The organism is Paenibacillus sp. FSL L8-0470 (assembly GCF_038008625.1).
Lineage (GTDB): Bacteria > Bacillota > Bacilli > Paenibacillales > Paenibacillaceae > Paenibacillus_AQ.
Genome location: NZ_JBBOZM010000001.1, coordinates 57672 through 115342, shown reverse-complemented (window position 1 = coordinate 115342; position 57671 = coordinate 57672). Strand labels below are relative to the sequence as shown.

At 50.2% G+C, this 57671-nt stretch carries 53 protein-coding genes, 1 tRNA gene, 3 rRNA genes, 1 other RNA gene and 2 riboswitches (2 of these 60 cut by a window edge); of the genes, 14 read left to right on the top strand and 44 right to left on the bottom strand.

The features are described 5' to 3' along the window. The 13 genes from NST99_RS00580 to rpoE form a co-directional block, all read right to left on the bottom strand. Window positions 1-185, bottom strand: the 5' portion of a protein-coding gene (locus NST99_RS00580; RefSeq protein ID WP_341089112.1) for a hypothetical protein. It extends 145 nt beyond the left edge of the window; only the first 185 of its 330 coding nucleotides appear in the window; the start codon lies at window positions 183-185; its stop codon lies beyond the left edge, outside the window. Window positions 186-348: 163 nt separating this feature from the next. Continuing rightward, complete coding sequence (gene recR / locus NST99_RS00575; protein WP_038584584.1) at window positions 349-945, bottom strand: recombination mediator RecR; 597 nt, start codon at window positions 943-945, stop codon at window positions 349-351. A gap of 36 nt (window positions 946-981) precedes the next feature. Beyond that, entirely contained in the window at window positions 982-1293 is a 312-nt protein-coding gene (locus NST99_RS00570; protein ID WP_038584581.1) for a YbaB/EbfC family nucleoid-associated protein, read from the bottom strand. 49 nt (window positions 1294-1342) lie between these two features. Next, window positions 1343-3118 (bottom strand): DNA polymerase III subunit gamma/tau, encoded by a 1776-nt coding sequence (dnaX, locus tag NST99_RS00565; RefSeq protein WP_341089111.1) that lies wholly within the window; start codon window positions 3116-3118, stop codon window positions 1343-1345. 145 nt (window positions 3119-3263) lie between these two features. Next, window positions 3264-3532: signal recognition particle sRNA large type (gene ffs, locus NST99_RS00560), an RNA gene on the bottom strand. Between the two features lie 140 nt (window positions 3533-3672). Beyond that, window positions 3673-3870 (bottom strand): 50S ribosomal protein L31, encoded by a 198-nt coding sequence (gene rpmE, locus NST99_RS00555; protein WP_038598301.1) that lies wholly within the window; start codon window positions 3868-3870, stop codon window positions 3673-3675. 117 nt (window positions 3871-3987) lie between these two features. Continuing rightward, on the bottom strand, window positions 3988-5265 hold the full coding sequence (locus NST99_RS00550) for a radical SAM protein (RefSeq protein WP_341089108.1): 1278 nt from the start codon (window positions 5263-5265) through the stop codon (window positions 3988-3990). A 24-nt stretch (window positions 5266-5289) separates the two neighbouring features. Further along, window positions 5290-6648 (bottom strand): transcription termination factor Rho, encoded by a 1359-nt coding sequence (rho, locus tag NST99_RS00545; protein WP_341089107.1) that lies wholly within the window; start codon window positions 6646-6648, stop codon window positions 5290-5292. 150 nt (window positions 6649-6798) lie between these two features. Then, window positions 6799-8052 (bottom strand): UDP-N-acetylglucosamine 1-carboxyvinyltransferase, encoded by a 1254-nt coding sequence (locus NST99_RS00540; protein ID WP_341089106.1) that lies wholly within the window; start codon window positions 8050-8052, stop codon window positions 6799-6801. Window positions 8053-8288: 236 nt separating this feature from the next. Continuing rightward, a complete protein-coding gene (fba, locus tag NST99_RS00535; protein ID WP_038584566.1) occupies window positions 8289-9143 on the bottom strand; it encodes a class II fructose-1,6-bisphosphate aldolase in 855 nt (284 codons plus the stop codon). Between the two features lie 208 nt (window positions 9144-9351). After that, a complete protein-coding gene (locus NST99_RS00530; RefSeq protein WP_341089105.1) occupies window positions 9352-9738 on the bottom strand; it encodes a response regulator in 387 nt (128 codons plus the stop codon). Between the two features lie 400 nt (window positions 9739-10138). Next, window positions 10139-11746 (bottom strand): CTP synthase, encoded by a 1608-nt coding sequence (locus NST99_RS00525; protein ID WP_341089104.1) that lies wholly within the window; start codon window positions 11744-11746, stop codon window positions 10139-10141. Window positions 11747-12042: 296 nt separating this feature from the next. Beyond that, entirely contained in the window at window positions 12043-12603 is a 561-nt protein-coding gene (rpoE, locus tag NST99_RS00520; RefSeq protein ID WP_341089102.1) for a DNA-directed RNA polymerase subunit delta, read from the bottom strand. Between the two features lie 572 nt (window positions 12604-13175). On the opposite strand from rpoE, the gene NST99_RS00515 reads away from it, so the two are divergent. After that, window positions 13176-14351 carry a S8 family peptidase gene (locus NST99_RS00515; RefSeq protein WP_341089100.1) on the top strand — a complete coding sequence of 392 codons (1176 nt, stop codon included), beginning with the start codon at window positions 13176-13178 and terminating at the stop codon, window positions 14349-14351. A 229-nt stretch (window positions 14352-14580) separates the two neighbouring features. Here the strand turns inward: NST99_RS00515 and argS are convergent, their stop codons facing one another. The 6 genes from argS to NST99_RS00485 all read right to left on the bottom strand — a co-directional run bounded on the left by argS (window position 14581) and on the right by NST99_RS00485 (window position 20477). Next, the gene (argS, locus tag NST99_RS00510; protein WP_341089099.1) at window positions 14581-16266 is read right to left on the bottom strand and encodes an arginine--tRNA ligase; all 1686 of its coding nucleotides are present in this window, start codon (window positions 16264-16266) and stop codon (window positions 14581-14583) included. Continuing rightward, window positions 16263-16706 carry a DUF1934 domain-containing protein gene (locus NST99_RS00505; RefSeq protein ID WP_038584542.1) on the bottom strand — a complete coding sequence of 148 codons (444 nt, stop codon included), beginning with the start codon at window positions 16704-16706 and terminating at the stop codon, window positions 16263-16265. Before NST99_RS00505 ends, argS begins: the two co-directional genes overlap by 4 nt. Window positions 16707-16822: 116 nt before the next feature. After that, the gene (locus tag NST99_RS00500; protein WP_341089097.1) at window positions 16823-17494 is read right to left on the bottom strand and encodes a GNAT family N-acetyltransferase; all 672 of its coding nucleotides are present in this window, start codon (window positions 17492-17494) and stop codon (window positions 16823-16825) included. 42 nt (window positions 17495-17536) lie between these two features. Continuing rightward, the gene (locus NST99_RS00495) at window positions 17537-18214 is read right to left on the bottom strand and encodes a GNAT family N-acetyltransferase (protein ID WP_341089095.1); all 678 of its coding nucleotides are present in this window, start codon (window positions 18212-18214) and stop codon (window positions 17537-17539) included. Window positions 18215-18229: 15 nt separating this feature from the next. Then, entirely contained in the window at window positions 18230-19087 is an 858-nt protein-coding gene (locus NST99_RS00490; RefSeq protein ID WP_341089094.1) for a carbon-nitrogen hydrolase family protein, read from the bottom strand. 211 nt (window positions 19088-19298) lie between these two features. Next, entirely contained in the window at window positions 19299-20477 is a 1179-nt protein-coding gene (locus NST99_RS00485) for a hypothetical protein (protein ID WP_341089092.1), read from the bottom strand. Between the two features lie 270 nt (window positions 20478-20747). On the opposite strand from NST99_RS00485, the gene NST99_RS00480 reads away from it, so the two are divergent. From NST99_RS00480 to NST99_RS00470, 3 genes are all read left to right on the top strand, one after another. Next, complete coding sequence (locus tag NST99_RS00480) at window positions 20748-22817, top strand: transglycosylase domain-containing protein (RefSeq protein ID WP_341089090.1); 2070 nt, start codon at window positions 20748-20750, stop codon at window positions 22815-22817. A gap of 103 nt (window positions 22818-22920) precedes the next feature. Next, a complete protein-coding gene (locus NST99_RS00475) occupies window positions 22921-23601 on the top strand; it encodes a DNA-3-methyladenine glycosylase (protein WP_341089089.1) in 681 nt (226 codons plus the stop codon). Between the two features lie 218 nt (window positions 23602-23819). Then, entirely contained in the window at window positions 23820-24290 is a 471-nt protein-coding gene (locus NST99_RS00470; protein WP_341089086.1) for an AbrB/MazE/SpoVT family DNA-binding domain-containing protein, read from the top strand. A 116-nt stretch (window positions 24291-24406) separates the two neighbouring features. Here NST99_RS00470 and NST99_RS00465 read toward each other — a convergent pair whose 3' ends face one another. Further along, the gene (locus NST99_RS00465) at window positions 24407-24913 is read right to left on the bottom strand and encodes a YwhD family protein (RefSeq protein ID WP_340895636.1); all 507 of its coding nucleotides are present in this window, start codon (window positions 24911-24913) and stop codon (window positions 24407-24409) included. 104 nt (window positions 24914-25017) lie between these two features. Between NST99_RS00465 and NST99_RS00460 the strand changes: the two genes are divergently transcribed. From NST99_RS00460 to NST99_RS00435, 6 genes are all read left to right on the top strand, one after another. Further along, window positions 25018-27045, top strand: coding sequence for a M1 family metallopeptidase (locus tag NST99_RS00460; RefSeq protein WP_341089084.1), 2028 nt, complete (start codon window positions 25018-25020; stop codon window positions 27043-27045). A gap of 11 nt (window positions 27046-27056) precedes the next feature. Next, window positions 27057-27887, top strand: coding sequence for a hypothetical protein (locus tag NST99_RS00455; protein WP_341089082.1), 831 nt, complete (start codon window positions 27057-27059; stop codon window positions 27885-27887). A gap of 220 nt (window positions 27888-28107) precedes the next feature. After that, window positions 28108-28246, top strand: a riboswitch (cyclic di-AMP (ydaO/yuaA leader). A gap of 57 nt (window positions 28247-28303) precedes the next feature. Then, window positions 28304-28732: a C40 family peptidase gene (locus tag NST99_RS00450; protein ID WP_341097502.1), complete on the top strand. Its 429-nt coding sequence runs from the start codon at window positions 28304-28306 to the stop codon at window positions 28730-28732. Between the two features lie 385 nt (window positions 28733-29117). Then, window positions 29118-29260: riboswitch (cyclic di-AMP (ydaO/yuaA leader) on the top strand. Window positions 29261-29265: 5 nt separating this feature from the next. After that, a complete protein-coding gene (locus NST99_RS00445) occupies window positions 29266-29757 on the top strand; it encodes a C40 family peptidase (RefSeq protein WP_038584516.1) in 492 nt (163 codons plus the stop codon). A 260-nt stretch (window positions 29758-30017) separates the two neighbouring features. Further along, the gene (locus tag NST99_RS00440; RefSeq protein ID WP_341089080.1) at window positions 30018-30524 is read left to right on the top strand and encodes a GNAT family N-acetyltransferase; all 507 of its coding nucleotides are present in this window, start codon (window positions 30018-30020) and stop codon (window positions 30522-30524) included. Window positions 30525-30630: 106 nt separating this feature from the next. Beyond that, window positions 30631-30987: a c-type cytochrome gene (locus NST99_RS00435; protein ID WP_341097501.1), complete on the top strand. Its 357-nt coding sequence runs from the start codon at window positions 30631-30633 to the stop codon at window positions 30985-30987. A gap of 102 nt (window positions 30988-31089) precedes the next feature. Here NST99_RS00435 and NST99_RS00430 read toward each other — a convergent pair whose 3' ends face one another. Together NST99_RS00430 and NST99_RS00425 are read right to left on the bottom strand one after the other, a co-directional pair. Next, window positions 31090-31377 carry a 4a-hydroxytetrahydrobiopterin dehydratase gene (locus NST99_RS00430; RefSeq protein ID WP_038584508.1) on the bottom strand — a complete coding sequence of 96 codons (288 nt, stop codon included), beginning with the start codon at window positions 31375-31377 and terminating at the stop codon, window positions 31090-31092. 235 nt (window positions 31378-31612) lie between these two features. After that, window positions 31613-31906, bottom strand: a complete 294-nt coding sequence (locus NST99_RS00425) for a hypothetical protein (RefSeq protein ID WP_341089078.1) — start codon at window positions 31904-31906, stop codon at window positions 31613-31615. Between the two features lie 203 nt (window positions 31907-32109). Between NST99_RS00425 and motA the strand changes: the two genes are divergently transcribed. Together motA and motB are read left to right on the top strand one after the other, a co-directional pair. After that, complete coding sequence (gene motA / locus NST99_RS00420) at window positions 32110-32910, top strand: flagellar motor stator protein MotA (RefSeq protein WP_076114081.1); 801 nt, start codon at window positions 32110-32112, stop codon at window positions 32908-32910. Continuing rightward, entirely contained in the window at window positions 32894-33709 is an 816-nt protein-coding gene (gene motB / locus NST99_RS00415; protein ID WP_341089076.1) for a flagellar motor protein MotB, read from the top strand. Before motA ends, motB begins: the two co-directional genes overlap by 17 nt. A gap of 90 nt (window positions 33710-33799) precedes the next feature. Here motB and rluF read toward each other — a convergent pair whose 3' ends face one another. Further along, entirely contained in the window at window positions 33800-34501 is a 702-nt protein-coding gene (rluF, locus tag NST99_RS00410; protein ID WP_038584496.1) for a 23S rRNA pseudouridine(2604) synthase RluF, read from the bottom strand. Beyond that, the gene (locus NST99_RS00405) at window positions 34491-36818 is read right to left on the bottom strand and encodes an ATP-binding protein (RefSeq protein ID WP_341089075.1); all 2328 of its coding nucleotides are present in this window, start codon (window positions 36816-36818) and stop codon (window positions 34491-34493) included. Before NST99_RS00405 ends, rluF begins: the two co-directional genes overlap by 11 nt. A 320-nt stretch (window positions 36819-37138) precedes the next feature. On the opposite strand from NST99_RS00405, the gene tadA reads away from it, so the two are divergent. Both tadA and NST99_RS00395 read left to right on the top strand, forming a co-directional pair. Further along, window positions 37139-37642 (top strand): tRNA adenosine(34) deaminase TadA, encoded by a 504-nt coding sequence (gene tadA / locus NST99_RS00400; RefSeq protein ID WP_341089074.1) that lies wholly within the window; start codon window positions 37139-37141, stop codon window positions 37640-37642. A gap of 30 nt (window positions 37643-37672) precedes the next feature. Beyond that, a complete protein-coding gene (locus NST99_RS00395) occupies window positions 37673-38245 on the top strand; it encodes a GNAT family N-acetyltransferase (protein WP_341089072.1) in 573 nt (190 codons plus the stop codon). A gap of 147 nt (window positions 38246-38392) precedes the next feature. Here NST99_RS00395 and NST99_RS00390 read toward each other — a convergent pair whose 3' ends face one another. The 20 genes from NST99_RS00390 to folB form a co-directional block, all read right to left on the bottom strand. After that, a complete protein-coding gene (locus NST99_RS00390; protein WP_038584489.1) occupies window positions 38393-39484 on the bottom strand; it encodes a hypothetical protein in 1092 nt (363 codons plus the stop codon). Between the two features lie 104 nt (window positions 39485-39588). Then, a complete protein-coding gene (locus NST99_RS00385; protein WP_038584486.1) occupies window positions 39589-39738 on the bottom strand; it encodes a small acid-soluble spore protein P in 150 nt (49 codons plus the stop codon). Between the two features lie 14 nt (window positions 39739-39752). Continuing rightward, window positions 39753-40094 carry a hypothetical protein gene (locus tag NST99_RS00380; RefSeq protein ID WP_341089069.1) on the bottom strand — a complete coding sequence of 114 codons (342 nt, stop codon included), beginning with the start codon at window positions 40092-40094 and terminating at the stop codon, window positions 39753-39755. A gap of 143 nt (window positions 40095-40237) precedes the next feature. After that, entirely contained in the window at window positions 40238-40756 is a 519-nt protein-coding gene (locus tag NST99_RS00375; protein ID WP_341089068.1) for an SRPBCC domain-containing protein, read from the bottom strand. 81 nt (window positions 40757-40837) lie between these two features. Then, window positions 40838-41176 (bottom strand): ArsR/SmtB family transcription factor, encoded by a 339-nt coding sequence (locus NST99_RS00370; RefSeq protein ID WP_341089066.1) that lies wholly within the window; start codon window positions 41174-41176, stop codon window positions 40838-40840. A gap of 222 nt (window positions 41177-41398) precedes the next feature. Continuing rightward, window positions 41399-41487, bottom strand: a tRNA-Ser gene (locus tag NST99_RS00365). Window positions 41488-41554: 67 nt separating this feature from the next. Continuing rightward, window positions 41555-42841, bottom strand: coding sequence for a serine--tRNA ligase (gene serS, locus NST99_RS00360; protein WP_341089064.1), 1287 nt, complete (start codon window positions 42839-42841; stop codon window positions 41555-41557). A gap of 86 nt (window positions 42842-42927) precedes the next feature. Continuing rightward, a complete protein-coding gene (gene pdxT / locus NST99_RS00355) occupies window positions 42928-43512 on the bottom strand; it encodes a pyridoxal 5'-phosphate synthase glutaminase subunit PdxT (protein WP_341089063.1) in 585 nt (194 codons plus the stop codon). 19 nt (window positions 43513-43531) lie between these two features. Then, window positions 43532-44416 carry a pyridoxal 5'-phosphate synthase lyase subunit PdxS gene (gene pdxS / locus NST99_RS00350; RefSeq protein WP_341097500.1) on the bottom strand — a complete coding sequence of 295 codons (885 nt, stop codon included), beginning with the start codon at window positions 44414-44416 and terminating at the stop codon, window positions 43532-43534. Between the two features lie 103 nt (window positions 44417-44519). Continuing rightward, entirely contained in the window at window positions 44520-45839 is a 1320-nt protein-coding gene (locus tag NST99_RS00345; RefSeq protein WP_445744940.1) for a D-alanyl-D-alanine carboxypeptidase family protein, read from the bottom strand. Window positions 45840-46038: 199 nt separating this feature from the next. Continuing rightward, window positions 46039-47496 (bottom strand): IMP dehydrogenase, encoded by a 1458-nt coding sequence (gene guaB / locus NST99_RS00340; RefSeq protein ID WP_038584466.1) that lies wholly within the window; start codon window positions 47494-47496, stop codon window positions 46039-46041. Window positions 47497-47926: 430 nt separating this feature from the next. Beyond that, window positions 47927-48043 (bottom strand): 5S ribosomal RNA (gene rrf / locus NST99_RS00335). A 78-nt stretch (window positions 48044-48121) separates the two neighbouring features. Next, window positions 48122-51049, bottom strand: a 23S ribosomal RNA gene (locus NST99_RS00330). 245 nt (window positions 51050-51294) lie between these two features. Further along, window positions 51295-52850: ribosomal RNA gene (locus NST99_RS00325) — 16S ribosomal RNA — on the bottom strand. Together the 16S, 23S and 5S rRNA genes form the textbook arrangement of a ribosomal RNA operon. A gap of 414 nt (window positions 52851-53264) precedes the next feature. After that, window positions 53265-54782 carry a lysine--tRNA ligase gene (gene lysS / locus NST99_RS00320; RefSeq protein ID WP_341089059.1) on the bottom strand — a complete coding sequence of 506 codons (1518 nt, stop codon included), beginning with the start codon at window positions 54780-54782 and terminating at the stop codon, window positions 53265-53267. Window positions 54783-55039: 257 nt separating this feature from the next. Continuing rightward, window positions 55040-55519 carry a transcription elongation factor GreA gene (greA, locus tag NST99_RS00315; RefSeq protein ID WP_038584463.1) on the bottom strand — a complete coding sequence of 160 codons (480 nt, stop codon included), beginning with the start codon at window positions 55517-55519 and terminating at the stop codon, window positions 55040-55042. A 203-nt stretch (window positions 55520-55722) separates the two neighbouring features. Continuing rightward, window positions 55723-56739, bottom strand: a complete 1017-nt coding sequence (gene dusB, locus NST99_RS00310) for a tRNA dihydrouridine synthase DusB (protein WP_341089057.1) — start codon at window positions 56737-56739, stop codon at window positions 55723-55725. A gap of 46 nt (window positions 56740-56785) precedes the next feature. After that, window positions 56786-56995, bottom strand: a complete 210-nt coding sequence (locus tag NST99_RS00305; protein WP_445744939.1) for a helix-turn-helix transcriptional regulator — start codon at window positions 56993-56995, stop codon at window positions 56786-56788. Continuing rightward, on the bottom strand, window positions 56947-57498 hold the full coding sequence (folK, locus tag NST99_RS00300; protein ID WP_341089055.1) for a 2-amino-4-hydroxy-6-hydroxymethyldihydropteridine diphosphokinase: 552 nt from the start codon (window positions 57496-57498) through the stop codon (window positions 56947-56949). The genes NST99_RS00305 and folK overlap by 49 nt, the downstream gene beginning before the upstream one ends. 10 nt (window positions 57499-57508) lie before the next feature. Then, a protein-coding gene (gene folB, locus NST99_RS00295; RefSeq protein ID WP_341089053.1) for a dihydroneopterin aldolase crosses the window boundary here: on the bottom strand, window positions 57509-57671 show its 3' portion. 200 nt of this gene lie beyond the right edge of the window; the window shows 163 of its 363 coding nt (coding positions 201-363); its start codon lies beyond the right edge, outside the window; it ends in the stop codon at window positions 57509-57511.

Sequence of the window (57671 nt, the reverse complement as noted above, 5' to 3'; positions counted from 1 at the left end):
CACTCCGCTTGTGCTTTGCACACGTCGAGGAATACATTCCAGTGCTCATCCAAGTCTGACACTTGAACATCTTTTGCATCGTTTCGCTGCTTTCTGGAGCCCCACCAACCCATTTGCGATTCCCCCTCAAGAATAATTCTATGCTTTGATAACGCAGCTTCCGCGTTTTGCATATTCTCATTCATATAAAGATGGGGACAAACTTAGAACTAAAAAAGTCCCACAAGGTAAGATGGCGGTTCATAGCTTATCTTGTATGTAATGTATCGTTAAAAGGACGTATGCGCCCTCGTAAACAAAAAAGAAGCCCTCACGGGCTTCCTTTGCTGATTATGATGTCAGAACTGCTTAGAGCTCACGACGGCCTTCCAAAGCTTTGGATAAGGTAACCTCGTCCGCATACTCCAAATCGCCCCCCACGGGCAAGCCATGGGCTATTCTGGTGATTTTAATATCGAACGGACGGACCAGACGGGAGATATACATGGCCGTAGCTTCACCCTCAATATTGGGGTTAGTGGCCATAATAAGCTCTTTCACTCTCTCGTCGCTCAGACGGGTCAACAGTTCCTTGAGTCTTATATCGTCAGGACCTATGCCCTCCATCGGTGAAATTGCACCCTGAAGCACATGATAGTAGCCGTCGAACTCCTTGGTTCTCTCTATGGCTACAAGATCCTTGGAGTCTTGTACCACACAGATCACTGAGGTATCTCGGGTTTTGTCCTGACATATACGGCATGGATCGGTGTCCGTAATGTTGCAGCAGACCGAGCAGTAATGAAGATTGCGTTTGACACTGACAAGCGCTTTGGCAAAATCAATAACTTCATCCTCTTTCATGTTGAGTACATGAAAAGCCAGCCGGGCTGCTGTCTTCGGGCCGATCCCGGGCAAACGTGTAAAAGCTTCGATCAGCTTGGCTAGCGGTTCTGGATAATACAAATTGATGGTTCTCCTTTGGTCTGGAGTGGAGTAGGCCTAGAATAAGCCAGGGATCTTCATTCCGCCGGTGAATTTACCCATATCGTTGTTAGCCAGCTCTTCAGCCTGGGTAAGGGCGTCGTTTACAGCTGTGATGACAAGATCCTGCAGCATTTCGATATCTTCCGGATCAACAGCCTCAGGTTTGATTTGCATGGACAGCAGCTTCTTATGGCCATTCACTTGAACGGTAACCACGCCGCCGCCGGAAGAACCTTCGATCGTCTTGCTTCCCAGCTCTTCTTGGGCTTTGAGCATTTGCTCCTGCATTTTTTTAACCTGTTTCATCATTTGGTTCATATTATTCATAAGTCGTCTCTCCTTTGGAATGCGCTTATTGCGCTCATAGGCTTAAATGCTACTCTTTTATGACAACAAGGTCTTCTCCAAAGAGCTGGATGGCCTCGTCAATCCATGGTTCAGTCTTTGTCTCCGCAGTTTCATGCTCATGCTCGAGACGAAGCTCCTCCTTGCCCGGTTGTGCAGCAGACTTCTGCGCCGCTTCATTCCAGTCGCGCAGAAGTATCGTGACCAGACGGTAGGGTTTACCCAGCCGTGCAGCTAACACATTCTCAATCACCTGTCTGTTAGCCGGTTTCTCTGTGGTATCCCGGTGAATTGTGTTCTTAAAGGCCACAAGCACCGCATCTTCCATTACAGACACAGGTTCACCGTCAACAAACCAGGCATGCACGGTTACCTTCTCCTCCTTCACCCCTTGCAAGACGACACTCCATTGTTTAAACACCGAAGCGAAATCAGCACTGTCTTTACCGGCGATGAATTTATCCAGCTGCGGAGGCAGCTTGGAGGGTGAGGAGATTCGTGGAGCCGAGCTTTGGGCTGGCTTCTGGGCGGAAGCCTGATCTCTTGAGCCGTTACCGGATATCCCCCCGGACTGCATAGCCTGCTCGAGCTTCTTCTCCAATGCGGCAATCTGACGCTTGAGAAGCTCCAGTTCCCCCGAATCCACGGAGGAGCTGCCCCCTGAAGGCTGCAGGGAGGTCGCTGAGCCAGGGGCAGCCGCCAGAATGGGAGCCCCTCCGCCCTGCTGCAGGCTGCATAACTTCATCAGCGCCACTTCAAACAAAGTCTGCGGATGAGTAGCATATTTCATTTCTCCCAGATAGCGGTTCAGGGTCTCGACAATTTCAAACAGCCGCTCCCGGGAGAACGCTGCTGCCATATCGCGGAATTCAGCCGGATTGAGAACCCGGTCTGTTAGCTGATCCGCGCCCGGCACCATCTTGATCATCAGCAGATCACGGAAATAATACAGCAGGTTCTCCAGACATTTGTCGGCGCTTTTGCCTTCGTGCATAAGCTGCTCGACAAGTTCCAGAAGCAGACCCATATCACCTTCCAGAATGGCTGTTGCAAGGCGGGCAAACTGCTCAGAAGGAATTCCGCCCGTCATCCCCAGCACTTGCTGGTAAGTCACATTTCCGTCTGTAAAGGAAGAAATCTGGTCCAGTATGCTGAGAGCATCGCGCATCCCCCCATCGGAAAGACGGGCAATGTACTGCAATGCATCTACATCTGCAGTAATGCCTTCCTTCTCACAGATTTCAGCTAGCCGGCCAGTCTGCTCTTCGAGCGATACTCTTCGAAAGTCAAAACGCTGGCAGCGGGAAATAATCGTTGCCGGCAATTTATGAGGTTCTGTCGTCGCCAAAATGAACATGACATGGGGCGGCGGCTCCTCCAGCGTCTTTAGCAGAGCGTTGAACGCTTCTGTTGTCAGCATATGCACTTCATCAATAATATACACTTTACGGCGTACTTCGGTAGGCGCATATTTCACCTTATCCCGCAGATCGCGAATCTCTTCAACACCCCGGTTGGAGGCCGCATCAATTTCCTGCACATCCATTACGTTGCCAGCAGAAATCCGTACACAGGATGGACATTCATTGCATGGCTCCGGACCCGGACCGCGCTCGCAATTGACCGCTTTGGCGAGCACTTTGGCAGCACTCGTCTTGCCGGTTCCCCGCGGGCCGCTGAACAGGTAGGCATGCGAAACCCGCTGTTCACGAATCGCATTCTGCAGCGTCTGGATAATGTGCTGTTGTCCTACCATGTCTTGAAACGACTGCGGCCGCCAAGCACGGTACAGCGCGATATGTTCCACTATGCATTACCCTTTCTTAGGCTGCCGCTTTCCGGCATTTGTCGCTAATTTATTATACTATATTCCCCAGACTTTGACCAAAAACAAAAAGCATCTTTGCTTGTGGCAAAGACGCTATCATTAACGATATGTTTATAATATAAAACCGTGCACCTGTTATTGATGGCTGCGATCCAAGCGGCAACCCTACAAGACTGCTCGGGCTAGGCCACCCTCCGGCACAAGAGTAAACTTGCTTATGGCTGCTTCCTTCCGGACCTGACCAGGTTCACAAGCACTCATTGCGGAGGACCCAACCGTCAACACAGTCCATAGGGACCAAGGCCTCACATCGACAGCACCTCTAACAGGAATTCAACCTCGCTACAGCGGATTGCGAGTTACAGGGCACCGCTACCTCCCCGTCTAGCACGGCGAAGATAAGTATAGCTCACCGCCTGGTAAAAATCAACCCGACAAGCGGTAATGGCATTATTTTCCTCTAGTATATAAAAACCCCCTGGCTAAAAAGCCAAGGGGCAGTCCAATCTTATGCCACTGAAAGGCAAGGCTGATTAGATGCCGTATTTCTTCTTGAATTTATCAACGCGACCACCGGCATCAAGGAATTTCTGCTTGCCAGTGAAGAACGGATGGCAGTTAGAGCAAATTTCGACGCGCAGCTCTTGTTTAACAGAACCGGATTCGAATGTGTTGCCACATGCGCAGGTTACCTTAGTAAGGTTGTACTTTGGTTGGATTGCTTGTTGCATTTCAATTTCACCTCTCATGCCCTAGGACTCATGCGGACCCAGAGTTATTAAACATACAACGGTATTTTAGCATGAAAGGTAGAAGTCTGCAATATATTTAAAGCCCATATTTCCGTGCTACATATGGACTCTGCGCTGTTTGGCACGGGCCAAATCCGCTGGAGGGACATGAGTGAAGGAGCCTATAGCCACACCCGGAAGTTCCTCGCGGAAAATCTCAAGCATGGTCTTCATACCCAGAATTTCGCCTTGCGCCGGAGGAATGAGTTCTAAATAGCTCTCGGGATCAATGTTCAGATTACGCATCTGAATGAGTTTCAGATCCGTTCGTCTTACAAACTCCACCATGGCCTCAATTTCTTCCTCGCGATCCGTGACCCCGGGGAAAATCAGATAATTGATAGACGTATATACACCCTGGGCCGCAGCGTATTTCAGCGACTTCTCCACATTCGCCAAAGTGTAGCCGCGAGGCTTGTAGTAAGCGTTGTAATGGTCATCCAAGGCACTGATCGTACTCACCCGCATCAAATCAAGCCCTGCGTCAACAATCCCGCGGATATGGTCGCTCAGCCCGGCGTTGGTGTTGATATTGATGTAGCCCATATCGGTAACCGAACGCACTTCACGAATAGACTCAATGATTAATTTGGCCTGTGTGGAAGGCTCGCCTTCACACCCCTGACCGAAGCTGATGATGGACTGGGGCGTCTTCAGATGCTCCAGCATGACTTGAGAAATTTCATCCACCGTAGGCCGGAAGTTCATACGGGTCTGCGGCGATACAAACCCGCTGTCATCAGGCTGTTCGGAAATACAGCCAAAGCACCCGGCATTGCAAGAATAGGAGACCGGAACTGCACCTTCCCAACGACCTAAAAAGGTATTTGAGGAAGTCAGGCATTCATAGCCCAGCGCGCAGTTGGAAAGATGATCATATAGACGGTTCTCCGGATACTTGGCGGTCAAATCACCGACTCCGGCTTCCACATTCTCCCGGTCACAATTCAAAGGGTTCCATTGTTCGGGATCATCCGTAAGATCAGCAGCTACATAGAAGCCGCCATCCTTCCACACTACAGCGGAATATCCGAACAGCGGAAGCTTATATGACTTGTCTGTCTTGACATAACCAGGAAGACAGAGCCTTGTAAAACCCTGCGGCAACAGTGCACCTACAGCCTGCAAACCTTCCGGCAACGGCAGCATTTCCCCTGTCTCGGGGTTCATGCCCACTGCCCGCGTATTAGGCAGTCCTACCAGTGTCGCGCCTTCCGGCAGCGGAATCAATTCTTCCTCCAGCATCTCAACAATCATATCTCCGCTGCGGGCAAGCCCGTACAGCTCGGGATGATCATATACGTTTCCTTGCCCGTCGGCATATACCAAATACATGTTAGTCTCCTCTTATATCAATTCTCAGGTTGTAGGAACAGTAGGTGTCTTGGGCCGTGTTGTCCGGCGCGCCGACGAGCCGCTATTGGAAGTCCCGCCATTGCTGGCTGTACCGCTTGCCGATGAACCCTCTTTGCCTCCGGCCACATCAAAAGACGCCAGGAATTCGGCATTGGTCTTGGTGTCACGCAGCTTTTTGATGAATCCCTCTACAAAATCGTACGACTCGTTCATATTTTTGCGGATCGCCCAAATGGTATCGAGTTCTTCCTTGCTCAGCAGCACCTCTTCGCGGCGCGTGCCTGAACGGCGGATGTCGATTGCCGGGAAGATGCGGCGTTCCGCCAGCTTGCGGTCCAAATGCAGCTCCATGTTGCCCGTACCTTTAAATTCTTCATAAATGATATCATCCATACGCGATCCGGTATCAATCAGCGCTGTTGCAAGGATCGTCAGGCTTCCGCCTTCTTCTACATTCCGCGCAGAGCCAAAGAAACGCTTCGGACGGTGGAACGCCGCAGGATCTATCCCCCCGCTAAGTGTCCGGCCAGAAGGAGGAACCACAAGGTTATAGGCGCGCGCCAACCGGGTAATGCTATCCAGCAGAATAACAACATCCTTTTTATGCTCAACCAAACGCAGTGCCCGCTGCAGGACAAGCTCAGCTACCTTAATATGATTCTCCGGAAGCTCATCAAATGTGGATGCAACCACTTCGCCTTTTACAGAGCGCTGCATATCAGTTACTTCTTCTGGACGTTCATCAATCAGCAATACAAACAGTTCAATCTCGGGATTATTAGTGGAGATACTGTTGGCTATTTCTTTCAGAAGGAGCGTTTTTCCTGCCTTGGGAGGTGCTACAATCAAACCGCGCTGCCCCAAACCTACAGGAGCAAGTAAATCCATTATTCGGGTAGATAAATGAGTAGGGGATGTTTCGAGCGGCAGCTTGTCTTGCGGATAAAGAGGTGTCAGCGCCGGGAAATGCAAGCGCTCCGCTGCACTGGCAGGATTCTCGCCATTCACGGCATTTACTTGAAGCAATCCAAAATAACGTTCATTTTCTTTCGGTGTGCGGCATTTCCCGGAAACAAGATCGCCGCTTCTTAAATCAAATTTGCGAATTTGCGAAGCCGAGATATAAATATCCTCCGCGCTGGGCAAATAGTTAATCGGCCTCAGGAAACCATAACCTTCAGGCAAAATTTCCAGTACGCCTTCCATGAACATGAGCCCGCTTTGCTCCGCCTGTGCACGAAGAATCGCAAAGATCAGTTCCCGTTTCTTGAGCGTTCCGTAGTAGGGAATCTGGTATTTCTTAGCCAGCTTATACAGATCGGTCAGCTTCATTTCTTCCAGATCGGAAATTTGAAGATCCATGTAATAACCACCTATTCAATTTTTGTATGAGTTCGGGCAAAATATGAGTCTATTAAATTGCTCATTAGGATAGGATTACCCAAATTGGAAGGAGATATGCAGTTAAGAGGCAAATATTACTCCTCCCAATTCCTCAGGCAACCTCAATTTCTATTCGTTCTCGCGCCAGACCTCGGCACCCAAATTACGGAGATTGCTAACAAGATTATCATATCCGCGGTCAATATATTCCACACCCGTCACCTCGGTAATGCCTTCCTGAACAGTCAGTCCGGCAATGACCAGCGCCGCACCCGCGCGCAAATCGGCAGCCTTTACTTTAGCAGCGTTAAGCCTGCCGCCTTCAATAATGGCGGATCTCCCTTCTACGCGGATCTTTGCGCCCATCCGCACGAGTTCCGGTACATGCTTAAACCGGTTGCTGTAGACAAAATCGCTAAGGACGCTAACTCCCTCAGCCTGGGTCAATATACTTGTCATCGGGGATTGAAGATCGGTGGCAAAACCGGGGTATACCAAAGCCTTAACATCGACATGCTCATATTGGGCTCTGCCGATAACACGAATGCTTTCGTCCAGTTCTTCAATTTCTACGCCCATCTCCAGCAGTTTGGCGGTTAATGCCTCCAAATGTTTGGGGATAACGTTATCTATTAACACGTTGCCGCGCGTCGCTGCAGCAGCAATCATATATGTCCCAGCTTGAATCCGGTCGGGAATGATGGAATGACGGCAGCCATGCATCTCCGTAACACCTTCGATCCGGATGGTTTCGGTACCGGCGCCTTTAATAACTGCGCCCATAGAGTTTAATAGGGTAGCTACATCTATAATCTCAGGCTCTTTAGCCGCATTTTCAATAATTGTAGAGCCTTTGGCCCGTGAAGCCGCAAGCATAATGTTAATGGTCGCTCCAACGCTGGACACATCCAGATAAATTTTCGCACCGCGCAGTTCCTTGGCATAAAGATGAATCGAACCATGATCATTGGTTACGGTCGCTCCCAGCGCCTCAAAACCTTTAATGTGCTGGTCAATGGGGCGGGGTTCAAAATTACAGCCGCCGGGAAGACCAATTGTCGCTTCTTTGAATCTTCCAAGAAGTGCTCCCATCATATAATATGAAGCCCGCAATTTCTTGACGGGGCCATTAGGCATTGGAATGGAGACGATACGGGAGGGATCAATTCTCATCTGGTTGCCTGACCACGACACAGTCGCACCAAGCTCTTCCAGAATTTCAGAGTAAACAGCCACATCACTAAGGGAGGGCAAATTATCCAGAACAACTTCAGATTCGGCTAAAATCGCCGCAGGAATAAGCGCAATTGCGCTATTCTTCGCTCCGCTGATGGTTACAACGCCCTCTAGCGGACGTCCACCGCCAATCATTAATTTTTCCATAGATTTATCTGGTTCCCCCTACGTGTATTGCAACTTATCCGGCAATACCTGCTGTGGCATTTTTGGTGAATAAAATGGAAAGACACCGGCTAAGCGGTGTGCTTTCCATATCAAACTATTCAACTGGACAGCGTTAAATAACCTGTCCCGGTGCATAAAGATATTAATCTGTGCAGATGCACAAAGGAAAGAGCACTCTAAACAAGGGTAGCTCGTCCGTTAAGGGCTGAAATAAATTACGCTTTGTTGCTGGATCCGAACTCGCGGATTTTGCCAATAACGGTTTGTTTGATGGCATCGCGGCCTGGTGCGATAAATGTACGTGGATCGTAAGCATCAGGTTTAGCAGCAAGAACTTCGCGAACTACTTTAGCAAATGCGATTTGGTTCTCAGTGTTTACGTTGATTTTGGAAGTACCCAGGGAGATCGATTTCTTGATATCGTGCTCAGGGATACCTGTACCACCGTGCAGAACCAGTGGAAGTTTAACCGCGTTGCGGATTTCTTCCATTTCTTTGAATCCGAGGTTAGGCTCGCCATGGTAAGGACCGTGTACAGAACCAAGTGCCGGAGCCAAAGTGTCGATGCCGGTTTCTTTAACAATGCTTACGCATTCGTTCAGGTCAGCATATTGAATGCCGCCGATAACGTCATCTTCTTGTCCGCCAACTGTACCTACTTCGGCTTCTACAGAAACACCTTTAGCGTGTGCATAGTCAACGACTTTTTTAGTCATTTCAATGTTTTCGCTGATTGGGTGGTGGGAACCGTCGATCATTACGGAAGTAAATCCGGCATCAATGGCTTCTTTACATTTGTCAAAGCTAGAACCGTGATCCAGGTGAATCGCTACAGGAACGGTGATTTTCATGTCATGAACAAGACCTTCAACCATCTTTACAACAGTGTAGAATCCGCCCATGTGACGAGCTGCGCCTTCGGATACACCAAGGATAACCGGTGATTTCTCTTCTTCTGCGGCACCAAGAATCGCTTGAGTCCACTCCAGGTTGTTGATGTTGAACTGGCCTACTGCATATTTTCCTTCAAGTGCTTTGTTTAACATGTCTGTCATAGATACTAATGGCATGGTTTCAATCCTCCTAAGAATGTTGGTTGCTTATATATAAGCCGACATCACATACAGGCTTATTATAGCACATCCTGTGTTAAATACTAAATAGGGCACACAAAAAAATGTCCCGGTGGGACGATATTCATCCAGCCCATATCCTTAGCGGAACTCATCCTCTTTAGACTGTCCATTTCAGGAGCATCCCAAACCGCCTATTCCAACACTAGCTGCACTGGTCTATCGACTTGTTGTTAAGATGCATGTTCACGGCTACCCGCATCTCATCAATGTCAAAAGGTTTGGTAAAGTGCATCAGTGCTCCGAGTTTTGTCGCTTCCTTAATCATATCCAGCTCTCCGTAGGCAGTCATCATAATCACCTTTATGGCCGGATTGATTTCCTTCAAATGCTTCAGGATTTCGAGTCCGTCCATTCCCGGAATCTTCATATCAAGCAGAACCAAGTCTGGGGATTCACTACGAACAATGTCCAGTGCCAATTTTCCGTTAGCTGCTTGAAAAGTGGTATACCCTTCGCTATTAAAGACTTCCATGAGAAGAATCCGGATTCCGTTCTGATCGTCGACAATTAAAACTTTCTTCTTTTCCATATCATACCCTCCCAGATTTAAGGCAGATTGACTATACCGCGCTCCGCACAGCTAACGGCCCACTACAACTTAGTCTATACGAAACCTATAATTCGTGCTTTATAGCCAAAATCCTGCTAATTGGATAAAATGGGTAAATACAATCCATATAATGGTTAATACTGACTACCCGGGAATGGTAAATTCAAAACTATAAAAATTAAATTTCTCAACAGCATTAAAGGTATACAAACCCTTATAACCAAAAAAAACGGCTTTGCCGTCCTTAACGAAGGACGACATCCGTTTCTGTAGAGATGAAGGAAAAGGTATAGCGCACAACCTGTACTGCCCCATATTTTGAAGAAAGCCTCCAGATGGAGGCTTTCAAAGACCCGTGAGGGCCGGTTTGACATATGAATTACAGCTGTTCGGAATGAGTCAGTGAAGCTTTGACAAATTCACGGAAGAGCGGCTGCGGACGGTTCGGACGGGAAGTGAATTCCGGATGGAATTGTACCGACAGGAACCAAGGATGACCCGGAAGCTCCACAATTTCCACCAGACGTCCATCAGGTGAAGTCCCGGAGATCACAAGACCCGCTTTTTCAATTTCGTCGCGGTAGGCGTTATTGAACTCATACCGGTGACGGTGGCGTTCATAGACCAATTCATCATCATAGCAGGACATAGCCAGTGAATCCGGCAAAAGCTTGCAAGGATACAGTCCAAGACGCATGGTGCCGCCCATATCTTCGATATCCTTCTGCTCAGGGAGCAGATCAATCAGCGGATGCGATGTAGTCGGATCAATCTCCGAACTGTTCGCCCCTGCCAGTCCCAACACGGAACGGCCGTATTCGATAACGGAAACCTGCATTCCCAGGCAAATCCCGAAGAACGGGATCAACTGCTTACGGGCATAACGGATTGCGGAGATTTTACCTTCAATCCCCCGGTCGCCGAAGCCGCCTGGCACCAGAATGCCGCCTACTCCGCCAAGCAGTTCGTCCACATTCTCGTCGGTCACCATCTCGGCGTCCACCCAGCGGAGCTTCACTTCCGCATTGGCTGCGAAACCTGCATGCGAAAGCGACTCCACCACACTCAGATATGCATCATGCAAAGCAACGTACTTGCCGACAATAGCGATCTCCACGGTGTGTTCCAGCTTCTGGATCCGCTCCAGCATGCTTTCCCATTCACGCATATCCGGCGCAGGTGTAGTCAGCTTCAAATGATTAACCACAATCTCATCCAGACCTTCATCGCGCAGGTTAAGCGGAACCTCATACAGTGTGGAAGCATCACGGCACTCAACTACTGCATTGGCGTCGATGTCACAGAACAAGGCGATTTTGGCTTTCATGTCATCAGAAAGCTGATATTCCGTACGGCACACGATCACATTCGGCTGAATCCCAATGCTGCGCAGCTCCTTGACACTATGTTGTGTCGGCTTTGTCTTTACTTCACCCGCAGCCTTAATATAAGGAATCAAGGTTACGTGGATATACATTACATTTTCCCGGCCAATATCACCCTTAATCTGACGGATAGCTTCCAGGAACGGAAGGCTCTCAATGTCACCCACAGTACCGCCGATCTCAGTAATAACTACATCAGAGCCAGTCTCGCGGCCGGCGCGGTATACCCGTTCCTTGATTTCATTCGTGATGTGAGGAATAACCTGAACCGTGCCGCCCAAATATTCCCCGCGCCGTTCTTTGCTGATTACGGAGGAATAAATTTTACCTGTCGTCACATTGCTGTTCTTAGACAGATTGATATCAATAAACCGTTCATAGTGTCCAAGATCGAGGTCAGTTTCCGCACCATCATCGGTGACAAATACTTCCCCGTGCTGATAAGGACTCATAGTTCCAGGGTCTACATTGATATAAGGATCAAATTTCTGGATCGTCACCTTCAGACCTCTGTTCTTGAGCAGCCTGCCCAGCGAAGCAGCGGTGATGCCCTTGCCCAGGGAAGACACAACGCCACCCGTTACAAAAATATACTTTGTCACTGTAAAACCCTCCTAAATAAAGTCCAGAAATTCAGGCGACGCATTTGTTTATCGTAACCCTTTTTTCCATCATCAAAACGGGGAACTTAAAAGTTACTTCTGCCATCCCAAAAAACCAGGGATGTGTTCATCCAATCACGGAAAAACCATCTAAAAAAACAAAAAAGTGACACCCGTAGAGCCGGGGCACTTTTTATTTTAGAAAATAATATTAACGTTCATTATAAGCCCATGCAATAGTTTACTCTGACGGTCCTACCCATGTCAAGGGAGGAATTCTGCCCTAGTGCACTATTCTAAAATTCGTCCTTCTCGTCCTCGTCGGCATCTTCGCCTTCGCCGTCTTCGGAGTCATCTTCATCCACTTCGTCTTCGTCAATGTCATCTTCATCAATGACAACATCCTCGTCAACTTCTTCTTCGCTGTCGTCGTCTGAATAGAGGTCGTCGCGATCTTCGTCGATAACGTCGAAGTCCTCTTCCTCAGCAGCATAGTTCTCTTCTTCTTCGGCAAAATCATCATCTTCCAAATCGTCGTCTTCATCGTTGATGATACGAACGCGTTTGGTATTGCCGACAGGATCATCGGAGCGTTCCAGAGGGTACCAGCGTTTCAGCCCCCACAGGTTGGTTCCGACACAGGCAAAACGCCCGTCAATGTTAATCTCGGTATATAACTGGGCAATAGTATCTTGGCTTTCTTGCTCGGTCATACCGCGCAGCTTGGCTACTTCAACCATCAGGTCACGGTAATAAAAAGGTGTGTTGGCTGCTTTAAGCACCAGGAAAGCCAGGTCCACCATCGGTATTTCTTTAACTTTCTCAGGGTCCAGCTTTAAATTGAGTGGCGTACTCACTAAAGGACACTTCCTCTCACGCATTGTTCACATTACAAATCATGCTTAATTTATCATATCCATTAACAAACCTAAGTAAAACCTATTTGCCAGCAAATTGCAAGTCAATTGCGGTGAGAGGCCGGAAGATTCGCTTTGCGGTCCTGGTATGGAGAATTGTTTCTGGCGTCCCTGAAGGATTGAAGCGCTTTCGGATGTCTCAGTCACTGCTTGCACGGGCACGTACGAAGCAGTTCGATCTGATCATATGTACCCGGCTGTCCCAACGCCAGGAAATTGTGTTAAGTACAACAGAATATGAAGATAGTATAGCGCCAAGCTTATACTTCTAATTTGCTAAAAAAGGCGGAGGAAATTCCTCCGCGCATGACTGTATCCACGCCAAGGATCGGCTCCTTACGGGATGTTGCAAAGAGAGGTTTAGATCTCTTCCGTTTATTTTATGTGAAGCGCCGCCTTTTGACACGATGGGCAGCCCATTTCGCTAAAAAAGGGCAAGTTCCCATTCGGACGTACGCCTTCTTTCATACAATATGGCAGCACGGCACCGAGGAGGGGACGGCGTATAACTTATGGACTATTACGGATTTTGGCAGATGCTGCTTGATGAGATATCGGCTGCCCCCAAAAATACTACTGAGCGGCGTATTGTTACCTTCAACGATGCCCGCCAGTATGCCGGAGCGCTGTCACAGTGGAAGGCGCTGAAGAAAAAGCGGCCCGGGCTGCGGCAGGTCCAGGTTTCCCCGCTGATTCGGGCCTTCTTTCTGCCTGCTGCGGGTGCAGAAAGACTGATGGATAAATTCTCCGATTTGCTGCGCATTGAAGATGACCTGCGGATACAGGTCCACTCCGTGACCCCGGACAAGAGCGGAACCGCCGTCATGCCATGGGGGGTGAAGGCGATACATGCTCCCCAGGCCTGGTCCAAATCAACCGGAGTGCATGTGAAAATAGGCGTCATTGACACGGGAGCCGATTACCGCCATCCCGATTTGAAGCATTCCCTGGCCTCCGGCGTGAATCTGCTGCACCGAGGCATGCTGCCGCTCGATGATAACGGGCATGGCACTCATATTGCCGGTACACTGGCCGCAGCGGGCGGCACTCGCGGAATGATGGGCGTAGCCCCGCGGGCACTGGTGTATCCGGTCAAAGCCTTTGACCACAGCGGCTCCGCCTATGTGTCAGATATTGTCCTCGGGATCGACTGGTGTGTACAGAACAAGATCGACATTATCAATATGAGCTTCGGGATGAAAACAAGAAGTAAAGCACTTCATGATGTGGTGATCAAGGCCTATCGGGCCGGGATCGCCATCATCGCTTCCTCCGGCAATGACGGCAAACGGGGCGGGGATTATCCCGCCCGTTACCCCGAGACGATCGCCGTCGGCGCTCTGGACAGAAGGCACCGCGTAGCGGCCTTCAGCAACCGCGGTCCGTACATCGATGTGTACGGACCAGGCGAAAGCGTGCCCTCCTGCTGGCTGAGGGAGGGCTACAAAGAGATGAGCGGCACCTCCATGGCGACCTCACATGTCACCGGTGCCGCTGCACTGCTGCTCGCACTGCGGCCGTCGCTTACGCCGCGCGAGCTGAAGCTGCTGCTGCGCCGCACGGCTTCGCCGGTGCGGCTGCGCAAGGGCCAGCGCCGCGCTTCCCTGGGCGGCGGCGCGGCCGATGCCCTGCGCCTGCTGCGGGCGGGCGCACGGGCGAAGCCCGTTGCCGCCGCCGCGAAGGCGTAGGCAACGGGCGGCAGCTGCCGCCGGGCGCTCTGCGGCGGCGCGCAGCAGCAGGCCCCTCGGCACGGGGGCCTGCAACCAGCCCGGACCGGGGGCCGCCCAGATTGCGGGCGGTCCCCGGCCCGGCGTTATTCAAGGCAGGACCCGGCGGCACCGGTACTGCCTCACGCCAAAAGCTCCGCCTTCCTTTCACCGGAAGGCGGAGCTTTTAAGTTGCTGGCGCAAGCTGCAGCTACATGCGGTCAGGTGCAGTGACACCGACAAGGCGCAGCACGTTGGCAATCGTCGTGCGCGCAGCGCCCAGCAGGGCGAGACGGGCCACGGTCTGTGCGGCATCCTCGGTGATCACGCGCTCGGCTTTGTAATAGCTGTGGAACAGCGCAGCCAGATCGTAGACATAGCGGATCAGGCGGTGCGGCGCATAGCCTTCGGCAGCAATGGCAATCTCCGCCGGTAATTCGCCGATTTTGCGGAGCAGGTCATATTCATGAGCTGCCGTCAGCTTCGTATAATCGATATCGGTGTAATCCGGCAATGTGATGCCCTGCTCTTCCGCCTGGCGGAAAATGCTGCAGATCCGCGCATGCGCGTATTGAACGTAGAATACAGGATTTTCATTGGACGTGGAAATTGCCAGGTCCATATCGAAGTCCAGATGCGAATCCATGCTGCGCATCGTGAAGAAATAACGGATCGCGTCGAGGCCGACTTCTTCCATCAAGTCTTCCATCGTAACCGCTTTGCCGGTACGTTTCGACATTTTGACCTTTTCGCCGTTCTGGAACAGACTGACCATTTGGGCAATCAGCACCACAAGCTTCTCCGAATCGTTGCCAAGGGCCGACATCGCGGCCTTCATCCGCGGAATGTAGCCGTGGTGGTCAGCGCCCCAGATATTGATCATTTTATCGTAGCCGCGGCTATATTTATCGCTGTGGTAAGCAATATCAGGCGTGAGATAGGTATAGGTTCCGTCGTTCTTGATCAGTACGCGGTCCTTGTCGTCGCCATATTTGGTCGTCTGCAGCCAGGTTGCCCCGTCCAGCTCGTATACCTCTCCGCGGTCGCGCAGCTCATCTAGTGAGCGCAGCACCTGTCCATTCTCATACAGCGAGGTTTCGCTGAACCAGATGTCGAAGTTGACACGGAAGCGGCCGAGGTCGCGTTTGATTTTGTCCAGCTCCTTGGTCAGACCGTAAGTGCGGAAGAAAGCGGCACGGTCCCCCGGAGTCAACGCAAGCAGAGAATCCCCCTTCTCAGCCACAAGCTCTTTAGCGAATCCCTTGATGTCTTCGCCATGGTAGCCGTCCTCCGGCATTTCGGCCGGCTGGCCCAGCTCCTGCAGGTAGCGGGTCTCAATCGACTTGCACAGATTGGCCACCTGGTTGCCGGCGTCGTTGATATAATACTCACGGGTTACTTTGTAGCCGGCATAATCCAGCACGTTGCAGAGTGCGTCGCCGACAGCAGCGCCGCGGGCATGCCCCAGGTGCAGGCTGCCGGTAGGATTCGCGCTGACGAATTCCACTTCAACCTTTTGCCCTTGGCCAACATCTATGCGGCCGTAGTTGTCACCCTGCTCGTGGGCAAGAGCGATTACCGGATAAAGGTAGCTCTTGGACAAAGTAAAGTTGATGAAGCCGGGTCCGGCAATTTCTGCTTTTTCAATAGAAGCACGGCCCGTATCCAGGTGCTCAATGATCGCCTCGGCGATCTGGCGCGGATTACGCTTTGCAATCTTGGTAAGCTGCATCGCGGCGTTGGTTGCCAGATCGCCATGCGCTTTGTCCTTCGGCACTTCCAGCACGATAGCGGGAAGCTCTTCTCTGGTCACCAGGCCTGCGGCAACAACTGCATCGGCGATGGCTTCTTTCACCCGTTCATTGGCAAGCTGAAGCGGATTTGAACTTTGTGTCATGATTGTGGTTCCTCCTGTATATGCAAACTGATCGCGAACTGTCCTGATAACTCCTCGTAAACGTACAGGTCATATTCCCATGAAACCGTCAGCGACCGCCCGTTCCGGACCATATCCAGCTTCCGTGTTTCTGTAGAGAGATTGAACTGTGTGTAAGGGGAGCGGTAGAATCCCGGCAGGCGGCGCCCCGGCGCAAAAGACTGCTCGGACTGGATTCCGCCGTGACGGATCAGCTTCAGCTCGCTGTCTGAAATCTTTATGGTGGTGCGGACGGAGACAGCCTCGCCCTGCGGGCCCTGACTGGATTCTTCATAACGGATATATAGCTGCGGCCCTCTGGCAGTAACTTCTCCGGCTGCTTTTACAACATTTCGCTGCCCGTCCTGCAGGCTTTCCAGTGTCACGGAAACACCGTATTTGTCGGACTGTACTTCAGCCATCACGTGTTCCTCGCTTATTCTTTCTTATATTTAATCAAAGTCATATTCGCTTTCCCATTGTACACTATATCCAGTTCAAGAGAGCAATTCAATGGCTAATTCGCCATGAGGAATAATTAAAGCGGCAGCAGTTCAAGCTTATCCTGGGCACGCAGACCTTCCACCATCGACAGCCAGGCCTCAGGCTTATCCTCCAGCACAGCATAATAGCGGGTCAGGAAATTGCCAACCAAAGATGCATCCAGCCGGTCCTGCTCCTCATCTGCGGGCATGAAACAAAGATCCAGTCCGGTTACCGCTTCCCCGTCGCCCGTCCACGAGGGATGTACATAAGGAAAATCAAGACGTTTATAGCCTAAGTGCGACAGCACCTCACGGCGTACAAACGGATCCATCGGCTTAACGCCTCCAAACTCATGATGCTCGGCCCGGTAAGGATCGTAGATTTCTGCGAACATACCGTACAGCATTTTGCCGCTATCCGCAGCAATCTTGTTCAAGTCTTTCAGCCGGTTCCGGGCCAGAAAACGCCCGATCCCCAGACCCTCACGGCCAATGATGGTGAAGTCGGTCATTGCCACATTCCAGTCCGGATAATAACGGTATTCCGTTGTGCCCACCACAGCTCCGTCATGGACGGCGGCAAATACGCGAATCCCGGGATCTTCAAGCGGCGCTTTCCACAAGCTATACTCCAGCACTTCCTCCGGCGGGAACACCTCTGCCAGCAATTGATGCACTTGTCTGAACAACGGGTCCCCAATATCGGTGATTCTTATATATTCCATATTCCATTTCCTCCTCCATCCGGTTATGAATTCACTACGACTTCATACACGTGAAACAAAGGGGTTGCGCCACTCCATCAGTGCAGCGAAATTGCCCGATTCTTCATCGTCCAGATAATCGGCTACGACCCCGACCGGCGTCCGCCCGCAGCGCAGCAGGAAGGTAATCACAGGATCAGCTAGTGTGCCGGCGGCCACTTCGGCCAGATACTTCTCCGCCGGCATCCGGGAAGCCTGCAGATGATAGCCGGGCATTCTTCCCGCTCCCAGTAGCCGCTCCAGCTTCTGCTCCACCACAACGTGATACAGCGACTGCACCAGTTCCTTGCCGAGTCCCAGCTTGCGGTATTTGGGACGTACGCATAAATCGGCGATATACAGCGTATTTCCATCCGGCTGATGCGTGGTAATATAACCGTCTGCTGTAACCTCCGACCACGTATGATGAAGCCCTTCACCCTCCGGCTCAAAATTAATTTTCAGCCCTGTCACCGAGCCAGCCAGTTCCCCGTTCACTTCCACAGCGAGCGCGCCTTCCGGAAAAAGCGTCACATGATTCAGCAGCTGCTCCCGGTTCCACCATAATTCAGCAGGATAAGGCGGCGGAAATGCTTCGGACTGAATGGTGATCAGCTCGGCAAAATCGTCTTCGGTATACTGGCGGATAACCGCAGGCACCGGGATTTTTCCGTCAAAAGCATAAAAGGTTTTGTAGTACATACCGTGCTCCACTCCTTACTTCCAATCTGTGTAGAGGTCTGTCCTGCGGTCCCGCCACGTCGTTACAGAACCTTTCTCGCGCACACTGTACAGCAGCTCCAGATCCAGATCGGCGGTAATGATCATATCGTCATTAATTTCACCTTCGGCGAGCAGACCTTGCGGCGGAAAAGGAATATCATTCGGCGTAATGACCGCTGCCTGGCCGAAATTGGCGCGCATCAGGTCGACAGTCGGCAAGGAGCCTACGGTCCCCGTCAGCACCACATAGATCTGATTCTCAATCGCGCGGGCGTGACTCGTATATCTTACCCGGTGGAATCCATGGCGGTCATCCGTACAGGAGGGACAGAAAATCACGTCTGCACCTTTGGCTCTGGCCATGCGTACAATTTCCGGAAATTCAATGTCATAGCAGGTCAGCATGGCGATGGTGCCTTTATCGGTCTGGAATACCTCCAGCCCTTCTCCCGCCCCCATATTCCAGCCTTCAACTTCCGCAGGTGTAATGTGCAGCTTGGCCTGCTCGGCAATTCTTCCATCCGGATAAAAGAGATGCGCCACATTGTACAGCTTGCCATTTCTGCGCAGTACGTGGGTTCCGCCAATAATATGTACACCGTACTTCCGGGCATAACCAGAGAACATTTCCCGGTAGCGGCCGGTAAACTGCGGCAGGTCGTTAATTCCCAGGGCCTTGCCCTGCTCATCACCTATGGACATTAGCTGCGTCGTTAAAAATTCGGGAAACAGGATGAAGTCGGCGCTATACTCCTCCGCTGTCTTTATGTAGTGCTCGCATTGAGCGGAAAACTCCTCAAATGAAGAGATCGTATGCAGATGATATTGCACAGCAGATACGCGAAAAGCCATATTGGAAGTCCTCCTAATGGTTATTCAAGATTGTTTGGATAAGCAACCCTTTCACACGCCGGGCGCCTACCTTAGAAAGTACATAAAATTTTACCATACCGGCGAAAAAAACACACTTTCCCGGGGTAGTAACTAGATGTTCGAAATACAAAAAGCGGCCCCCAGAGGAGCCGCCATCCGTGCAGGACCATGCGGTCCCGCTGCCGGATAATTATTCTGTTCCTTTAAAAGTCAATTTCAGCTTCCAGGTGGTACCGCCGTCTTCCGTAGCGTACAGGGAGGAACTATTGACGCCTTTCATGGCCATCCAGCCCACTTTGCTGCCGGTAAAAGAAATCATACCGTCAACCCCAGGAATGGCCGGCTGATTTGACCACTGCTTGCCGCTGTTATAAGTCCTGCCAACGGCTACCTTCTCTCCCGCCGGAGAGAAGCCGGACAGAAAAGCGGTGCTGTTGCCGACCAGCTGCATGTTGCCCGGTTTGCCGGAAGCAGGTCCCGTCTTGAGCGGCTCGGCACCGCTGCCCGGCGCAGGTCCGCCACCAGCCGAATCCTCGGCAATTACTCTGCGCCAGCTGTTGCCCTTATTACCGCTGGCATACAGTGAATAAGAGGTCTGCGACATGCCGCTTCCCCCGTATAGTAAGGCGTATACTTGATCACCCTTCGCATAGATTCGTCCTGATTCAGGATAGGCAAAGGCGGACTTCAGGCTAAGCTTCCAAGTGGAGCCGCCATCTGTAGTCTTCATGATCCGGTAGCCGGAACCCGGTGCAGTTACAACTGCCCAACCGTTACTGCGGCTGCTGAACTCTGCGCCGCTGGTGTGGGCCGGTGTTGAGATCTTGCTCCAGCTAAGGCCGCCGTCCGCAGTGTAGTAGGAAGAGGTCCGGTTGTACCCAAAGCCGTGCATCCTGTCTGTAAAATCAATTCGCTCAAAAGTTACCGTCTTGTCCGAAAGTCTCTTCCAGGTAGAGCCTCCGTCAGAGGTTGTAATCAGATAGACCGCTGAACCGTCTTGAACTGAAGCCAGTGCCCAACCTTTGACGTTGTCCGGGAAATCCATTTGGCGGAAGTTCCATTGTCCCTTGTAGATCTCCTGAAAGTGACAACCGCCATCTGACGTACCGATCATAAAGCCGTTTCCTGCCGCCCGGCCTGTATCTGCGCCAAGGAATTGGAGATCGTTAAAGCTGGGCGGTGCGCTTTGGGTGCTGCTCAGTTTCGCCTGCAGTTCCTGCAACAATCCGTGATCGCCGCTGCCGCAGGCAGGTGCCGGTACTGACGCTGCCTGCGCCGGTGAAGTGGATGCTCCCCAGCCGGAAACCGCCAAAAGGCCCGCCGAGAGGAGCGTTAAGGCCGTGTGGTGTATTTTATGGGTCCAATTCATGAGAACACCTCCTGTAAGATATATACCCTTTTCTGTAAACACTACTCTGTTATACTCCCCCGCCGCTGCTCGATCCACCAGAGAAAATCACAAAAAGAAGACAATTTGGTCACCGTCTTCAAACGGCTCCCCCTTGTCTCTTTTGATGCAAAGTACAGGTCTCCTGAATATCTGATCCCATCCTTCCCCATAATGAAAATTAATGAGGAAATAAGAATACAGCCGTCGTTTCCTATAATTTAGATATTTATAAAGAAGGAGCCTGATGCCATGCCGCGCGATTCTGATAAACCCAAGGCAAAGAAACACCGCTTCCGCGGGCTGTTCCGGCTGCTGGCCGTCATGACCGTACTGTTGCTGCTCGCTTCCGGGGCATTGATCGGCTATCTATATCAGAAAGACCTTCCTCCGATCGGAGATGATATCCGCTCCAAGCTGCTCGATTCCCGGGGCAATGTGCTGGCCACCTTCACCAACGACGGGCGCAGCCGGGACCCTGTAAAGCTGGAAGAGATTTCTCGGCTGCTCATACAGGCAACCCTGGCCGTGGAGGACCGTAAGTTCTATGACCACTCCGGCTTTGATCTAAAAGGTATGGCCCGGGCTGTACTCGTCAATCTGGAGGCGGGCAAACGCACGCAGGGGGCCAGCACCCTAACCCAGCAGCTTGCGCGCAATCTTTACCTGACCCATGAGAAGACCTGGACCCGTAAGGCGAAGGAAGCTTTATATACGATGCAGCTTGAGATGAAGTTTAGTAAAGACGAAATCCTGAACATGTATTTAAATGAAATCTATTACGGACATGGAGCCTACGGCATTGAAGCGGCTGCACGAATGTATTTCGGCAAAGCTGCGGCGGATTTGGATCTGGCCGAGAGCGCCATGCTTGCCGGGATTCCCAAGGGCCCGACCTACTATTCGCCGTATACGCATATGGAGAATGCCAAGAAGCGGCAGGGCATCATTTTGTCCGCTATGGCCAATGTTGGCGATATTACCGATGCGGAGGCCCAGGCAGCAGCCCGGGAAGGCTTGAAATTCAAGCCTCAGGGTCAGAAGGACACCACTGTGGCCGCACCCTATTTTCGCGATTATGTGCGCAGTCTTGTCATCGACACCCTGCATATCAGCAGCGATGAGCTGGACCAGGGCGGGCTGAAGGTCTATACCACCCTTGATTCCGATATGCAGCAGGCGGCAGAGGATGCTGTCGATAAAGGAATGGACGGCAGCAGTGAGCTGGAGACCGCCCTTGTCTCCATCGACCCCCGCACCGGTTATATCAAAGCGATGGTCGGAGGCACAAATTACCGCACCAACCCGTTCAACCATGCCTTAGCCACAACGCGCCAGCCGGGATCTTCCTTTAAGCCAATTATGTATTTAACCGCACTCTCGTCCAAGACGATGACCGGACTGTCTGTCTTTAACAGCCAGCCGACGCTGTTCCATTACGACAATAACCGCAAAACCTATCAGCCCCGCAACTTTGGCGACAAATATCTTGGAGAGATCAATATGCGTCAGGCGATTGCCGCCTCTGACAACATTTATGCCGTGAATACCATTATGAAGGTAGGGGCGGATAAGGTCGCCGAAATGGCCGCTAATATGGGTATCGGCAGCCCGCTGCAAAGCGTGCCCTCACTAGCGCTCGGCACCTCGCCGGTCAGTCCGCTGGAGATGGCCTCAGCCTTTGCGGTGATTGGCGGCGGAGGGACTAAGCTGCCTGTGACGGCTATCCTCAAGATTACCGACTCCAAAGGCAATCTGCTCTATGAGGCTCCGCAGGGCCGGGGGCAAAAGGTTGTCGAGCCGGCAGCGGCCTATGTGCTGACCCGGCTGATGGAAGGTGTATTCGAGAGCGGCGGAACGGGAAATCGTGTCGCCTCCGTTATCAAACGTCCCGTGGCCGGCAAGACCGGCACCACTGACACCGACGGCTGGATGGTCGGCTTCACCCCCGAGCTGTCTACCGCAGTCTGGGTAGGCTATGATAAAGGGCGTGAGATCGCCACGTCTGACGGAAGGCGGGCTGCGCCAATTTTTGCGGAGTTCACGGAAAAAGCACTGGCAAACGTCCCGCCAAAAACTTTTCCGATTCCCGACGGCGTGGTTAGCGTGTACATTAACCCGCAATCCGGTAAGCTGGCCACGGCCGCCTGCCCCGAGAAGGAGCTGGAAACCTTCATCAGCGGTACAGAACCTACGGAATATTGTGACCAGCATGGTGCAGGCGAAGACACCGCTCCATCCGGCGGATCAAAGGACAGCGCAGTCCCTGCCAAGGATGAACATTCCTTGTGGAGCGACATTAAGCGCTGGTGGATGAACTGATCCCTGTTGCAGCCATTGCCCCGTCTGCGCTACGATGGGACCAATGAACGGCAGAAGCACAGGCTTTAAGCCCTGCTTCGCCAGGGAGAGGTGCCATCAATCTATGAATGCGAATAACGCTGCCAGCGGCAGGGAACCGTTCCCTTCTTCTCCACTTCTGTCCCCGGAGATCTATGCGCATACAGCGCTTAGGGCCGCGCCGCTTCTTCTTGGCCAGCATCTGGTCCGGCGCACGGAAGACGGGGATATACGCTGCCGCATCGTGGAAACGGAAAGCTACGGAGGCGCCGAAGACAAAGGCAGCCATGCTTATGGAGGCCGCCGCACCGCCAGAACCGAAGTGATGTTCAGCTCCGGCGGCACCGCCTATGTATATCTCATATACGGCATGTACCACTGCCTCAATGTGGTTACCGCCGCGCAAGACGATCCGCATGCGGTATTGATCCGCGCGGTGGAGCCGCTCACTCCCGCCGATGCGGAGCGGATGGCATCTTACCGGGGCATAGCCGTCAAGAAGCCGGCCGACCTGTCGGGCGGTCCGGGCAAGCTCTGCCGGGCGCTGCGGATCGACAAAAGCCTGAATGAAATCCGCCTGGACGTACCGGGCGGGCCGCTCTGGCTGGAGCAAGGCGCAAGCCCCGAAACTCTTGATATTGTACAGGCTCCCCGCATCAATATTCCTTATGCTGAAGAATATGCGGAGCTGCCCTGGCGTTTCTATCTCAGGAACAATCCTTACGTTTCGGTAAATGCTAAGCAGGCCAGCTCTTTCAGAGTTTAAAGACTTCCCTGCCTGTTTCGGTATCCCGGAATTGGGTAAAAAATAATGAACCCTAATCAGCCTCTGCCAGCGGACCTCCGCCGGCAGAGGCTTTTCATCTCTTTAATCTCCAAATTCCTATAAATGTATGCGCTTCCCCCGTTCTCTTAACTTACAATTACTGTTATAATCATAGATATCCACACCAAAAATATAAAGATGCAAATGAGGGACATGAGATGAAAGATACAGGCATGATCCGGAGTTTAGACAGTCTTGGTAGAATTGTGGTTCCTGTAGAAATCCGCATGACACGTAATATTGACATTGGGGATCCTATCGAGTTTTTCATTCTGAATGAAGAGATTATTGTGCTCAGAAAGTACACCTCTACAGAATGCACTTTTTGCAGAAGCCTTGACCATGTAACTTACTTTAAAGATCAGTTTATTTGCAACAGCTGCCTCAAAGAGCTGGGGGATCCCGGGCTTGTTTCCGATGCGGCAGAGCAACCGGTAAGTCCTGTTGAAGACAACACTGCATTACTGCGTGGCGGCCGGAGAACAAAGACAGAGGAAATGAGCCAGCGTCTCGAGAAGGCCATCGCGGACCATCCGTATGCCAACCAGAAGGAGCTTGCCGAGGTTCTTGGCATCAGCCAGGCCAGAGTCAGCCAGCTAAAGCGCAAGATCAATGCAGCAGGCAAATAAAAGAACACAAACATCTTGATTCATCCCTCATGAGCATTCAAAAGGCTTGGCCTTTCCCGTTTCGGGAGGGCCAAGCCTTTTTAGCTTGAATCAAAGTATGTTGCGGGGGACATCTCCTATTCCGACAGCGCCGCTTTCAGCTCTTCCGGAGAGGCATTCCACCAAGCTTCATTATGAGAAATCAGCAATGATTTAAGCGCCGCTCTTTCCACCGTACCGAGCCCCTCCAGAATGATCTTCCGCTTCAGAGCAGCATCCAGCTTGTTCACATGATCGGCAAGAATTTTCCAGCCGCGCCGTGCCTCTGTATCAATCCACATCTCGCAAGCGGTAATGCCCCCGTAGAACTGGCCCTCCGCCGTACGGTCTACAGCTACCCAGACAACCCAAACCTGTCTGCCCGCCGGCACATCCTCGCGGTTCATGGAGAACTTAATCCCCTTCTCTACCTTGCTCTTGGCATGCATGGCACCGATATCGATAACTGCTTCACCGCCGTCAATAATAACGGGCGATACATTGTTCAAATCAATGGAGCCTGCGCCGAAGCCTTTATGTTTGCTCTTGGCATTCACAATATTTAAGGCAATCTGTTTCTTGCCCTCCGGTTGTATGTTATCCACAAGTGCACATCCTTCCCTTTCACTAATAATTTAATTTTAGCTAATAATGCGGCGAATGCAAACATATACATCCCGTAGATGCTTGTCACGGGAGGAATCACAGTATGAAGCCACTGTCATTAAGGTACGTTATCGTCTTTGCGGCCCTGTCCGCCCTCACTCTGCTGGGAGGGGGAATAGGGGTCCTTTCAGGGTATGGTGCAGAGCACAGCCCTGCCGTTCTGACTGCTGCTGTTCAAAAAGAGGCCAAGTCCCCCGCTGCCCTGCCTAAGCCCAAAGCCGTGCAGCCCGTTCTTCCCCAGAGCACTCCCCTTCCGGTCTCAGAAGCGTTAAGCCAGCGGGTAGTGGAGTATCATATCGACGTGCAACTGCTGCCGGACACCACCTCTCTAAGAGCCTCAGAGACGGTGACCTGGACTCACCCGGGCCTAAAACCGGTACAAGAACTCTACTTTCATCTTTATCCAAACGCATTTGCTTCTGAAGATACTACGTTTATGAAAGAATCTGGAGGCGAACTCCGGGGTGATGCCATGCCAGCGAACGGATTTGGCAGCATAACCCTGACCGATCTCCGGACTACGGATGGAGTCTCGCTCATGCAGCGGCTGCAATACGTGCAGCCTGATGATGGCAATGGCAATGACAAGACACTCGTAAAGGTGCATCTCCCGCAGCCGGTTAACGGTGGGGAAAGTGTTACGCTTAGGGTCCAGTTTGAAGTTAAGCTGCCCAAAATATTCGCCCGCATGGGTTCCGCCGGCAATTTCGTGATGGCCGGGCAATGGTTTCCCAAACTGAGCGTCTATGAACCTGCCGGTACCCGGGGTGTACATGAGGAAGGCTGGAATCTGCACCAATATCACGGAACATCCGAATTTTACAGCGATTTCGGTATCTACAATGTAACCATCTCCGTCCCCCCCAATTATATCGTTGGCGCAAGCGGGTTCCCGGTCAAGAGCGCCAAGCTGAAGCAGGATCAGAAGGTGTATCAATTTTATGCGGATGATGTCCATGACTTCGCCTGGACCGCTTCCCCGGACTTTGTGGTAGCCGAAGAGGCCTTCTCTACAGACTATGTACCGGGCGTGAGAATCAAGCTTTATCTGGACCCGCTACATAAACATCTGCAGGAGCGTTATTTCCAGGCAGCGAAGGCCGCTCTGACCAATTTCAGCAAATGGTACGGACCTTATCCTTACTCTACATTATCCATCGTCGTACCTCCCAAAGAAGGCAACGGCGCCGGCGGGATGGAATATCCCACACTGGTTACTGCTTTTGGCGCGGCCGAGGCTTCTCCAGGCACCTCTCTGGAGCGCACGGTCATTCATGAGATCGGCCATCAATATTTCTACGGGATGTTAGCCAGCAATGAATTCGAGGAGGCCTGGCTGGACGAAAGCTTCACTTCCTACGCTGAAGACAGGCTAATGGAGCAGGAGTATGGGGTATCATCCAATCATGTCCTGCAGGCCAGCCTGGTGACATCCTCCCAGCCGCTTAACCTGGAAACCTGGAAATACACTCCTGCCGATGCCTATGCCCGAAATGTGTACATCCGCGGCAAGCTGGTGCTGAAGGATATCGAACAGCAGGTCGGAACCAAGACGATGGATGCCATAATGGCGGCCTATACCCGTAAGTTCCGCTTCCGGCATCCTTCTACCGCCGACTTTCAGAAAATCGTGGAGAAGGTAACCAAAAAATCCTGGCAAGCCTACTTCGACCAATATGTATACAGCGGCGGTTCTCCGGATTTTTCAATTGATCACATTAAAATCTCTGACCCAAAAAAAGAGGGCGGCGATGATAATGCCCGTTACGAAAGCTCAGTAGCGGTCAGCAATAAAGGAAATCAGTATGGTGACGTCCCCATAAAGTTCACCTTCCTGGATGGCTATACTGTCCAGCAGTTTTGGAATGGGACAGAGAAGGAAACCACCTTTCAGCTAGCCTACAAAGCGCCTCTTTTGTCTGCAGAGATTGATCCGGAGCACTCCATTCTGCTGGAGAGTAAGCATCTCAACAATTTTAGACTGGCGGAGCTGGAGCGAAAGACGCTCTCCCGCTGGACGCTTAGCGCAACGAAGCTGCTTGAAACCCTGCTCGGAACTCTTGTCTGGTGAGGTGAAGGATTGTGAAAAGATCGATAGTTCGCGGCTGGTACAGCATGAAAGAGCAATTTTATATTCTGATTCTGCTTTTTATCTATCGGCTGCTTTGGGGCTATTTCCTGTACAGATTCGTCAGGTCAGCCCTCATCCCGGTGCTGCTCCGTTATCCCGATACACACGCCGGCGGCAGCGGAATAGGCAGATTGCTGTATTATATCGAAGGACAGACTGCACTTAGCACAGACCCCGGGGTGCTGCGCTGGCTCTGGCTGCTGCTGGCCCTCTCAGCGCTACGGCTGCTATGCTCCCCCTTTATCCGCGCAGGGCTGCTGCATGAGCTGCACCAGGAGCGCAAAGGGGAGCGGGGAATGTTCTTTTTTCCCGGAATGAAGCTTTACGGACTCCCCGTACTGCTGTTCAGTCTAGCGGAATGGCTTCTGGCCGCAACACCGCTGTATTGGCTTCTCCCCAAAATGTATGGGCTTCTCCTCAGCGGTATTCTCGATTATACTCTGCTGCTGAGACTGGTTCCTTATGTTCTGGCCTGGCTCCTGTACTTCTACCTGATCCGCATTCTGCTGCTGTACATGCAGTTTGGCTTCACCGGAGGAACAGGCATGTTTTCTTCCTTGCTGGTTGGCCTGAGGGTAATCCTCCCTTCCACCTGTATATCTGCACTGTTCGGCGCCGGCGGCCTGCTTCTGCTGCTGCTCTCTGGAGTGACCGCACTTTTCTGTCCAGGCCTGCCCGCACTGCTGTTCCGGCAATTTTCACCGCTTCCCTCAACGCTGTTCAAAATGTGGAGCCTAGCGGGGCAGTATCACCTTTGGTGCAGTAAAACATTTCCACAATAATAACGCCAGTCCCTTGGCATAATAGAAGAGTCACTGCCCCAGATAAAGGGCGGGACTCTTCTTTTGGTTACAACGTGATTTAGGGTATTTGCAAAACTGTAAATCCTCTGGTACAATGATGCCTGTACCAGTAGTAACAACTTTGTAATCTTTTGAAACTAATTTGAAGCAAATGAATGTGCCTTTAAGCATTTAACCTTGTCGACACGTCACTGTTTCGGTGCATAAAACGCCAAATTCCCGGCACCGGGAAGTGGGGGAACCATATTTTGGGTGAATTGATCTCGCTTTAGAGGGGTCATAGGGGAACCTTCTACCGAATCCTTAAGCTAACCTCGCAGGCCTTGGAAGGAGTACATCTTTTGAAAAGTCATAATTTTAAGAAGAAATGCACCGCAGCAGCATTAGGGCTGGTGATGGTGTTCACGCTTGGAGCAGGGAGCGCTTTCGCCGACTCCAGAATGGATACGGTTATTACAAAAACACTCGGAACGACATATAAAACCGGGGGCACAAGCACTGCCGGCTTTGATTGTTCTGGATTCACCAAATATGTATTTAAGAACGTTGGCCTTACCTTGCCCCGCACTTCCAAAGCACAATTCAGCGTTGGAACCGCCGTATCACGGAGTAACCTCCGTTCAGGCGATCTGGTATTCTTCAATACCCTTGGCAATGGAGTCTCCCATGTCGGTATTTATGTCGGCAACGGAAAATTCGCCCAATCCTCTTCATCCCGTGGTGTAACTATCAGTTCAATGAGTCAATCCTATTGGGCCAACCGCTACGTTGGAGCCAAACGAGTAATGAGCACAACAGCTTACAAAGCTATCGCTTACGATTGACATCCCTCAGGAATTCCATCCTCCAATAAATAATTGTAACTTATAGAAATCCGGAAACTGATTATTGCCGTAATCATTTCCGGGTTTTTCCTTTTTGTCTTCCTTATTCTACCTTTTACACGTATTTGAGGCCTGTGAAACACCTTTTTACTAAAAATCCCAACAAATCTAAGTTAAAGCTTACTCAGCGTGTAAATATAAGACCTTTTTAGCAAAATCAACTCTTAAAAAGCGTAAATATTATGCATTAATATGTTTTAAGTGATTGCCAACTGGCGAAGTCTTTGTTACAATTATCGCAGTGAGTTTTTAGTAACATTTTTGTAATTATTCAATCGGGTTTTACAAAGGTTTTGTCATGTATTGGTTAACAAGCTAATCCTAATCAACAGTCATGCCGAGTTCCCTAACCATTAGGGAAACGGGGGAACCGATTTTGGGTGAATTGACCTCCTATTCACAGAGGGGTCATAGGGGACCTTCAACCGAACCCTTAAGCTAACCTCGTAGGCATTTGGAAGGGGTATTCACTTTTGAAGAAGAAGTTAGCAGCAGCAGTACTAAGCTTTTCCATTATGCTTACCATCGGAGCAGGAAGCGCTTTCGCGGATTCCAAAATGGATAAAGTCATCGACAAGACCATCGGAAGTAAATACGTATCCGGCGGTGTATCGACCAACGGCTTTGATTGCTCCGGATTTACAATGTACGTTTTTGATAAGATCGGTATCAATCTGCCACACCAATCCGGTTCCCAATACCAAATGGGTACCGCCATTTCCCGGGACGATCTGAGAGCGGGAGATCTTGTATTTTATAATACCAGCGGTAAAGGTGTATCCCATGTCGGCATTTATGTCGGTGAGGGCAAATTCGCACATGCTTCATCCTCCCGTGGTGTAACCATCAGCACGATGAGTGACAGCTACTACGTCAACCGTTACGTTGGCGCCAAACGGATCATGAGTACAGATGCTTACCAATCCGTTACTTCTGATTCCCAAGACAATGATGACGTGCAATAAGTTGTCGTAAAACGGGCACTCTTCCATGATTTTTGCCGAAATCTGGAGGGGGCCTGTTTTTTTTGTCTATAAAATTACTTACCCCTCTCAATATCCGCAAAACATAAATCTACCCAAATTTCCTCCATTTCATAAAATATTTTTACCACTTTGTCAAGTTTCCGCCTTTCAGGAAATTTCTGAGTCGAATCAGGCCAGTTATGGATATAATTAGGTATAGCTAGTGCTGTTGCTCCCTATGAAAGGAGGCCGGTGGCCTTATGATTAGCTCCCCCGTTACATTCCATGTGGTTCCCATGGAGATCAGCCATGCTGAAGACATCGCCGCATGGAATTACAAAGCGCCTTATAATATTTACGAATGGATGCCTTGGTCCCAAATGGAGGCGCTTGGCATTGAATTTGGCGATCCAGAGCTCCGCAGGGACCAGTATGTTTCCGTGGTCAACGAGCAAGGCATCCTTTGCGGCTTTGCGCAGTTGTTTCCGATGGAGGGTGTCGTCAGGCTGGGTATTGGAATGCGCCCCGAGCTTTGCGGACACGGTCTTGGCCACATTTTCATGGAAGCCATCGTTCAGGCCGCGCTAAAGCGGTATCCCGGGCGGGAGATTGATTTGGAAGTATTGACCTGGAACCAGCGGGCGATCCGAACATACCAAAAATGCGGCTTCACGATCACGGATACTTATGAACGCCTTACTCCAACCGGAAATAAGCCATTTTATTGCATGGTCTATGATAAACAACATAACGTTCCATTAAATTGAAAATTTTAGTGTTGAAATCGTCCACTTTTTTGACACAAATGCTATGATAACGCTTCACCATCCTATATAATGTAGGAAGCAGCTTACATGGAGGGGACGGATGAAGATGCAGAAATGGATCATGGGCGGTTTGTTTTTCGCAGCCTGTGCCTTTGCGGTAGTGCTCTTGTTCACATTGCCCGGCAAAGCAGAGGTAGCCGAAGAAAATAACCCGACGATGCCGCAAGTCACACTGGATGCCACCAGCGCCGAAGCGATTGTACAGGCAAGCTGCATTACCTGCCACGGTGATCAGCTACAGGGCGGTCTAGGCCCTAGTCTGCAGCAGGAAGGCGGCCAGCATAACGCAGAAGAAATCTACACCATTGTTACGAAGGGACGCGGCCAAATGCCGTCTTTCAAGGATAAGCTTGCTCCCGAAGAGATTGCGAATGTTGCCATGTGGCTTGCAGAGAAGAAATAAACCTGACCTTAAAAATACAGAATGCCCGTACAAAGGATATTCAGACATCCTTGCACGGGCATTTTTATATCTATTCCTATGATAGGTCGGTTTCTCCTGCGCCTAACGCGTTTTGTCGAAAGCTTCGTTAAATTCATGCGCCTGGCGGAACTCTAGCGCGGCAAGCCCGCTCTCTTCTTTTGCGGACAAGCGCAGAATTACCGTTTTGTAATCAATTGTAATATGCGGATGATGATCAAAGGCTTCCGAGATCGCAGCCACCTCATCCACAAAGGCGATACCCTTCATATATTCATTAAACATATATTTACGCACCATCATATTCGGCTCCAGCTTCCAGCCCTCCAGCTTACTTACCTGCTCACGCAGCTCTTCCTCCGTAAAATGCAATTTGTTTCCTCCCTTACTAAGTTAGCCGTAAAGTCCGTACAGCCCAGCTCCCCATATCCCTTAAACAAAACATCCCTCAGCTTCGGTAAAGTCCAAGGGATGCGCCAGGATGAAGGCTTTTTTTCGGTTTAATGTATTCTAAGATCCCGGCAAATAGTACTCGGCATCTTCAATTTTACCACGGGCCGCAGACAGGGGGCAAACCGTCCTCCTGTTACTCTGCTGTTCTGCTGCTCTAAATGAGTACAACCGAGGCCAAATCCTCTTCACCCAGCAAAATATTGATACGGTGCGTCTCCTTGTCATAGATAACCACACCACTGCCTACCTGAATAACAGGCTCGTTGCCCAGCGCGTAGAATAGATCCTCTGCGAGCGCTTCCCATACCTCCAGCTTGGATTCCTGCGGCAGTTCCTGCCACTCATCCGGCTCCATCTCAAAAAACACATACCCGTCAGAAATACGTCCGACTGCTTCCGTCAAATCACTAAGAATCTCGCTGTAATCTCTGCCATGTTTCACACCCACGTGTATCACTCCGTTTTCTTCACAGATGAATAATAACTTACCTTATCATTATAGCCGAAAAAATGACTTCACAAAAAACGGAATACTGACGATAAATAAGAATATACGTGATTTGGTTACGTGCAGGGTGTCCCGCCGCTGTTCAAGGATGAAATATGCGGTCTGAACGGATCACTTCTTAATTCTCATGGACGAGGTGCATAATGGAAATTTCAACATTACTAGGCTTAGTATTTGGTCTCATCGCAGTTGTCTGGGGAATGATGCTCAAACATGCCCCGCTTACCAGCTTGGAAAATCCGGCAGCTTATGTCATTATCTTTCTTGGTACGACTGCCTCAATCTTTGTGGCCTTTCCCATGTCGGAGGTCAAGAATGTACCCAAGCTGTTCAAGATCCTCTTTATTAAGAAAAAGATGGTCAGCAAAGCTGAACTGATTACAATGTTCATGGAATGGGCTTCCATTACACGGCGCGAAGGTCTGTTGGCGCTGGAGTCCAAGGTCGATGAGATCGAAGATAACTTCCTCCGTAACGGTATGCGGATGATTATCGACGGCAACGACCAGGAATTTGTCCGCGATGTGTTAATGGAAGATATTCATGCTACAGAAGACCGGCATAAAGCGGGAGCCCTGATCTTCTCACAAGCGGGGATGTACGCTCCTACCCTAGGGGTATTGGGTGCCGTTATCGGGCTGATTGCCGCTCTGGCGGATATGAGTGATATGGACGTTCTGGCGCACGCAATTGCCGGAGCCTTTATTGCTACATTGCTCGGTATTTTCACCGGTTATGTAATGTGGCATCCGATGTCCAACAAGCTCAAAAGAATTTCCAAGCGTGAAATTGAAATCCGGCTGATGATGGTAGAGGGTCTGCTGTCTATTCAATCCGGAGTATCCACAATCGCTATCAATCAGAAGCTTTCCGTCTTCCTAACACCTTCTGAACGTGTCAAGCTAATCGAAAAGGGAGGCGGCTCAAGTGAGCAAAAAGACTAGGCATGAAGAACACGAAGAGCATGCCGATGAATCCTGGCTATTACCCTATTCCGACCTGATGACGCTCCTAGTGGCGCTGTTCCTCGTTATGTATGCCATGAGTGCTACAGACGCCAAGAAATTTGAAGACATGGCTGATGCCTTTAGCTCTGCGCTCAGTGGTGGTGGCGGTGTTCTGGAGTATCGTTCCGATGCCCCGACAAATACCCAGCTTGATCAGGGTAAGCAAGATAAAATGAACAGTGTTATTGATAAGAATACCGGCGAATCCGACATGGCCAAGCTGCGGGCGAAAGAGCAAGAGGATCTGGAGAAACTAAAAAAGCAGTTTGATCAGTATATTGAAAAGAACGGGCTGACCGATTTGCTCAGCACCAAGCTGAATCAATCGCAATTGATGATTACCATCAGCGACAACGCCCTCTTTGCTTCAGGACAGGCAGACGTAAAGGATGATTCCCGCCAGCTTGCCAAATCAATCTCGAACATGCTGCAGCAATTCCCTGATTATGACGTCCTCGTACAAGGGCATACGGATAATATTCCGATTTCCAATACCAGCTATTCATCTAACTGGGACCTCAGCGTAGACCGTGCACTGCATTTCATGAAAATCCTGCTGCTGAATCCGAATCTGAATCCCGTTAAATTCAGTCCTATCGGATATGGGGAATACCATCCAATCGCCCCCAATGACACTACTGCCGGACGGGCCAAGAACCGCCGCGTAGAAGTTTCTATTCTGCGCAAATATCAAGAAGTCACTGAACCAAAGGGCATTACCCTCCCTAACCAATAATAGGCACTCAGATAAAAGAGCTGTTCCAACGATCCCGCGAGAGATCTTCTGGAACAGCTCTTTGCTTTCTTCGGCAGCACTTTCTAATGGCTACTGCAGCTCATAGTTTAGCATTTCCCCAAGTTCTTGCTTCTCCTGAGGCGACAGCTCACGCCACTCTCCGGTTTGCAGCGTCCCAAGGCGGATATTCATAACCCGGATACGCTGCAGCTTTCTGACCTCATAACCAAAGGCGCTGCACATGCGGCGTATTTGCCGGTTCTTGCCTTCAGTCAGGATAATGCGGAATACCCGCTCTGTCATTCTTGTCACTTCACAGGGCAGCGTTCTGCCGCCCAGGATCTTCACTCCACTCGACATCCCGGAAATGAAGGAAGGCGTGACAGGCCGGTCTACAGTGACTACGTATTCCTTCTCATGCTTGCCTTCGGCCCGCAATATCTTGTTAACAATGTCTCCATCATTGGTAAGTAAGATTAACCCCTCTGAGTCCTTGTCCAACCGGCCGATCGGAAAGATGCGCTCCTGATGTCCGACAAAGTCAACAATATTCCCCTGAATGTGGCTTTCCGTGGTCGATGTGATGCCCACCGGCTTATTAAGCGCAATGTAGACGATCTGGCTTCCCGTTTCCAGCGGCTTGCCATCAATCCGTACTTCATCGCCAGGAACGGCCTGACTGCCGAGTACGGCCGGCTCACCGTTAATGGTAACCCTGCCGCCTTCCACCAGCTTGTCTGCTTCACGGCGTGAACAATAGCCTGTCTCACTTATGAATTTATTAATTCTCATGATTGTCTTCACTCCGTTCTTTATTCATGCCCTGCTCTGCAGCAGGCTCAACTGGTGCGGGCAGTTTAATAATAACCTCCGTCCCGCAACCGTATTCACTGCGAATCTCCAGACTGCCTTTGTGAGCCTGGATAATCCGCTGGCTGACCATCAGCCCAAGTCCCGTCCCTGACTCTTTATTGGTATAGAACGGCTCGCCCAGCTTGGGCAGCATATAATCGGGAATGCCGCCTCCCTCGTCAGAGATCACAATAACAACAGAGTCTTCATCCATATACTGCTCCAGTGTGATGGTTCCGCCGTCCGGCATGGCTTCAATGGCATTCTTGACGATATTAATAAATACCTGCTTGAGCTGGTTCTCCTCGCAATGCACCGTTGCCGGCAGCTCTGCGAACCGTGACTCAAACTCTATGCCAAAGAGATGGGCCTGGCTGCTCAGAAGGGAAATTACATCATTTAGAATGTGCCGGACATCCTTTTGCTGAAAGTGAACTGCCTGCGGCTTGGCCAATATCAGAAATTCACTCACAATGAGATTAATTCGTTCCAGTTCGGAGAGCATTAAGTCAATATGCAGCGGGACCAGCACCTGCTTTTCTTGTTGAAGCTGCAGGAATCCCCGTAGCGTTGTCAGCGGATTACGGATTTCATGGGCAACCCCGGCGGCAAGCTGTCCTACCGTCGTCAGCTTCTCAGAGCGTCTCAGCAGCTCTTCGATCCGGTTGCGCTCTGTCATGTCACGGGATACGTGGACAAAGGCCTGTGGCCGTCCCTCTTCGTCGCGAATGATCGAGGTGCTGACACTGACTTCGACCATCGAACCGTCTCGCTTCAGCCTTACAGTCTCTACCGGAGGCAGAACAGCGCCATTCTTCAGCTCCCTAAGCCTTTCTTCTTCCTGTTTCTGCACCGTAGCCGGTACCAGATAAGGCGGCTTAACCAGGGCATCTGCGGCACTCCAGCCGTACAGATCCTCAAATGCTCTGTTCGTACTGGTGATCCGTCCATCCATATCTACAGTATGAATCGCATCGGAGGTGCCGTTGATCACCGATTCCAAATGTTCCTTAACCGCCCGGTTCTCTTCCAGCGTCTGCCCTAACCGGTTCGTATGCTGGGAAAGATGGGAGGTCATCGCATTAATCCTGTGGGCCAGCTGTCCCAGCTCATCCCGGCTGTCCACCTTTAACGGCGGCTCAAATTTGCCTTTTGCCACATCATTGACCTTGGCCAGAATATCCTGAATCGGACGCGTTACCACACCGGCAAGCACATAGCTGCACACGAAAAAAATGATAAGCAGCAACAATGAAGTAGTGATATTATTGAACAATTGGTCTTTGATGACCGAAGAAATGACCGAATAGTCCATGACTACAGAGACGACATAATCATCAGCACCCGGCTGGTTGATCGGGATGAAGCTTTTGAGCACTCTTTTGCCAAGAGCCTCCGTATCCAGCGTGACCGGCTGCCCTTTGCCGAGGGCTGCCATCATCGCCGACTTATCCTCTTCCACATTGCCAAAGATATAGGTGCCGAATTTAATGGGACGGCTGCGCAGCTTCTCATTCACGCGGTCTTCACCATTAGGCATCATGCTTGCAGAGGCAAAGGTTTTGGGATTGATTCCTGTGACCTCCAGAAGTCCCGGATTGACCTCTTTGGACTGCTGAACGATCTCATCGGGATTCATAATTTTGACGTAATCACTCACTGCTGTACTCCGTATGTAAGGATCTATGATGTAGTTAGTCGAGGCATCGTGATAATATCCCCACTTTTCAATGAACTTAGGATTGGAAGTCGAAAATTCAAAAGGTCCGGACCAGAAATTCTCAAGGCTCTGCCCCTGCTGAACGGATACTTTCTGACCGGCAAACAGCTCGAGAAATGCGACGTACCAATACCCCATTCCTTTGGTAGGCAGTCCAATCTCATTAGGATCAGACGATTTGGCAACCACTATATCATCATCAGTCTTGACCAGAAGTGAAATATTAGACACACCAAGCTTATCCGCCAGGTACACCAGCTGTTCATTCTTCACATTCTTGATATCCGGGTCAAGCTCTTCAGAGGCTAGAATGGCGGTCATCCGCAGGTTCTGAGCCAGCTGATACTGCACATAGTTCGAGCTATAGCTGCTCTGTTCGACTGAAACGGCAATCTGCATGGCGGTCATCTTCATATTATTTTCACTTTCAATACGCAGATTATCACGGGCCGCGTAAAGATTCAGTGTAAGATTGAGCGCCAAGATCAGCAGTACCGAACCAAAAATAATAGCCGATAATTTCGTTTTTATGGACAAGCTGCTTTTTCACCTCTTATCCGCTGGTAAATCCTAGCGGAGTGTTCATGAATATCATACCTTTTGCCTATCCATTTGAAAAGACATTTCAGAGACGGGGCATATTTTGCGAAGCATTGAATTTTATAGGGAGTTTCTCTACAATGGATAAGAAAAACATAAGGTTAATCCACAGGATATACACATATAAACATTTTATTAAATTCTAATGTGTACAATATTGTGTATAAGTCGGCGGTTATCCACAGACTTATACACAATTTGTTCAGAACGAATATTTGTTCGTTGCACAAGGTACAGAATAAGAAGGGAAGATGCACTTGAATATATTACTTGATGAACTGCCGCCCGAAGAGCGGGAGGCTCATGAATATTGGATGCGGGAGGCGATTGCGGAAGCCCGCAAAGCAGAAGCACTGGGCGAGGTTCCCATCGGAGCAGTAATTGTCCGCCATGGCGAAATCATCGGGCGCGGCTACAATCTGCGTGAGACCACAATGGACTCCACGGCTCATGCTGAAATGGTAGCCATCCGCAAGGCCAGTATAGCTATGAATTCCTGGAGGCTGCTCGATTGCCGGCTCTACGTTACCCTTGAGCCCTGTCCGATGTGTGCGGGGGCTATGGTTCAATCTAGAGTCCCTCTCACGGTATATGGCACAACAGACCCTAAAGCCGGCTGTGCAGGCACCCTCATGAATCTGCTGGAGGAACCGCGGTTCAATCACCGGACCGAAGTCATTCAAGGGATCTTGCAGGAGGAGTGTGCGGATCTGCTGACTTCCTTTTTCCGCCGCTTGCGCCAGAAGCCGTCCAAGCTATAGTTATTCGCAAAAATGACCAAGGAGGATTATATGTCTCTTAAACTGTACAATACGTCTCAAGGTATCTATCTCTCCCTGCTGCAGCTCCATGATGCGGAAGAGCTGCTTCAGCTGCGCCTGCGCAACAAGGTACAGCATCAGCCGTTTGAACCACTGCGCGAGGACGATTATTTTACCCTTGAAAGCCAGAAGCAGCTCGTTGGCCAGCGTTTGGAGGATGCCCGTCAGGATAGAGCCTATATGTTTGGCATCTTTCTGCTGGACGGACAATTAATTGGGCAGGTTACCATTTCCAATGTGGTACGTGGCGTCGGACAGTATGCCGATATCGGCTATTTTATTGACCATGAGGTACAAGGAAAAGGGTATACCAGCGCCGCTGTAGGCTTAATCCTGGAGTATGCCTTCCATGCTCTTGGGCTGCATCGGGTACAGGCTTGCATCCTGCTGCATAACGAAGGCTCCCGCCGTGTATTGGAGAAGAACAGGTTTCAGGCAGAAGGAATTGCCCGGCGTTTCATTAAAATCAACGGCCAGTGGCAGGACCACCGCACCTACGCTATTCTGAGCGATGATTACTATCCGGAGAAGGGACAGCATTAGCCCTCACTACATATTGCAGCCAAACTATGTAAACCAGTGGAAACGGTTCGCCGTCCTCAAAAGCATATAAATTTTTATATTTGAACAAAAAAATCCCGCATGAGCGCGAACAATACGCACGCATGCGGGATTTCTATGTTGCTTAGATTAATAAGTGCCCATTCCACCGAACTGCTGTTGCAGCTCTTCCATTGTAACTACATCATCGCCCTGCGGGATGCCAATCGTGAAGGTCTGCTTCTCATTAACTTTGCTGTATTGGTTGCTTCCGGTTAATGACAGGCTGACGTTCGTTCCTTGCTCAGGATCTTTGACGATGATATCCATCAGCAGGTTTTGGTATACAGGGAAGCTATCTTTGTCGATCGCGGTATCGAGTTTGAATTGGTTGATCGTCAGATACTTGTTCAAATCAGCCAATCCTTTGTCGACCTCAGCTCGGGTCTCGCTGGACTGCAGCTCTTCTTTGGCTTTGGCTAAATCAGCCTCGTCAATTTGCAGCATAGTCTTGTATTCTTCCTTACCCACAATATCAATAATCTTCGGCAGTGCATTATTCACGAGGATTGTAAGTGCTTCTTTGACATTGTCATTGGTCACCTGGAACTGAACCACTTGTTTAGCCTTGACGTCCTCCGGTAATGCTGCATCTTTAGGTTTGATGTCGGTAAAATATTTTTCTTCATCATACTCAGCCAACAGTGTGCTTACCACTTCATTGGAGAGCTTTTGCATTTTTTGCGTGTCTACTGAAGCCGGGCTCCATTCGGTGCCGCCCTGCTCTGCCAGTTCCTTCAGGTCAAGTTCTACGTATTTCCCTACAATTGTCTCCGGAAGCGGCAAGAACGGAATCGACGGTACTTTGACGTACATCTTCTCTGCGGTCATTACCATAGGGATGTTAAAGGACATCGCCATATCGCCCTTCAGGTTCAGTACCATAGTCATTTCTGTCTGCATCGGATCCGCTTGGTATACCCCATTCACGGAAATATCAGCGTTCTTCAGCATACTGAGCACCATACCTGTCGTGGCATCCGTTGTACCTTCACCGGCTTCCACAGTCAGGTTGTTAATGACTAGCTTGCTCTTCATTTCATATGAAGTCAATGCAGTCGCTTTAGCGGCAGCCGATTTCAGGGCCTCTTTTGGTGCCTCTTGTTTGTTCGCGCATCCCGGCAAAATAATTGCAGCTGCAAGCAGCAATGCGGAAGCGGATAACCCCCATTTTTTGTTCATTGTTGTTCTCCTCTCCCATGTAAAAAAATTGTTTCCCCTTCCTAATGATAAACCATTTGGCAAAAAGGGGAAACAGTTCATTTCTCCTTTCTTTTCCGGAGGTGTTATCCCTGCGGATTATGATGATCTACATGGTTAGCCTGTTTGACCTTTTTGGAGCCGGAAAGCGGCTTGGGCGCTGAAGAATGATGTTCTCCTCTAGGCTCGTGATTGGTGTCTACCCCGGGAACCGGCATACTTTTAGGCTTGCTCATTTTTAATTCCCTCCCTATGGATTAGTCAAATCTTGTAGCGCTTGTGCACATTCATGAATCTGTCTTGAATACTGCTGAGCGAGTAATTGTACGGCATCGGTACGCTCATCGGTATGCCTTCCGGCTTGCTCGGCATCAATCAGATTCACAGCCACTTCACGGCTATCGACATAAGTGCAGCGAAAATCAAGAGAATAATCCTGCCGCCCTGCCGCATTGAAATGAATCAGCAGACTGTTCTGGTCAGCTGCATCTCCCTGCACACTAAAGCTGTCTCCATCCTCCATCAGTGCAGGCAGACGCTCCTGCCATGCGGTAACCAGACTTTGCTGGTCCAGTTGCAATTGTCGGTTCATTGTTCTTATCAGCCTCCCTTCTTTAATACATTGCGGAGAAAAGAGGGTTTTTATTCCCTCTGGAACAGGTTCCAAAAATAAGAATAAAAAAAGATCACTCCTCCTAAGAGGAATGACCTTCGTATATGCAGGACTTTTATCCTTTAACCGATCTTCCGGATCGAGTTCAAATGCTCAACCAGTCTGTTCCAGGTATCGGTGATACCCTGCAGCATACCCATATCCAGTACCTGCTGCAATGCTTCTCTTGTAGCATATTCCGCGCGATTAATGACTTTAGTCCCATTTTCTGTTTCGACGAAGATTAAGGTAACGAGCGTCTCAGGCATATTATCTGCAACGTTGCCCTCCGCATCGGAGAAATAATCTACATACACGATCTTCTCTGGTGCAACGATCTCACGGTATACACCCTTGCCCCATGATTCCATGCCATAGAAATCGCCCTGGTTCTTGTCCTCGCACTTCATACAATAATGCCAAACGCCGCCCACACGGAAATCCATATGGCATACCGGAAGCGTCCAGCCTCTAGGCCCCCACCAATGCTTCAGATGCTCTGCCTGCGAAAACGCCTGAAATACCAGCTCCCGAGGGGCATTGAACTCACGTTCCAGAATAAGCACCTTATCCTCTACCTTGGATACCATTTCATTTGCCATTTTTAAATTCCTCCTCGATCTTCCTAGTGGGTTAAGACAGTTCTACCACAGCGTTCGCAAAGCTCATCCATCATCTCTTATTCAATCTTGCTGCTCTTCTACTGCTTGCTTACCTTGTACTTTCTGTAAGTAGTCATCCAGCCGGTCGAACCGTTCCTCCCAGATGTGACGATAGCTGCTCAGCCAATCCTCCAGCTCCTGAAAAGGTTCGGGCAGCAGGCTATAGATCCGGCGGTTAGCGTCCACCCGGGCCTCCACAATGCCAGCCTCACTTAGAACACGCAAATGTTTGGATGCTTGAGGCTGGCGCAGTTGCAGCCTTTCAGCGATTTCCCCTACAGTTAGCGGGCGTTCGCGCAAAAGCTCAACAATCTGCAGGCGGTTAGGCTCTGCCAAGGCACTCATGACATTCGAATTCATAGTCATCATCCATTCTTAGCTGTGAAGGTACGTACCCTTCATTAAGTGTCTGGCTTTTGTATTCCCTTGCTCGATATAAATATACCATTACGAGAATATTCCTGTAAAGGAATATTTAAAAAATTAAATTCCACAACCTTATTTTTCTCAACCTGCTGTACAAAAAAAGCCGCCTTCCAAGGAAGGCGACTTCTATCTGTAAATTCATTTAATTAAAAGGAATGGCGGAGAGGATGGGATTCGAACCCATGTGGGCTTGCACCCTAACGGTTTTCAAGACCGCCCCGTTATGACCGCTTCGGTACCTCTCCAATGCATCTAAATTTCACATGCATTAGGAATTGTACCACACAATACAAACAATAAGCAACTGTTTTATTAAGAAACTTTAGGACTAATACATTTTACATTACGCATATACGGCTGAAGGGCCTCTGGAATCTGGATACTGCCATCTTCTTGCTGGTAGTTCTCCAGAATAGCGGCGACCGTCCGGCCGACAGCAAGTGCAGAGCCATTCAGCGTATGAACAAACTCCGGCTTGGATTTGGGTTCCTTGCGGAAACGGATATTCGCCCGGCGCGCCTGGAAGTCCTCAGTATTGGAGCAAGAGGAGATTTCACGGTACATGCCGCTCTCCGGCAGCCAAACCTCCAAATCGTAAGTCTTAGCCGAAGTAAAGCCCATATCTCCCGTGCACAGGCCCAGGACACGGTATGGCAGCCCCAGAAGCTGCAGTACACGCTCAGCATCCGCAGTCATCTTCTCAAGCTCCTCATACGAGGTCTCAGGGGTGGTGAGCTTCACCAGCTCCACCTTGTTGAACTGGTGCTGGCGGATAAGTCCGCGGGTATCACGTCCTGCCGACCCTGCTTCAGAACGGAAACAGGAGCTGTAAGCGACATGATATTTGGGTAGGTCTGCCGCTGTCAAAATCTCCTCACGATAATAATTCGTCACCGGGACTTCAGCCGTAGGAATTAAGTAGTACTCTGTATCCCGCAACTTGAACAGATCCTCTTCAAACTTCGGAAGCTGGCCTGTACCATATAAGCTATCCTTGTTGACGATATACGGCGGCAGCATTTCTTCATAATTATGCTCTCCACTGTGAAGGTCCATCATAAAGTTAATCAGGGCACGTTCAAGACGCGCTCCAAGTCCCTTATAGAAAACAAATCTGGAGCCGGTTACCTTAGCAGCAGCTTCAAAATCAATGATATCCAGCTGTTGTGCCAGCTCCCAATGTGATTTTGGTGTAAATCCGAATTCTCTTGGCTGCGACCAGCGGCGCAATTCAACATTCTCTTCCTCGGATTTACCTACTGGTACAGATTCATGCGGAATGTTCGGAATACTCATCGTCAGTTCGTCAATCTGAGTCTCCAGAACACGCACTTCATCATCGAGTTCTTTAATGCGGTCAGAAACGGTCCGCATCTCTGCAATTAAATCATCAGCCGGTTCGCCGTTTTTCTTCTTCTTAGCAACATCACCGGAAACAATATTCCGGCGGTTCTTCAAACCCTCTGTCTCTTGCAGCAGCTCACGGCGGCGCAGATCCAGCTGCGGAAATCCGGCGATCAAATCGAGCGATTTACCGCGTTTGTTAAGCGCCTCTTCTACCTTTGCGTAATCACTGCGCAATACTTTTACATCTAGCACAAAGTTTCCCTCCTGAAAACAGCCTAAACTCTTTCAAATTGCTGTTTTGCAGCACTGAAAGAGTCAGAATGTTCTTATATGCAGTTCTATTGTTTGGCTGCCAGGCTTGCCTCTACCATATCGGCAAAATACTGGTGCAGCCGGTAATCTTCTGTCAGTTCCGGATGAAAGGAGGAGACCAGCAGATTGCCTTCACGCGCAGTTACAATCTCATCCTTGTAAACCGTGAGCACATCCACATTCGGACCCGTCTCATTAATAAGAGGAGCACGGATAAAGACGGCACGCACCGGCTCATCTATCCCTTTAACCTTCAGATCACATTCAAAACTTTCCCGCTGGCGGCCAAAGGCATTCCGGGCAACGGTAATGTCCATCAGTTCGAGATGTCCGGGCTCACCGCCGGCGATTCTCTTCGCCAGTACAATCATGCCGGCACATGTTCCAAAAATAGGCTTGCCCAAGCCTGCAAAATCGCGTATCGCTTCTATGAAGCCATACTTGCGCATCAGCTTGCCTATCGTTGTACTTTCTCCACCAGGTATAATGAGCCCCTGGACCTCATCCAGCTGCTCTACACGCTTGATGGGCAGGCCCTCAGCCCCAGCCTTCTCTATACTGACAATATGTTCTGTTACGGCGCCTTGAAGCGCCAACACTCCTATTTTCATCCGGACAACCTTCTCTCTATTAAAGGCCGCGCTCCGACATACGTTCAGCCGGACTCAGAGTTGCGATATCAATCCCCTTCATTGGCGTGCCAAGGTTCTTGGATACTTCAGCGATCAGTTTATAGTCAGTGAAGTGAGTAGTTGCCTCTACAATCGCACGGGCGAATTTCTCGGGGTTGTCCGATTTGAATATACCGGAACCGACGAATACGCCATCCGCACCAAGATGCATCATCAAGGCTGCATCAGCCGGAGTAGCTACACCCCCTGCGGCAAAGTTAACAACCGGCAGCTTGCCGAGCTCGTGAACTTCAAGCAGCAGCTCGTAAGGAACACCTAAAGTCTTAGCTTCGTGAAAAAGCTCGTCTTTGGACAAGTTGGTTACCTTGCGGATCTGGCTGTTGATAAAACGCATATGGCGTACGGCTTCCACGATGTTGCCCGTTCCCGGTTCACCCTTAGTACGGATCATCGAAGCTCCTTCATTAATGCGGCGCAGCGCTTCACCCAGATCTTTCGCTCCGCAGACAAAAGGGACTGTAAACTCACGTTTGTTGATATGGAATACTTCATCGGCAGGCGTGAGCACTTCGCTTTCATCCAAATAATCTACGCCCAGAGATTCAAGAACCTTCGCTTCTACATAATGACCGATACGGGCTTTGGCCATAACGGGAATGCTCACCACTTTGATAACTTCTTCTACGATTGTAGGATCAGCCATCCGGGCTACACCGCCTGCTGCGCGGATATCAGAGGGTACACGTTCCAGAGCCATTACAGCTACTGCACCCGCAGCCTCGGCAATTTTCGCTTGCTCTGCATTCATGACGTCCATAATGACGCCGCCTTTTTGCATTTCTGCCATGCCTCTTTTAACTCGCGATGTTCCAGTTTCCATGATTCAAGCCTCCCGATTGATCTTATCTAACTTGCCACTTTACCGCAAGGCGGCTATATATACAACCTATTTACTCGAATTATTCACTGCACCAGACATTACTGCCCTAGAACAGGTTCTTAATTCCTGTAAACAAATCGCTGAAAAAATCGCCTATTGCTCTCATCAGCAGCTTGAACCAGCCAGCCTTCTCCGCTTCCTCTGCGGTAATCAGATTGACCGTTTTCTCCTGAACCTGAGACATGCCTTCAACCTTGTAGGAGTAAGTAACCTTGCCCACTTTGGAAGCATTGGCAATTGGGGCTACCAGTGTTGCTGCATCATTAACCGCAACCGCCGTGTTAATCTGTGGTGCAACCGTTCCTTTAGGCACGATAAAAGTAACTCCGGCATCGGTAACGATGGACACATCTTTCTTTTTGCCTTTTTGCACGGGCACTGTTTCATTGCCGGCAATCACGGCTTTAGGGGCCACTACCTGTTTGATTTCGAAATTATTAAAGCCAAAATCAAGTACTTTCTTGGTTTCTGTGAAACGGTGTGCTTCCGAGTTGGCGCCCATAACGACACTGATCAGCCGCATGCCGTCGCGAACAGCCGTACCAGTGAAACAGTTGCCGGCATTGTTGGTATGTCCTGTCTTCAGCCCGTCAAGGCCGGGATAAGCGTATGCCTTAAAGTTGGCGATATCCTTGTTCGCTTCCAGCATCCAGTTGTAGTTAACCATCGGTTTGTCATCCCGTTGACGGAACTTATAAGACTGAATGGTTGTGAATTCTGTGAAATCAGGGTGGTCCGTTACGATATATTTGGCAAGAATCGCTGCGTCCATGGCTGACATTACGGTTTCACGATCGACTTTGGGCTGGAACTTAGCTGGCATATCGGCACGGTCAAGACCGGTAGAATTGATAAAGTAAGCCGTCTTCATTCCCATCTTCTTTGCAGTTTCATTCATTAGAGCTACAAATTCCTGCTCCGATGACGAAACAAGCTCAGCCAACGCTACGGTGGCATCATTAGCAGAACCAACGGCCATCGCTATGTATAGCTCTCTTACCGTATGTTCATCGCCTTCAGCCAAAAAAATACGCGAGCCGATCTGCTTGGAGGCATTTTCCTGAACAACTACTTTCTGATCCCAGGAAATCTGGCCATTCTTCACGGCATCTGCAACCAGATATTCGGTCATCATCTTCGTCATGCTTGCCGGAGGCAGAGGCTTATCGGCATTCAGGGACAAAAGAACCTCGCCTGTAGTGGGTTCGATCAACACTGCCGAATCTACTTCGAGCTTCAGTGATTCTATATTAGGAATCTTGACTGCAGCTTTCGCCGCAGTAGTGCCAGCGGCAGTACCCTTTTCTGTCGTTGCCGGTGTCTTCACTTCATCAGCGAACACCGAATGTACTGGAGAAGCTAACATATTTAAAAGCAGACCTACTGTCGCTGTCTTAATTACAAATTGTTTACTGCTAAATTTCCGCTTGTGCTTCAATGATTACTACTCTCCTTTTGATCCTCATATCCATTGCTTGTTCTATTCTAACACAGGGGTACCTGCAAAAAAAGACAGACAGGACGAATTTAGTCCTGTCTGTCCGTAATTTATCGAAACCGCCTAATTATAGGGAATAGTTGGGAGCTTCCTTGGTGATTTGTACATCATGAGGGTGACTTTCGCGCAATCCGGCTCCTGTAATCCGGATGAAAGATGTATCATTGCGCAGTTCCTCCAGTGTCTTCGTTCCACAATACCCCATGCCAGAACGAAGCCCGCCGATCAGCTGATGAACTGTATCGGAGAGAGAACCTTTGAATGCGACTCTACCTTCAATACCTTCTGGAACAAGCTTCTTGTCATCATCCTGGAAGTAACGGTCTTTACTGCCCTGCTTCATGGCGCTCATACTGCCCATGCCGCGGTATACCTTGAATTTACGTCCTTGGTAAATCTCGGATTCGCCCGGGCTTTCTTCCGTTCCGGCGAACAGGCTTCCCATCATAACCGCAGATGCTCCCGCAGCAATTGCTTTGGTAACCTCACCGGAATATTTGATACCCCCGTCAGCAATAATCGGAATGCCGTACTCACGGGCAACCGTTGCACAGTCGTAAATGGCCGTAATTTGCGGAACACCGATACCGGCAATTACGCGTGTGGTACAAATTGATCCTGGTCCAATACCCACTTTGACTACAGAAGCGCCAGCTTCAATCAATTCACGGGTTGCGTCTCCGGTTGCCACGTTACCGGCAACAATCGTAAGATCCGGGTACAGTTCACGCAATTTGCGGACAGCATCAATAATATTAATATGATGTCCGTGTGCGGAATCTACTGTAATCAGATCCACGCCGGCTTTCACTAACGCCTCTGTACGTTCAAAAGTATCTTTGGAAATACCAATTGCCGCACCTACCAGCAGACGGCCGTGAGCATCTTTTGCTCCGTTCGGGAATTGAATTGCTTTTTCTATATCTTTAATCGTGATCAGACCTTTAAGAATGTTGTTCTCATCTACAAGCGGCAGTTTCTCGATCTTATGGCGTTGAAGGATACCTTCTGCTTCCTGGAGAGTAGTCCCAACCGCAGCAGTGACCAGATTCTCATGGGTCATCACTTCTTTAATTTGAATATTAAAATCATGGATGAAACGCAGATCTCTATTGGTCAGAATCCCAACCAGCTTGTTGCTTTCATCAACGATAGGTACTCCGGAAATACGGTATTTACCCATTAGGACTTCAGCGTCGGAGACCCAGTGTTCTGGCGTTAGAGAAAAGGGATTAGTAATAACACCGCTCTCGGAGCGCTTTACGCGGTCTACTTCTTCAGCCTGCTGCTCCACTGACATATTCTTATGAATAATGCCAATGCCTCCCTCGCGGGCGATTGCAATCGCCATAGCTGCTTCTGTGACTGTATCCATGCCTGCACTCATCAGAGGGATATTCAGCTTCACATTTTTGCTCAGTACCGTGGCAAGATCCACTTCCTTCGGCAGTACCTCGGATTTGCGCGGCACCAACAGCACATCGTCAAACGTCAAACCTTCTTTACCAAACTTATCTTCCCACACCTGGGTCATTCCTCCTCGATTATCTTTATTCTAACCGCCCACAAACTTTATAAATGAAGAAACTCCGGTTTGAAGTCCATATCCGATAGACACCGAACTAAACAGCGAAGTTATACATATCCGTATCTTCAATTAAGGTTTGAGATGCTTGTCCAAAAATATATTATTGCCATCTTAGCAAAGGGTTTTTGGCCTGTCAAGAATATTACATCATCGGAGGAGGGAATCGGAAAACGGTCACCGGGTAAGCGAATTCTTGGACGAAAGTCCGTATCCAGTGGACATTATCTCCGTATGAATCCATTTATTTTATATGTGCATTCGTTGTTTCAGTGAGCAAAATTAGCCTATATATTGCTTTTGCTACCATCATTTGCACTTTAATCCAACAAAAAAGCCACTGTTGAGAAACTCAACAATGGCTTTGTGTGCTTGGCGGCGTCCTACTCTCCCAGGACCCTTCGGTCCAAGTACCATCGGCGCTGGAGGGCTTAACGGTCGTGTTCGGGATGGGTACGCGTGGAACCCCTCCGCTATCGCCACCAAACGGGCATTTACAGCGTAAATGCTTCAGGAACCTTAATTCCTGAAAACTGAATCCGAAACGAATCTGCGTCTTAAGTTGTTGGATAAGCCCTCGACCGATTAGTATTGGTCAGCTCCATGCATTGCTGCACTTCCACCTCCAACCTATCTACCTCGTCGTCTTCAAGGGGTCTTACTAATTGGGAAATCTCATCTTGAGGGGGGCTTCACGCTTAGATGCTTTCAGCGCTTATCCCGTCCGTACGTAGCTACTCAGCCATGCTCCTGGCGGAACAACTGATGCACCAGCGGTACGTCCATCCCGGTCCTCTCGTACTAAGGACAGCTCCTCTCAAATTTCCTGCGCCCACGACAGATAGGGACCGAACTGTCTCACGACGTTCTGAACCCAGCTCGCGTACCGCTTTAATGGGCGAACAGCCCAACCCTTGGGACCTACTTCAGCCCCAGGATGCGATGAGCCGACATCGAGGTGCCAAACCTCCCCGTCGATGTGGACTCTTGGGGGAGATAAGCCTGTTATCCCCAGGGTAGCTTTTATCCGTTGAGCGATGGCCCTTCCATGCGGTACCACCGGATCACTAAGTCCGACTTTCGTCCCTGCTCGACTTGTAGGTCTCGCAGTCAAGCTCCCTTATGCCTTTGCACTCTTCGAATGATTTCCAACCATTCTGAGGGAACCTTTGAACGCCTCCGTTACTCTTTAGGAGGCGACCGCCCCAGTCAAACTGCCCGCCTGACACGGTCCCCGTACCCGATTAGGGTACCAGGTTAGAACCTAGATACGATCAGGGTGGTATCCCAACGGCGCCTCCGCAGAAGCTTGCGCTCCTGCCTCTACGGCTCCCACCTATCCTGTACAGATCGTACCCAAATTCAATATCAAGCTGCAGTAAAGCTCCATGGGGTCTTTCCGTCTTGTCGCGGGTAACCTGCATCTTCACAGGTATTAAAATTTCACCGGATCTCTCGTTGAGACAGCGCCCAAGTCGTTACGCCATTCGTGCGGGTCAGAATTTACCTGACAAGGAATTTCGCTACCTTAGGACCGTTATAGTTACGGCCGCCGTTTACTGGGGCTTCGGTTCACAGCTTCGGATTACTCCTAACCGCTCCCCTTAACCTTCCAGCACCGGGCAGGCGTCAGCCCGTATACTTCGCCTTGCGGCTTCGCACAGACCTGTGTTTTTGCTAAACAGTCGCTTGGGCCTTTTCACTGCGGCCCCCTCGGGCTATTCACCCTACCGAGGCACCCCTTCTCCCGAAGTTACGGGGTCATTTTGCCGAGTTCCTTAACGAGAGTTCTTCCGCGCGCCTTAGAATTCTCTTCTCGCCTACCTGTGTCGGTTTGCGGTACGGGCACCTTCTCCTGGCTAGAGGCTTTTCTTGGCAGTGTGAGATCATGACCTTCGCTACTATAATTTTCGCTCCCCATCACAGCCCAGCCTTAACGGTGTGCGGATTTGCCTACACACCAGCCTCACTGCTTAGACGGACATCCATCAGTCCGCGTCACTACCCTCCTGCGTCACCCCATCGCTCATAGCGGATTACGGTGGTACAGTAATTTCAAACTGTTGTCCTTCGACTACGCCTTTCGGCCTCGCCTTAGGTCCCGACTTACCCTGAGCGGACGAGCCTTCCTCAGGAAACCTTGGGCTTTCGGCGGATCAGATTCTCACTGATCTTTTCGTTACTCATACCGGCATTCTCACTTGTATGCTGTCCAGCGCTCCTTACGGTACACCTTCAACCCACATACAACGCTCCCCTACCCCAGATGCAAAGCATCTAGCCATAGCTTCGGTGGTGTGTTTAGCCCCGTTACATTTTCGGCGCAGAGTCACTCGACCAGTGAGCTATTACGCACTCTTTCAATGGTGGCTGCTTCTAAGCCAACATCCTGGTTGTCTGTGCAACTCCACATCCTTTCCCACTTAACACACACTTGGGGACCTTAGCTGATGGTCTGGGCTGTTTCCCTTTTGACAATGGATCTTAGCACTCACTGTCTGACTCCCGGCAAGAAGTTAATGGCATTCGGAGTTTGACTGAGCTTGGTAACCCTTGCGGGCCCCGCACCCAATCAGTGCTCTACCTCCACCACTCCATTCACCGAGGCTAGCCCTAAAGCTATTTCGGGGAGAACCAGCTATCTCCGAGTTCGATTGGAATTTCTCCGCTACCCCCACCTCATCCCCGCATTTTTCAACATACGTGGGTTCGGGCCTCCAGTGCGTGTTACCGCACCTTCACCCTGGACAGGGGTAGATCACACGGTTTCGGGTCTACGTCCACATACTTAAGTCGCCCTATTCAGACTCGCTTTCGCTGCGGCTCCGGCTTCTCACCTTAACCTTGCATGTTAAACGTAACTCGCCGGTTCATTCTACAAAAGGCACGCCATCACCCCTAGATCGGGCTCTGACTTTTTGTAAGCACACGGTTTCAGGTTCTATTTCACTCCCCTTCCGGGGTGCTTTTCACCTTTCCCTCACGGTACTGTTTCACTATCGGTCGCCAGGTAGTATTTAGCCTTAGCAGATGGTCCTGCTGGATTCATACGGGGTTTCACGTGCCCCGCACTACTCGGGATCCGTCTCGGAGAGAACACAGTTTAGGCTACAGGGCTTTTACCTCTATCGCGGGCCTTTCCAGACCTCTTCACCTACCATATTCCTTTGTAACTCCATGTGAGACGTCCCACAACCCCAAGGGGCAAGCCCCTTGGTTTAGGCTGTTCCGCGTTCGCTCGCCGCTACTGACGGAATCACTATTGTTTTCTCTTCCTCAGGGTACTTAGATGTTTCAGTTCCCCTGGTCTGCCTCTATCTCTCCTATGTATTCAGAGAGAAGTAACTGCGAATTACCACAGCTGGGTTTCCCCATTCGGACACCCCCGGATCAAAGCTTGCTTACAGCTCCCCGAGGCAGTTTCGTTGTTCGCCACGTCCTTCGTCGGCTCCTGGCGCCTAGGCATCCTCCGTGTGCTCTTATTAGCTTAACCAATGCGTTTTCCGTTAGGAAAATCGCTAGTATCACTATTAATTAAAACTTGTTCACACAAGTTTCAGCTAAAAGATGTTCTAAAACGCAAATTCGTTTCGGTATCCAGTTTTCAAGGATCAAGGTATTACTTGAGAGCTTAAACTCTCAAAACTGACCAACGAGTGAGTAACAGGCCTAAACCTGAGTTTTGGAAGCTAAGCTTCCGATTTGAATGTTTCCGTTGCAGGAAACGATTCTCCATAGAAAGGAGGTGATCCAGCCGCACCTTCCGATACGGCTACCTTGTTACGACTTCACCCCAATCATCTACCCCACCTTCGGCGGCTGGCTCCCTTGCGGGTTACCCCACCGACTTCGGGTGTTGTAAACTCTCGTGGTGTGACGGGCGGTGTGTACAAGACCCGGGAACGTATTCACCGCGGCATGCTGATCCGCGATTACTAGCAATTCCGACTTCATGCAGGCGAGTTGCAGCCTGCAATCCGAACTGAGACCGGCTTTGCTGGGATTGGCTCCACCTCGCGGCTTCGCTTCCCGTTGTACCGGCCATTGTAGTACGTGTGTAGCCCAGGTCATAAGGGGCATGATGATTTGACGTCATCCCCACCTTCCTCCGGTTTGTCACCGGCAGTCACTCTAGAGTGCCCAGCCTTACCTGCTGGCAACTAAAGTCAAGGGTTGCGCTCGTTGCGGGACTTAACCCAACATCTCACGACACGAGCTGACGACAACCATGCACCACCTGTCTCCTCTGTCCCGAAGGCCGCCACTATCTCTAGTGGATTCAGAGGGATGTCAAGACCTGGTAAGGTTCTTCGCGTTGCTTCGAATTAAACCACATACTCCACTGCTTGTGCGGGTCCCCGTCAATTCCTTTGAGTTTCAGTCTTGCGACCGTACTCCCCAGGCGGAGTGCTTACTGTGTTAACTTCGGCACCAAGGGTATCGAAACCCCTAACACCTAGCACTCATCGTTTACGGCGTGGACTACCAGGGTATCTAATCCTGTTTGCTCCCCACGCTTTCGCGCCTCAGCGTCAGTTACAGCCCAGAAAGTCGCCTTCGCCACTGGTGTTCCTCCACATATCTACGCATTTCACCGCTACACGTGGAATTCCACTTTCCTCTTCTGTACTCAAGCCACCCAGTTTCCAGTGCGACCTCAGGTTGAGCCCAAGGTTTAAACACCAGACTTAAATAGCCGCCTGCGCGCGCTTTACGCCCAATAATTCCGGACAACGCTTGCCCCCTACGTATTACCGCGGCTGCTGGCACGTAGTTAGCCGGGGCTTTCTTCTCAGGTACCGTCACTCCGGTAGCAGTTACTCTACCGGACGTTCTTCCCTGGCAACAGAGCTTTACGATCCGAAAACCTTCATCACTCACGCGGCGTTGCTCCGTCAGGCTTTCGCCCATTGCGGAAGATTCCCTACTGCTGCCTCCCGTAGGAGTCTGGGCCGTGTCTCAGTCCCAGTGTGGCCGTTCACCCTCTCAGGTCGGCTACGCATCGTCGCCTTGGTGAGCCGTTACCCCACCAACTAGCTAATGCGCCGCAGGCCCATCTCCTTGTAGCAGATTGCTCCGCCTTTCATCCTCCGTCCATGTGGACAAAGGAATTATCCGGTATTAGCTACCGTTTCCGGTAGTTATCCCAGTCAAAGAGGTAGGTTGCCTACGTGTTACTCACCCGTCCGCCGCTAAGTTATTCCGGAGCAAGCTCCTTCATAACTCCGCTCGACTTGCATGTATTAGGCACGCCGCCAGCGTTCGTCCTGAGCCAGGATCAAACTCTCCAAATTGGTATTTAGAAAGAGCGATTGCTCAATTTGAAACATCTGACGAGAATTTACATTCTCTAATTTTTGGATCTCACTTACGTGATTTCCATACTCACTCGTTGTTCAGTTTTCAAAGATCAAGCTCGTTGTCAGTGCCGATTATCTCGTCACCAGCAACTCTTATAATATATCACATCCAGCCGATCAATGCAAGCTCTTTTTTTAACTTCTTTTCCGAGCCAGGCGTTGATGTTTCGCGGCCAGAAATAGAATATATCATGTATGGTTCTGCATTGCAAGCATTATTTTAAACTAGGTTGGATACACCGCTTCCCGCATACCCTGTAGTCCATTACACCAATTCTAAACCCACAGTGCCCAAGGAACTGCTGTATAATACAGCGGCCCTTGGCTCTGTGAAATAAAACATTGAAATTATTCAGTCTTGTTGCGCATATGCGGGAACAACAGAACATCACGAATTGAAGCAGCATTGGTCAGCAGCATGATCAGACGGTCTACACCGATTCCCAGTCCGCCTGTAGGAGGCATACCATATTCCAGAGCACGGATGAAGTCATCGTCCATCTCATGGGCTTCATCATTGCCCTGCTCCTTCTCCTGAATCTGCGCTTCAAAGCGCTGACGCTGGTCAATCGGGTCGTTCAGCTCACTAAAGGCATTCGCGTGCTCGCGTGCGACGATAAATAGCTCAAAGCGGTCGGTAAACCGCGGATCTTGATCGTTCTTTTTGGCCAGCGGCGAGATTTCAACCGGATGACCCATTACAAATGTAGGCTGAATCAATGTTTCCTCAACAAACTGCTCAAAGAAGGCATTCAGGATATGGCCGAAGGTCATATGTTTTTCAACCGGTACACGGTGCTCCTTAGCCAAAGCTTGTGCTTCCTCATCCGTCATCTGAACACCAAAGTCCACACCCGTTACTTCCTTAACGGCGTCAACCATGGTCACACGGCGCCATCCTGGTGAGAGGTCCACTTCCTGGCCTTGATAGTTGATCTTCTGGCTGCCAAGAACCTCCTGGGCGATATGGGCGATCATGCTCTCGGTCAAATGCATAATATCCTTGTAGTCGGCATAAGCCTCATACAGCTCAATCATGGTGAACTCCGGATTATGACGCGTCGAAATGCCCTCATTGCGGTATACACGGCCGATCTCATAAACTTTTTCGAGTCCGCCGACAATCAGACGTTTCAGATGCAGTTCAATCGCAATCCGCATATACAGCTGCATATCCAGCGTATTGTGGTAGGTGATGAACGGACGTGCAGCGGCTCCGCCGGCAATCGCATGAAGTGTTGGGGTTTCAACCTCAAGGTAGCCAAGGGAATCCAGGTAACGGCGCATCGACTGGATGATCCGCGAACGGGCAATAAAGGTCTGCTGTACTTCAGGGTTAATGATCAGATCTACATAACGCTGGCGGTAGCGCAGCTCAACATCCTTCAGGCCATGATACTTCTCAGGCAGCGGCAGCAGAGATTTGGACAAAACCTCAAGATTGGACACTTTAATAGAGGTTTCGCCAGTTTTTGTTTTGAACACGATACCGCGCACTCCGATAATATCGCCTAAATCGAGAACATTAAAGGCTGCGTATTGTGCCTCAGGGATGCTGTCCTGGCGCACATAAATTTGGATTTTGCCGCTAAGATCCTGAATGTGGGCAAAACTCGCCTTACCCATGACACGTTTAGCCATAATCCGACCGGCAATGCTGACTTCCAGAGCCAGCTCGTCCAATTCCTCTTTTGTTTGTCCGTCATACTTAGCCAGAAGGTCCCCGGCACCTGCTGTGCGGTCATATTTTTTGCCAAACGGGTCAATTCCCAGTGCCCGCAGCTCGTCCAATTTAGCACGGCGAATCTGCAACAGCTCACTAAGCTCTTTTTCCGTGGTTTCCACGGTATTCATTTCCTCAGTCATGTTCCTCATCCTCTCTAATGCCTCATGTCATATACACAAGAAGAAACGGCTCCACCTCCATAATTGAGGGCAGTCCGTTCCAGTACAAAATATAAGCTATATGTGTTCAGCCATATTTTTCGGGCGATATCTCTTCTTTATTTAGAAAAAAGCTTCCCTAAGGAAGCTTTCCGGGCCCTGTTCCTTCTTCTGCCAGTGCAGTGCAGTTCTCTGTGCGAGGGCAGCATGTCTATTCACAGGCGCAAAGCGCCTGTAGATTACTTCATTCGGATATCAAGAATTTTATATTGAATGACTCCTGCAGGTACACTAACATCTACAACAGTGCCGATTTTCTTACCGATAATAGCTCTGCCTACCGGGCTTTCATTGGAGATTTTATTGTTAAGCGGATCGGATTCGGCTGTACCAACGATTGTGTATTCCATCACATCGCCATATTCCATATCTTCAACGCTTACAGTAACCCCGATACTTACCACATCGGTAACGATCTCATCGCTATTGATGATGCGAGCGTTGCGGAGCATTTTTTCCAAAGTGATAATACGCCCTTCGATAAAGGCCTGTTCATTCTTCGCGTCCTCATATTCGGAGTTCTCGCTGATATCTCCGTAGCCAATCGCCACTTTAATCCGTTCGGCCACTTCGCGGCGTTTCACGGATTTGAGGGTCTCCAGTTCTTCTTCCAGACGCTTAAGTCCGTCCGGCGTAAGGATGACTTCTTTATCGCTCATCTCAACCGATTCTCCTGTCGTATACATTTATTGAAAACACCATACTATATGCGAATCCAGAGGGATAAGAACCCTCCATGCTGCATTGCCCTTGCTGTAACGGCGATTTTATACTGTGAAATTATATTGGAACCGCTACAAAATGTCAATGACGCCCCATATAATGTTCCGGTGTTATCTCTTAAAGCCAGTGGAGACGGTGATTAAACTGCCGAGAGAGACGGATTACGGCCCTCTTGTTCTTCTTCATCTTTAAGCTGTGCGACAAAATCATTCAAGATCCGCACCATTTCATCGCGTTTGGTTTCTTCCATAATGACATCCTTTACGCGGGCAGCAGCCTTAAGACCTTTTAAATACCAGGCTAGATGCTTGCGCATTTCACGAACCGCTACCGCCTCGCCTTTAAGGGCCACCAAACGGTCCATGTGAAGAATCGCCACTTTGATCTTCTCTTCCGCTCCCGGTTCAGGCGTCAGCTCACCTGTGCTCAAATATTGAATGGTCCGGTACAGCATCCATGGATTACCTAACGCGCCGCGTCCAATCATAACCCCGTCGCAGCCGGTCTGATCCAGCATGGCCCGGGCATCCTCAGGTGTGTTAACATCGCCGTTGCCGATGACAGGGATCGAAACAGCCTCTTTAGCCATTTTAATATACTTCCAGTCGGCATGGCCGGTGTAGAGCTGCTCACGGGTACGTCCATGCACACTGACAGCCTGGCCTCCGGCACGTTCCACTGCGCGGGCGTTCTCTTCTACAAAGATATGCTCGCTGTCCCAGCCGATCCGCATTTTTACGGTAACCGGCTTGTCAACGGCCTCTACAACCGCCGAGACCATCTCATAGATTTTGTCCGGATTCAGCAGCCAGCGGGCCCCGGCATCACATTTTGTTACTTTCGGTACGGGACACCCCATATTAATGTCGATAATATCGGCATTGGTCTCCTTATCCACAACTTTGGCCGCCTCAACGAGCGACTTACGGTCTCCGCCAAAAATCTGCAGGCTAAGCGGCTTCTCCCGTTCATCCACGAACAGCATCTCACGCGTACGAGAATTACCGTGCAGAATAGCTTTGTCACTGACCATTTCCGCACATACCAAGCCGGTGCCGAATTCTTTTGCAATCAGCCGGAACGCTGGATTGCATACACCGGCCATAGGAGCCAGAACGACCTGGTTCTTCATTTCAATGCCGCCAATTTTCAGCACAATTCTTCACTTCCTTTAGTTCCATTTTTAATGAATGGACGTCTTCCTAAGTAGAGGGATTGGTCAATTCTTCGACTGAAACCTCAAGAACATCCGCAATTTTATTTAAAATTTTATCTTCCAAATGCCGGTTTCCCCTTTCGGCTGCGCCTAGCACAGCCAGTGAAATTCCGACAGAATCCGCCAACTCTTGCTGGGTGTATCCTTTCAGCTTTCGGAATGCTCTGACCCGCGTTCCCATACGTTTGATGTCCACAAGCGCATTCCTTCCTTTCCGTCTATATCCTGCAGCGCTGCTGTAATGATTCCCCGGAGTCCGGAAGAATCCTCATCCGGCAGTACGATGTCACTAAGCGGAAACAGCACAAACGCCCGTTCCAGCATCCGGGGATGCGGAAGCGTTAAATCTGCCGTATCATAGCTCTGTCCTTCTACCCATAATAAATCAAGATCCACTGTTCTCGGGCCATAACGGATATCACGAACCCGGCCTAGCTGCGCTTCAATGTCGAGCATCACATGAAGCAAGTTCTCCGGCCCAAGCGTGGTGCGGAGGGCGGCTGCCATATTCAAAAACTGCGGCTGGTCGAGATAGCCGACAGGCTCTGTCTCATATACATTAGAGCAGCGTACAACTTCAATCCCGTCATAATGATCCAGCCTGTTCAAAGCTTCCTTCAAGGTGCCTTCGCGGTCACCCAAATTGGCCCCTAAAGCAATATAAGCCTCTGATCCCTCAGAGGTGGAGTGTATAGTCATGGGCCCTGTCTCACTTTCTCGTTCTATGCAGTTCTACAGTCACTCCCTGAAAATGAATGTCGAACGGCGGATGCGGCTTAGTCACTTTGACCGTTACTGCATTGATAACAGTATAAGTGTCCAGTACTGAGGATGCAATATGTTCCGCCAAAGCTTCAATCAGCTTAAAGGAC

Excerpts from the sequence above, each read along its gene's own strand:
- NST99_RS00505 (WP_038584542.1), bottom strand. The coding sequence starts at position 16,706 with ATGGCTGAAGTACAGTCCGACAAATACGGTGTTTCCGTGACACTGGAA.
- NST99_RS00450 (WP_341097502.1), top strand. The coding sequence starts at position 28,304 with ATGGTGTTCACGCTTGGAGCAGGGAGCGCTTTCGCCGACTCCAGAATG.
- NST99_RS00385 (WP_038584486.1), bottom strand. The coding sequence starts at position 39,738 with ATGAGCAAGCCTAAAAGTATGCCGGTTCCCGGGGTAGACACCAATCAC.
- rpmE (WP_038598301.1), bottom strand. The coding sequence starts at position 3,870 with ATGCAACAAGCAATCCAACCAAAGTACAACCTTACTAAGGTAACCTGC.
- NST99_RS00515 (WP_341089100.1), top strand. The coding sequence starts at position 13,176 with ATGGACTATTACGGATTTTGGCAGATGCTGCTTGATGAGATATCGGCT.
- NST99_RS00460 (WP_341089084.1), top strand. The coding sequence starts at position 25,018 with ATGAAGCCACTGTCATTAAGGTACGTTATCGTCTTTGCGGCCCTGTCC.
- NST99_RS00475 (WP_341089089.1), top strand. The coding sequence starts at position 22,921 with ATGAATGCGAATAACGCTGCCAGCGGCAGGGAACCGTTCCCTTCTTCT.
- NST99_RS00390 (WP_038584489.1), bottom strand. The coding sequence starts at position 39,484 with ATGAACAAAAAATGGGGGTTATCCGCTTCCGCATTGCTGCTTGCAGCT.
- rluF (WP_038584496.1), bottom strand. The coding sequence starts at position 34,501 with ATGAGAATTAATAAATTCATAAGTGAGACAGGCTATTGTTCACGCCGT.
- lysS (WP_341089059.1), bottom strand. The coding sequence starts at position 54,782 with ATGACTGAGGAAATGAATACCGTGGAAACCACGGAAAAAGAGCTTAGT.
- NST99_RS00570 (WP_038584581.1), bottom strand. The coding sequence starts at position 1,293 with ATGAATAATATGAACCAAATGATGAAACAGGTTAAAAAAATGCAGGAG.
- NST99_RS00495 (WP_341089095.1), bottom strand. The coding sequence starts at position 18,214 with ATGTACTACAAAACCTTTTATGCTTTTGACGGAAAAATCCCGGTGCCT.
- NST99_RS00485 (WP_341089092.1), bottom strand. The coding sequence starts at position 20,477 with ATGAATTGGACCCATAAAATACACCACACGGCCTTAACGCTCCTCTCG.
- NST99_RS00490 (WP_341089094.1), bottom strand. The coding sequence starts at position 19,087 with ATGGCTTTTCGCGTATCTGCTGTGCAATATCATCTGCATACGATCTCT.
- rho (WP_341089107.1), bottom strand. The coding sequence starts at position 6,648 with ATGGATCTTCAAATTTCCGATCTGGAAGAAATGAAGCTGACCGATCTG.
- NST99_RS00345 (WP_445744940.1), bottom strand. The coding sequence starts at position 45,839 with ATGTTAGCTTCTCCAGTACATTCGGTGTTCGCTGATGAAGTGAAGACA.
- NST99_RS00500 (WP_341089097.1), bottom strand. The coding sequence starts at position 17,494 with ATGGAATATATAAGAATCACCGATATTGGGGACCCGTTGTTCAGACAA.
- motA (WP_076114081.1), top strand. The coding sequence starts at position 32,110 with ATGGAAATTTCAACATTACTAGGCTTAGTATTTGGTCTCATCGCAGTT.
- NST99_RS00550 (WP_341089108.1), bottom strand. The coding sequence starts at position 5,265 with ATGTATTTGGTATATGCCGACGGGCAAGGAAACGTATATGATCATCCC.
- NST99_RS00370 (WP_341089066.1), bottom strand. The coding sequence starts at position 41,176 with ATGAATTCGAATGTCATGAGTGCCTTGGCAGAGCCTAACCGCCTGCAG.
- greA (WP_038584463.1), bottom strand. The coding sequence starts at position 55,519 with ATGAGCGATAAAGAAGTCATCCTTACGCCGGACGGACTTAAGCGTCTG.
- NST99_RS00540 (WP_341089106.1), bottom strand. The coding sequence starts at position 8,052 with ATGGAAAAATTAATGATTGGCGGTGGACGTCCGCTAGAGGGCGTTGTA.
- NST99_RS00395 (WP_341089072.1), top strand. The coding sequence starts at position 37,673 with ATGTCTCTTAAACTGTACAATACGTCTCAAGGTATCTATCTCTCCCTG.
- NST99_RS00380 (WP_341089069.1), bottom strand. The coding sequence starts at position 40,094 with ATGAACCGACAATTGCAACTGGACCAGCAAAGTCTGGTTACCGCATGG.
- NST99_RS00435 (WP_341097501.1), top strand. The coding sequence starts at position 30,631 with ATGCAGAAATGGATCATGGGCGGTTTGTTTTTCGCAGCCTGTGCCTTT.
- NST99_RS00480 (WP_341089090.1), top strand. The coding sequence starts at position 20,748 with ATGCCGCGCGATTCTGATAAACCCAAGGCAAAGAAACACCGCTTCCGC.
- pdxT (WP_341089063.1), bottom strand. The coding sequence starts at position 43,512 with ATGAAAATAGGAGTGTTGGCGCTTCAAGGCGCCGTAACAGAACATATT.
- NST99_RS00530 (WP_341089105.1), bottom strand. The coding sequence starts at position 9,738 with ATGGAAAAGAAGAAAGTTTTAATTGTCGACGATCAGAACGGAATCCGG.
- fba (WP_038584566.1), bottom strand. The coding sequence starts at position 9,143 with ATGCCATTAGTATCTATGACAGACATGTTAAACAAAGCACTTGAAGGA.
- NST99_RS00375 (WP_341089068.1), bottom strand. The coding sequence starts at position 40,756 with ATGGCAAATGAAATGGTATCCAAGGTAGAGGATAAGGTGCTTATTCTG.
- folK (WP_341089055.1), bottom strand. The coding sequence starts at position 57,498 with ATGACTATACACTCCACCTCTGAGGGATCAGAGGCTTATATTGCTTTA.
- argS (WP_341089099.1), bottom strand. The coding sequence starts at position 16,266 with ATGACACAAAGTTCAAATCCGCTTCAGCTTGCCAATGAACGGGTGAAA.
- NST99_RS00440 (WP_341089080.1), top strand. The coding sequence starts at position 30,018 with ATGATTAGCTCCCCCGTTACATTCCATGTGGTTCCCATGGAGATCAGC.
- NST99_RS00470 (WP_341089086.1), top strand. The coding sequence starts at position 23,820 with ATGAAAGATACAGGCATGATCCGGAGTTTAGACAGTCTTGGTAGAATT.